The 45,436-nt window shown below is 37.6% G+C and carries 43 protein-coding genes (1 of these 43 only partly in view); 34 read left to right on the plus strand and 9 right to left on the minus strand.

Annotation, left to right across the window (positions count from 1 at the left end; translation table 11 throughout):
- Positions 1-598, plus strand: the 3' portion of a protein-coding gene (locus tag AC1FXZ_RS12570) for a class I SAM-dependent DNA methyltransferase (protein ID WP_480054114.1). Its footprint begins 146 nt before the window's first position; the window shows 598 of its 744 coding nt (coding positions 147-744); the start codon falls outside the window, past its left edge; its stop codon occupies positions 596-598.
- 64 nt (positions 599-662) lie between these two features.
- Here the strand turns inward: AC1FXZ_RS12570 and comER are convergent, their stop codons facing one another.
- The gene (gene comER / locus AC1FXZ_RS12575; protein ID WP_480054116.1) at positions 663-1,487 is read right to left on the minus strand and encodes a late competence protein ComER; all 825 of its coding nucleotides are present in this window, start codon (positions 1,485-1,487) and stop codon (positions 663-665) included.
- Positions 1,488-1,569: 82 nt separating this feature from the next.
- The gene (locus AC1FXZ_RS12580; RefSeq protein ID WP_480054118.1) at positions 1,570-1,830 is read right to left on the minus strand and encodes a DUF2533 family protein; all 261 of its coding nucleotides are present in this window, start codon (positions 1,828-1,830) and stop codon (positions 1,570-1,572) included.
- 86 nt (positions 1,831-1,916) lie between these two features.
- Here AC1FXZ_RS12580 and AC1FXZ_RS12585 point away from each other — a divergent pair, with 86 nt between their 5' ends.
- The 3 genes from AC1FXZ_RS12585 to AC1FXZ_RS12595 all read left to right on the plus strand — a co-directional run bounded on the left by AC1FXZ_RS12585 (position 1,917) and on the right by AC1FXZ_RS12595 (position 5,506).
- Positions 1,917-2,537 carry a helix-hairpin-helix domain-containing protein gene (locus tag AC1FXZ_RS12585; RefSeq protein ID WP_480054120.1) on the plus strand — a complete coding sequence of 207 codons (621 nt, stop codon included), beginning with the start codon at positions 1,917-1,919 and terminating at the stop codon, positions 2,535-2,537.
- A gap of 68 nt (positions 2,538-2,605) precedes the next feature.
- Positions 2,606-3,184 (plus strand): ComE operon protein 2, encoded by a 579-nt coding sequence (locus tag AC1FXZ_RS12590; RefSeq protein ID WP_480054122.1) that lies wholly within the window; start codon positions 2,606-2,608, stop codon positions 3,182-3,184.
- On the plus strand, positions 3,185-5,506 hold the full coding sequence (locus tag AC1FXZ_RS12595; RefSeq protein ID WP_480054124.1) for a DNA internalization-related competence protein ComEC/Rec2: 2,322 nt from the start codon (positions 3,185-3,187) through the stop codon (positions 5,504-5,506).
- Positions 5,507-5,592: 86 nt separating this feature from the next.
- On the opposite strand, the gene AC1FXZ_RS12600 is transcribed toward AC1FXZ_RS12595, so the two are convergent.
- Positions 5,593-5,727, minus strand: coding sequence for a YqzM family protein (locus AC1FXZ_RS12600; RefSeq protein WP_480054126.1), 135 nt, complete (start codon positions 5,725-5,727; stop codon positions 5,593-5,595).
- 403 nt (positions 5,728-6,130) lie between these two features.
- Here AC1FXZ_RS12600 and holA point away from each other — a divergent pair, with 403 nt between their 5' ends.
- Positions 6,131-7,156, plus strand: a complete 1,026-nt coding sequence (gene holA / locus AC1FXZ_RS12605; protein WP_480054128.1) for a DNA polymerase III subunit delta — start codon at positions 6,131-6,133, stop codon at positions 7,154-7,156.
- 38 nt (positions 7,157-7,194) lie between these two features.
- Here holA and rpsT read toward each other — a convergent pair whose 3' ends face one another.
- Positions 7,195-7,461, minus strand: a complete 267-nt coding sequence (gene rpsT / locus AC1FXZ_RS12610; protein WP_480054130.1) for a 30S ribosomal protein S20 — start codon at positions 7,459-7,461, stop codon at positions 7,195-7,197.
- Between the two features lie 220 nt (positions 7,462-7,681).
- On the opposite strand from rpsT, the gene gpr reads away from it, so the two are divergent.
- The 3 genes from gpr (at position 7,682) to AC1FXZ_RS12625 (ending at position 10,531) form a co-directional block, all read left to right on the plus strand.
- Positions 7,682-8,800 (plus strand): GPR endopeptidase, encoded by a 1,119-nt coding sequence (gpr, locus tag AC1FXZ_RS12615; protein ID WP_480054132.1) that lies wholly within the window; start codon positions 7,682-7,684, stop codon positions 8,798-8,800.
- A 212-nt stretch (positions 8,801-9,012) separates the two neighbouring features.
- Entirely contained in the window at positions 9,013-10,173 is a 1,161-nt protein-coding gene (gene spoIIP / locus AC1FXZ_RS12620; protein WP_480054134.1) for a stage II sporulation protein P, read from the plus strand.
- A 25-nt stretch (positions 10,174-10,198) separates the two neighbouring features.
- Positions 10,199-10,531 carry a DUF3679 domain-containing protein gene (locus tag AC1FXZ_RS12625; protein ID WP_480054135.1) on the plus strand — a complete coding sequence of 111 codons (333 nt, stop codon included), beginning with the start codon at positions 10,199-10,201 and terminating at the stop codon, positions 10,529-10,531.
- A 92-nt stretch (positions 10,532-10,623) separates the two neighbouring features.
- Here the strand turns inward: AC1FXZ_RS12625 and AC1FXZ_RS12630 are convergent, their stop codons facing one another.
- Positions 10,624-10,902: a YjcZ family sporulation protein gene (locus tag AC1FXZ_RS12630; protein WP_480054137.1), complete on the minus strand. Its 279-nt coding sequence runs from the start codon at positions 10,900-10,902 to the stop codon at positions 10,624-10,626.
- Positions 10,903-11,119: 217 nt separating this feature from the next.
- Here AC1FXZ_RS12630 and lepA point away from each other — a divergent pair, with 217 nt between their 5' ends.
- The 18 genes from lepA (at position 11,120) to AC1FXZ_RS12720 (ending at position 33,485) form a co-directional block, all read left to right on the plus strand.
- Positions 11,120-12,940, plus strand: coding sequence for a translation elongation factor 4 (lepA, locus tag AC1FXZ_RS12635; RefSeq protein ID WP_480054139.1), 1,821 nt, complete (start codon positions 11,120-11,122; stop codon positions 12,938-12,940).
- Positions 12,941-13,106: 166 nt separating this feature from the next.
- On the plus strand, positions 13,107-14,252 hold the full coding sequence (gene hemW / locus AC1FXZ_RS12640) for a radical SAM family heme chaperone HemW (RefSeq protein ID WP_480054141.1): 1,146 nt from the start codon (positions 13,107-13,109) through the stop codon (positions 14,250-14,252).
- A gap of 141 nt (positions 14,253-14,393) precedes the next feature.
- Positions 14,394-15,425, plus strand: a complete 1,032-nt coding sequence (gene hrcA, locus AC1FXZ_RS12645; RefSeq protein WP_480054143.1) for a heat-inducible transcriptional repressor HrcA — start codon at positions 14,394-14,396, stop codon at positions 15,423-15,425.
- 90 nt (positions 15,426-15,515) lie between these two features.
- Positions 15,516-16,067: a nucleotide exchange factor GrpE gene (gene grpE, locus AC1FXZ_RS12650; protein WP_480054145.1), complete on the plus strand. Its 552-nt coding sequence runs from the start codon at positions 15,516-15,518 to the stop codon at positions 16,065-16,067.
- A 48-nt stretch (positions 16,068-16,115) separates the two neighbouring features.
- Positions 16,116-17,939, plus strand: coding sequence for a molecular chaperone DnaK (dnaK, locus tag AC1FXZ_RS12655; RefSeq protein WP_480054147.1), 1,824 nt, complete (start codon positions 16,116-16,118; stop codon positions 17,937-17,939).
- Between the two features lie 196 nt (positions 17,940-18,135).
- Positions 18,136-19,248, plus strand: coding sequence for a molecular chaperone DnaJ (gene dnaJ, locus AC1FXZ_RS12660; RefSeq protein ID WP_480054149.1), 1,113 nt, complete (start codon positions 18,136-18,138; stop codon positions 19,246-19,248).
- Positions 19,249-19,275: 27 nt separating this feature from the next.
- Positions 19,276-20,211 (plus strand): 50S ribosomal protein L11 methyltransferase, encoded by a 936-nt coding sequence (gene prmA / locus AC1FXZ_RS12665; RefSeq protein ID WP_480054200.1) that lies wholly within the window; start codon positions 19,276-19,278, stop codon positions 20,209-20,211.
- A 44-nt stretch (positions 20,212-20,255) separates the two neighbouring features.
- Complete coding sequence (locus AC1FXZ_RS12670) at positions 20,256-21,005, plus strand: 16S rRNA (uracil(1498)-N(3))-methyltransferase (RefSeq protein ID WP_480054151.1); 750 nt, start codon at positions 20,256-20,258, stop codon at positions 21,003-21,005.
- Between the two features lie 4 nt (positions 21,006-21,009).
- Positions 21,010-22,359, plus strand: coding sequence for a tRNA (N(6)-L-threonylcarbamoyladenosine(37)-C(2))-methylthiotransferase MtaB (mtaB, locus tag AC1FXZ_RS12675; RefSeq protein WP_480054153.1), 1,350 nt, complete (start codon positions 21,010-21,012; stop codon positions 22,357-22,359).
- Positions 22,360-22,531: 172 nt separating this feature from the next.
- The gene (deoC, locus tag AC1FXZ_RS12680) at positions 22,532-23,206 is read left to right on the plus strand and encodes a deoxyribose-phosphate aldolase (protein WP_480054155.1); all 675 of its coding nucleotides are present in this window, start codon (positions 22,532-22,534) and stop codon (positions 23,204-23,206) included.
- 545 nt (positions 23,207-23,751) lie between these two features.
- Entirely contained in the window at positions 23,752-24,780 is a 1,029-nt protein-coding gene (locus tag AC1FXZ_RS12685; protein ID WP_480054157.1) for a TRAP transporter substrate-binding protein, read from the plus strand.
- Between the two features lie 31 nt (positions 24,781-24,811).
- On the plus strand, positions 24,812-25,309 hold the full coding sequence (locus AC1FXZ_RS12690) for a TRAP transporter small permease (RefSeq protein WP_480054159.1): 498 nt from the start codon (positions 24,812-24,814) through the stop codon (positions 25,307-25,309).
- Between the two features lie 34 nt (positions 25,310-25,343).
- Positions 25,344-26,618 (plus strand): TRAP transporter large permease, encoded by a 1,275-nt coding sequence (locus tag AC1FXZ_RS12695; RefSeq protein WP_480054161.1) that lies wholly within the window; start codon positions 25,344-25,346, stop codon positions 26,616-26,618.
- A gap of 142 nt (positions 26,619-26,760) precedes the next feature.
- A complete protein-coding gene (locus tag AC1FXZ_RS12700; protein WP_480054163.1) occupies positions 26,761-27,939 on the plus strand; it encodes an acetyl-CoA C-acetyltransferase in 1,179 nt (392 codons plus the stop codon).
- A gap of 13 nt (positions 27,940-27,952) precedes the next feature.
- The gene (locus tag AC1FXZ_RS12705; protein WP_480054165.1) at positions 27,953-29,518 is read left to right on the plus strand and encodes a long-chain-fatty-acid--CoA ligase; all 1,566 of its coding nucleotides are present in this window, start codon (positions 27,953-27,955) and stop codon (positions 29,516-29,518) included.
- A 199-nt stretch (positions 29,519-29,717) separates the two neighbouring features.
- Positions 29,718-31,922: a helix-turn-helix domain-containing protein gene (locus AC1FXZ_RS12710; RefSeq protein ID WP_480054167.1), complete on the plus strand. Its 2,205-nt coding sequence runs from the start codon at positions 29,718-29,720 to the stop codon at positions 31,920-31,922.
- A gap of 147 nt (positions 31,923-32,069) precedes the next feature.
- On the plus strand, positions 32,070-32,927 hold the full coding sequence (locus tag AC1FXZ_RS12715; protein WP_480054169.1) for a 3-hydroxyacyl-CoA dehydrogenase family protein: 858 nt from the start codon (positions 32,070-32,072) through the stop codon (positions 32,925-32,927).
- 132 nt (positions 32,928-33,059) lie between these two features.
- Positions 33,060-33,485 carry an acyl-CoA thioesterase gene (locus AC1FXZ_RS12720; RefSeq protein WP_480054171.1) on the plus strand — a complete coding sequence of 142 codons (426 nt, stop codon included), beginning with the start codon at positions 33,060-33,062 and terminating at the stop codon, positions 33,483-33,485.
- A gap of 366 nt (positions 33,486-33,851) precedes the next feature.
- On the opposite strand, the gene AC1FXZ_RS12725 is transcribed toward AC1FXZ_RS12720, so the two are convergent.
- Together AC1FXZ_RS12725 and fabG are read right to left on the minus strand one after the other, a co-directional pair.
- The gene (locus tag AC1FXZ_RS12725; RefSeq protein ID WP_480054173.1) at positions 33,852-35,429 is read right to left on the minus strand and encodes an acyl CoA:acetate/3-ketoacid CoA transferase; all 1,578 of its coding nucleotides are present in this window, start codon (positions 35,427-35,429) and stop codon (positions 33,852-33,854) included.
- Positions 35,430-35,480: 51 nt separating this feature from the next.
- On the minus strand, positions 35,481-36,227 hold the full coding sequence (gene fabG / locus AC1FXZ_RS12730; RefSeq protein WP_480054175.1) for a 3-oxoacyl-ACP reductase FabG: 747 nt from the start codon (positions 36,225-36,227) through the stop codon (positions 35,481-35,483).
- A 448-nt stretch (positions 36,228-36,675) separates the two neighbouring features.
- On the opposite strand from fabG, the gene AC1FXZ_RS12735 reads away from it, so the two are divergent.
- A complete protein-coding gene (locus tag AC1FXZ_RS12735; RefSeq protein WP_480054177.1) occupies positions 36,676-37,281 on the plus strand; it encodes a TetR/AcrR family transcriptional regulator in 606 nt (201 codons plus the stop codon).
- Between the two features lie 369 nt (positions 37,282-37,650).
- The gene (locus AC1FXZ_RS12740) at positions 37,651-38,790 is read left to right on the plus strand and encodes an acyl-CoA dehydrogenase family protein (protein WP_480054179.1); all 1,140 of its coding nucleotides are present in this window, start codon (positions 37,651-37,653) and stop codon (positions 38,788-38,790) included.
- Between the two features lie 75 nt (positions 38,791-38,865).
- Here the strand turns inward: AC1FXZ_RS12740 and ymzB are convergent, their stop codons facing one another.
- A complete protein-coding gene (ymzB, locus tag AC1FXZ_RS12745) occupies positions 38,866-39,219 on the minus strand; it encodes a protein YmzB (RefSeq protein ID WP_480054181.1) in 354 nt (117 codons plus the stop codon).
- 193 nt (positions 39,220-39,412) lie between these two features.
- Between ymzB and AC1FXZ_RS12750 the strand changes: the two genes are divergently transcribed.
- The gene (locus tag AC1FXZ_RS12750) at positions 39,413-40,099 is read left to right on the plus strand and encodes a hypothetical protein (RefSeq protein ID WP_480054183.1); all 687 of its coding nucleotides are present in this window, start codon (positions 39,413-39,415) and stop codon (positions 40,097-40,099) included.
- Positions 40,100-40,172: 73 nt separating this feature from the next.
- Here AC1FXZ_RS12750 and AC1FXZ_RS12755 read toward each other — a convergent pair whose 3' ends face one another.
- Positions 40,173-41,111 (minus strand): Na/Pi symporter, encoded by a 939-nt coding sequence (locus AC1FXZ_RS12755; protein WP_480054185.1) that lies wholly within the window; start codon positions 41,109-41,111, stop codon positions 40,173-40,175.
- Positions 41,112-41,397: 286 nt separating this feature from the next.
- Here AC1FXZ_RS12755 and rpsU point away from each other — a divergent pair, with 286 nt between their 5' ends.
- From rpsU to AC1FXZ_RS12780, 5 genes are all read left to right on the plus strand, one after another.
- Positions 41,398-41,571 (plus strand): 30S ribosomal protein S21, encoded by a 174-nt coding sequence (rpsU, locus tag AC1FXZ_RS12760; RefSeq protein WP_003323311.1) that lies wholly within the window; start codon positions 41,398-41,400, stop codon positions 41,569-41,571.
- A gap of 22 nt (positions 41,572-41,593) precedes the next feature.
- Positions 41,594-42,037, plus strand: coding sequence for a GatB/YqeY domain-containing protein (locus AC1FXZ_RS12765; protein ID WP_480054188.1), 444 nt, complete (start codon positions 41,594-41,596; stop codon positions 42,035-42,037).
- Between the two features lie 290 nt (positions 42,038-42,327).
- Complete coding sequence (locus AC1FXZ_RS12770; RefSeq protein WP_480054190.1) at positions 42,328-43,671, plus strand: NfeD family protein; 1,344 nt, start codon at positions 42,328-42,330, stop codon at positions 43,669-43,671.
- Positions 43,672-43,686: 15 nt separating this feature from the next.
- On the plus strand, positions 43,687-44,688 hold the full coding sequence (gene floA / locus AC1FXZ_RS12775; protein WP_480054192.1) for a flotillin-like protein FloA: 1,002 nt from the start codon (positions 43,687-43,689) through the stop codon (positions 44,686-44,688).
- A 39-nt stretch (positions 44,689-44,727) separates the two neighbouring features.
- Positions 44,728-45,267 carry a hypothetical protein gene (locus AC1FXZ_RS12780; protein ID WP_480054194.1) on the plus strand — a complete coding sequence of 180 codons (540 nt, stop codon included), beginning with the start codon at positions 44,728-44,730 and terminating at the stop codon, positions 45,265-45,267.
- The last annotated feature ends 169 nt before the right edge of the window (positions 45,268-45,436 follow it).

Genomic DNA, 45,436 nt, shown 5'->3' on the forward strand with positions numbered 1-45,436 from the left:
ACTAGTACTTTCTTTTAACCAGGCAGGAGCGGATGTTGTTGGACTTGACTTATCCGCAGAAATGCTTACAGTCGCTAAGGAGAAATGTGAGCGTGCTGGTTTTTCGCCCCTTTTAGTTCAACAATCGATGACTGAAATTGAGGGATTGGAGCAATTTGATATTGTGACTGCCTTTTGTGATTCAGTAAACTATTTGGAGACCGAACAGGATGTCCAAAAAACATTTGCAAGCATCTATAGACATGTAAAAAAGAACGGTGTTTTTTTGTTTGACGTTCATTCTGTTTGGAAAATTAAAGAAGGATATATTGGGAAGACTTTTGCAGAAGATGCAGATGAAATTGCTTATATTTGGACATCTTTTGAAGGGGTTTATCCAAATAGTGTTGAACATGAACTAACATTTTTTGTGAGGAATGATTCTGATCAATATGAGCGTCATATCGAATTACATAAGCAGCGAACGTACTCAATTGAACAATATAAAAAGTGGCTTGAAGAAGCTGGTTTTTGTGATATAGTAGTGCATGCTGATTTTGAGGCAAAGCCTCCCGTGGAAAAAAGCGAACGGATTTTTTTCTGTGCACGGAAAAAATAAAAGGAAATAGGATCGGCGATGACGAATAAAAAAGGAAGAGCAAAATGCTCTTCCTTTTTTATTATTATTTTTTAGAAAATGCCTCGGAAATTAATTCTTGATCCTCATAGTACTTTGCATGTGTTTGCTGAAACAAATGATCAAACATAGAACCAATTTCAGCTTCTAATACTTTGATCCCTTCTCCTGTAATTCCTCCAGGAACACAGACCCTTTTTTGCAATGTCGGTAATGTGTAATGGCCTTTTTCTAGTAATTTTCCCATGCCAATTATCATATTTGTTGCAAGGGTTGTCGCGTCTTCTTGAGAGATATCCGTTTGTCTTTCGGCTCCATCAATAAAGCGTTGAATCAGGTAACTAAAAAAAGCAGGGCCACAGCTAACAATATCAGATGATACCCTTGTAATGGTTTCATCAATTACTAAAGGTTCTGAAATTGCCGACATGAGATTAGTCACAAATGCACGGTCATCTGCTTGACACCGTTCACCAAAGCTTAATAGAGAAGGCCCTGTTAGTGCGCGATTTAATATACTTGGAATGGCGCGTGCGACTTTGCAATCAACCATTTCTTCTAATTGTTCCACTGATATCGGACTAGTGATAGAAATTAATAATTTGTCTGCTTGACATACGGGAGAGATCTCACGTAAGACATCTGGAAATTGTAAAGGCTTTGTGCATAGAAAGATTACATCTGCATCCTGGACAACAGAAGTGGCATTTGGCGCAATAGTAAGCTCCGGGAATCGCTCCCTGAGTACCTCAGCCTTTGACTTGTTACGATTGGTAATGATTATTTGTTGCGAATCAATTGCACCTGATTCAATAAAGGATTCAAGTAAAATTGTTCCCATACTTCCTGTACCAATTAATCCAATTTTCAAGATTAGCCCCTCCTTCAACAGTAATCTTAGTCACGAACACCGTTATGACTAAACGTATGAAAAAAGAAGGGAGGTTATGCCATTAATTCTTTTGAGGGTTTAAATATTTTACAATCATGTCAGGTGTAACGTTTTTACGAGGTGGGAACTGAAATTTCATTGCAATGTGATTCATTTCTTCAGTAATCTGATTGATTTCATTTGTTTGAATTCCTTTACCTGACTTCGCATGTTCCAAAACAGCCTCAATTGCGCGTTCTCTCGCTGCATCCAATGCAAGGAATTGTTTTTGTGCTTCGCGATGCTTTTTTACTTGCTCCGCAATTTGTAAATGTACAGCCATTTGTTACCTCTCTCCTTTGGTGTTTTCCATTAGTGTTTGTCTATAGCTAAATAAATAACTATTAAATAAAAAGGTTGTGAAAAAACTTGTTAAGTAAACTAAAGCAAAAAGTAAATGTTTTTAACTTAATCGGGGGTGTACTATTAGTCAGTTTAGTATTGTTTTTGTATTTTAGCAATCCTAAAGAAGAAGAAGTTCTGATTGATTGGGGGGAATTTCACCAAGAGATTAAATCTGGGGAAGATATTGAGGGACTAGCTACCGGAGAAGAAAGTACTGTTTTGGTTATTGATGTTAAAGGGGCGGTTGCCGATCCTGGAATTTATGAGTTGCCAATAGGATCGAGAGTGTATACAGCTATTGAAGAAGCTGGTGGTTTCTTAGAAGAGGCAGATGAGGTGAGACTAAACCTTGCTCAATTGCTTTATGATGAAATGGTAGTTTATGTGCCGAACGTCGGTGAAGAAATGATAGAAGCTCCTGTAATGGCTACTTCGTCCCAGAATGGTGAGGGAAAGATCGCAATTAATCGTGCGGATGCTGTTGAGCTTGAACAGCTACCGGGTGTTGGACCTGCAAAAGCGGCTGCAATCATCAGTTATCGTGAGGAACATGGTACGTTTAAGGGCGAGGATGATCTATTGCAGGTATCCGGAATAGGTCCAAAGTCTGTTGAAAAACTAAAAGATCATTTAACGTTTAACTGAATGTTGGCATTGACGTAATAGTTCCTTTTTTCTAAACTAGCTATAAGAATATGTAGGAGGCTAAAGACGTGCAAAGAATTTCTTGGGATCAATATTTTATGGCTCAGAGTCATTTGTTAGCATTGCGAAGTACATGTACAAGACTTATGGTTGGTGCCACAATAGTAAGAGAGAAACGAATTATTGCAGGTGGATATAATGGATCGGTATCAGGTGGAGCGCACTGTTCTGATGATGGGTGTTATGTCGTGGATAATCACTGTATCCGAACGATTCACGCAGAGGTGAATGCACTCCTCCAATGTGCTAAGTTTGGAGTTCCGACTGAAGGATCAGAAATTTACGTCACCCATTTTCCTTGTGTCCATTGCTCTAAGGCGATTATTCAAGCTGGAATTAAAAGTGTCTATTACGCTAATGATTATAAGAATCACCCATATGCAGAAGAAATGTTCCATGAAGCAGGTATTAAGGTATTACAAGTAGAGTTGGATGAGATGAGCCTTGACCAACATCACATTGATAAAATGAAATTTACTGCTGAACTTCTAGATAAATTAGAACAAGCAGGTACTCCAACAGAAGAGCTTCACAAATTACGAGATCAAGCTAACGCATTATTTACACACAGTTTTCTAAGGGGGTGAGTGAGCATTTTTCACCTCTTGCCTCTCCTTCCTATTGCCGCTACACTAGGACTCTTTTTATCCCTTCGCGGATCCAGTATTCCTTATGCTTTTACTGTAAGTTTATTTCTTTTGTTTTGTCTGTATCGACAGGAGCTTTTTAAGGAAAAGCTCTTGCTCGTATCATTTACCTTTCTGATTTATTACTTTGTTGGGGAATATGCTATTAATCAACAAACAACCTCTTATCATGCAGGAGACCAGACCCTTTATGGAACTATTCAAACCACTCCTGTTATAGACGGGGATTCTATGTCTTTTCGCTTTATAACTGATAAAAATGAAAAAATCCAAGTACACGCTTATCTTTATGATGAAAGTGAAGTTGAAAAAATGCGACTTCTTTATGTGGGAGATACATGTAGATTTAGTGGCACACTTTCTTCTCCGTCGCCACCAACCAATTTTGGCCAATTTGATTATCACCGTTATTTAAAAGAGCAAAATATTTTTTGGATTTTTCGTCCTGATCAAGCAGGGATTTATTGTAGTGCGACTAATGATCTTGGCTTCTTCATGAAGCTTAATCGCTTGAGGCAGGAACAATTAAAGCAAATCGAGCAAAACATAAATCAGGATTTAGTTGGGATTATGAGTGCTCTGTTATTTGGTGAAAGAATGATGATGGAAGGTGAACTACTAGAAGCATATCAGAGGCTTGGGGTTATTCATTTACTCGCAGTTTCTGGATTACATGTAGGCATGATTGTAACGGCAACTTTTTATCTGCTCCTACAAATAGGTATAACAAGGGAGCGCTCGATCGAATGGTTGCTTGTAGTCTTACCATTCTATATTATCATTGCGGGTGCAGCTCCTTCAGTTGTGCGAGCATCGATTATGGCAATGGTTGTTCTTATTTTTATGAGAATGAAAACTCGTATTCCACCACTTTTTGGCATCATTGCCGTCTATCTTGGTTACCTCATAATTGATCCGTTTGTTATTTTTCAATTAGGTTTTCAATTGTCTTTCTTAGTTTCATTTGGACTGATTTTGTCGGCACCTACAGTACAATTACGTTATCGGTCTGCTGTTGGGAAGCTATTAGCTATTACCGTCATTTCGCAAATTCTTTCGTTCCCAATATTACTACAACAGATGTATGAAATCTCACTTCTTAGTATTCCACTGAATATCCTTTATATCCCATTCATCACCTTAGTTGTACTACCTCTAACTTTTATTTCTTTTATTTTATCCTTTGTTGTGCCAACTATTTATAATATCCCGTTAAGGATTCTAGAGTTAGTAGTACCTGTCATTCATGATTGGCTTATCCGGGTGTCCCAATTAAAAGGTGTTACATTTATACTTGGCAAACCGTCTATTTTCTTGATGTTTTGTTTTTATGCGTGTATTAGTTATGGTTTTTTGAAATGGGAAAAGGGTGATTGGTTTTGGTGGAGAAAGCCAATTATTTTACTCGGGTTAGTGTTTATGATTCAACTGGTACTGCCTTATGTCGACTCTAGAGCGAAAGTAACAATGATCGATGTCGGTCAAGGTGACAGTTTTTTAATAGAACTCCCTTACCGTAAAGCGATTTACTTAATTGATACAGGTGGGACTATCTCTTTTTTTAATGATGAGTGGCGAATAAGAAAAAGACCTTTTGAGGTTGGTTCAGATGTTATCGTACCAGCACTCAAGTCTCGTGGAATTAGAAAGATTGATCGTTTAATCTTAACACATGGACATTTCGATCATATCGGTGGGGCTAAGGCTATAGGAGAGTCGTTTACGATTGAAGAAGTGTTATACAGTAAAGGGCCGGTTGACGGGGAATTCGAGCGTGAACTGTTGAGTCGTTTGGTGGGGCATGGAAGTCATATTCAGTTTGTGGAAAGAGGGATGAGTTGGTTAGAAGGAGAAACTGAATTTTCTGTATTATCTCCAGTAGGAATGGAGTCCGATTTGAATGCAAGATCTATTGTACTTTATATGAAGCTGTTTGGGGTTGCTTTTTTGTTCACAGGGGATTTAGAAGAAGACGGAGAACGTAGGTTGGTGGCTAACTATCCTCATTTAAAAGTAGATGTATTAAAAGCTGGACATCACGGAAGTCGAACTTCAACGACTGAGACGTTTCTAGAACAGTTAGAACCTAAGATTGTCTTGATCCCTGTGGGGCGTAATAATCGATTTAATCATCCACATATGGAAGTAATAGATCGGTTAGAAGAAGCGAACATTGCTACTTGGCGAAGTGACTTAGATGGGGCTGTTGAATTAATAGTAAGAAATGGCAAGGTGAAAATAAGAACAGCATTAGAAAGGTAATATTAGATAGCAAAGAGGATGGCTCTAAGAGACTAAGCTTATAATAGCCTATCTTGAGCCATCCTCTTTCTGTCAAATTCAATTTCTTAGAATTGACTAAATACATCAACAATTGTAGCGACAATGAAAATTGTTGCGAAGAAACCAAAAGGAACGATAAACCCGACAGCTGAATCGATCGCATCATTTCGTTTACATTGAACTTCTTTTTCAAAATGCATCTGGCACTCCTCCTTATACAACTTCAAGTATACGGGATGGGCTAAAAAAATGCTAGGCGATTTCTTGTGCATTTTCGTAAAAATCATCATGTTCAAGAAATTGTTAGAAATGATTTAGTTAGATTGGTTTGACTGTAAAGAGTTGTCACCTATAGTTTGTGCTTGCATAGGATATTATAAATAATGCAAGGCGATCATGATTATCGTCGTGAGTAAGAGATCCCGGGTTCTTATGTCACGACGTTTATCATAAATGGGGCTCTGGCATTAACGGGGCTAGGCCCCTTTTTCATTTTCTCTTGTCATTTCAGAAATCATTGTCTATCCTAAGGGAGGGATAATTATATCTCTTGCAAGTATTCCTAATTAAAAGGAAAATAAGCAAGGGAAATGAGGGATAAATATGTCGTATTTAAAAATAAAAAAAGAAATACAAAGAGGAGTTATTAATCCTGTTTATTTTATGTATGGTACTCAGGACTTCTTGATGGAAGACCTTGTGTTTACGATTATAACCCAAACAGTTGGTTCTTCCGATGACCCGAATGTTATAACTTTTAGCTTGCAAGATACATTGCTTGATCTTGCAGTTGAAGAAGTAGAAACCATTCCCTTTTTTGGTGGCAAAAAGATAGTTATTGTTAAGGACTTTTCGCTGGTCACGTCACAAAAAACAGAAACAAAACTTGATCATGATCTCAACAAGTTACAGCAATACATAGAACATCCCTCACCGGAAGCAATTTTGATTTTGTTAGCACCATATGAAAAGTTAGATGAGCGAAAAAAAATAACAAAAGTGTTAAAACAACAAACAACTGCTGTTGAATGTGCTCCCTTTGATGAAAAAATGTTGAATGAATGGTTGAATGATCAAGCTAATGCCAAAGGAGTTGTATTTACTTCGGAAGGAAAGGACAAGCTATTAGAAAGGGTTGGACCAAAGCTACTTTTACTTGCTTCTGAAATGGAAAAGCTTGCACTATATGTAGGAGGTAATGGCGAAATTGATGGTGAAACTGTTGACCTTTTAGTAGCGCGTTCTTTAGAACAAGATGTTTTTGCATTGATTGATTATGCCGTTAAACAACGACTTGATAAGGCATTAACTATTTATCATGATTTATTAAAACAGAAAGAAGAGCCGTTGAAACTACTAGCGTTAATAGCCAGGCAGTTACGTATATATTACCAAGTGAAAGAAATGATGCGCAGGTCGTATTCACCTAAACAGATTGCCTCTCAATTGAAGTTGCATCCTTATGTTGTGAAGTTAGCGACTCAGCAAATAAAACGGTTTGATGATACGAAACTATTGCAATTGCTCGAAGCTTCAGCGGATGCAGATTATGCGATAAAATCTGGGAAAATGGATAAAGTTTTAGCTGTTGAACTATTACTAATGAAATTAGCAAGCGCGCAAAAATAAAAAACACACGAACAATTTATTCGTGTGTTTTTTATGTGTTATGCAGAAAGGCCGTTAAGTTTTTTCGCAAGACGAGACTTTTGGCGAGATGCTGCATTTTTATGGATAAGACCTTTGCTAGCTGCTTTATCAAGCTTTTTAGTCACATCAGAAAAAGCTGTTTTAGCTACTTCAACTTCTCCAGCTTCTACTTTTGCTTCAAAGTTTTTAATAGCAGTACGTAGAGCAGACTTAACAGCGATGTTTTGAGCACGACGCTTGTCAGTCGTTTTCACGCGTTTAATCGCAGATTTAATATTTGGCATATCATTCACCTCCTAATAAATGATCTTTTAGGTTTGATCCCAGTCCATCTATTTATGAACGGTTTCGCTTCTTTTTTAAGGTACGTTGATACATTTCGCATCATTCATACAACAAATTGCATTCTATCAAAAAGTAGACATAATTGCAATAGGAGAATGAAAAGACGTAGTGCCGGAAAAACTAATTTTATATTAGATTTTATGGAGGAGTGTGTGTGTAGTGAGCGAACAATTGAACCTTGATCAGTACCAAGTTCGAACAGATTTAGCTGTTGAAGCACATCAAATAGTGCTTGAAGAAGAACAAGCAGCAAAAGGAACAGCTCCCAAAGAGGTTAGTGGGGTTCAAATAAATGAAGAAACAATTGATGATGTAACAATCACACGAGTAACAATCGATGAAGTTGGAGCGAAAAGACTAGGGAAAAAAGCAGGGAATTATCTAACTTTTGAATCGTTAGGAATTCGAAAAAAAGACACAGAACTTCAAGAAAAAATGGAACGAGTTTTTGCCAATGAATTTTCAAAGTTTATGAAAGAAGTTGGAATTAAGGAATCTGACAGTTGTTTAGTAGTAGGGCTTGGAAATTGGAACGTGACACCTGATGCCCTTGGTCCTATTGCTGTAGAAAATTTACTAGTAACGAGCCATCTTTTTAGGTTAGCACCAGAACAAGTACAAGATGGATTTCGCTCTGTAAGTGCTGTTACACCTGGTGTTATGGGGTTAACAGGGATTGAAACGAGCGACGTGATATATGGAATTATTGAAAAAACAAAGCCTGATTTTGTAATTGCGATAGATGCCCTTGCATCACGCTCCATCGAACGTGTGAATGCAACCATTCAAATATCAGATACGGGAATACATCCCGGCAGTGGAGTTGGAAATAAGCGTAAAGAACTTAGCAAAGATGCTTTGGGGATTCCGGTGATAGCAGTAGGGATTCCGACTGTTGTAGATGCTGTTTCAATAACAAGCGATACGATTGATTACGTATTAAAGCATTTCGGTCGCGAAATGAAAGAAGGTAATGCACCTTCGCGTTCGCTAGCTCCTGCTGGCATGACTTTTGGTGAAAAGAGAAAATTAACGGATAATGATTTACCTGATGAACAAAAACGTGAAACAATTATGGGGATGGTTGGCAACCTCCCAGAAGGAGAAAAACGTCAGCTAATAAGTGAGGTTCTAGCCCCTCTTGGGCATAATTTAATGGTGACGCCAAAAGAGGTAGATGTATTTATAGACGACATGGCCAATGTAATAGCAGCTGGTCTTAATGCAGCCCTCCATCAAAAAATAAATCAAGAAAACGTCGGAGCTTATACTCACTAAAGAGGTTATCACTAAATAAGTGATTTCTCTTTTCTGACTATTACTAGGAACTGTCTCAAAAGGTTAAAAACTAACCTGTTGAGACAGTTCTATTTTTTGTTCTATTTAATCTACTTTGTTCATAATAGTTTTAGAGAAGCTCCTTTACAATGCAGCACTGGACAAGTTTTTAATGTACAAGCTATTTTACAGAAGGAGAAGGGATGAAGGGCATGAAGAAGAAACAAATCCGTAGTTTTACTGTTTCGATAAATCGGACGAGCTTAAAAAAAATCATTGTCATGACAATTGTCGGGATGATGGCATTATTTATTTTTACTGGAATGTTAACATCCTTTGAACCGGGATATGGACTAGCTTCTGATCAAGTGCATGAATGGGCAAATGGTATTAAAGGCCAAGATTTTGTTCATATTTTGGGGATGGAGAATAAATACTTTACACAAGCCTTACCGGAAGATCACGAACCACCAAGTATTTCTAATCTTGCTTTCCAATTAGCAACAAATATAAATCCTGATGATCCTAGAAGTTTATTAGGAAGAGAGTTGCCAGGATTTGCTTTATTTGACGGCCAAATTATCGTAGCAGGTGAAGGGACTGATTATACGACTCTTCCAGTTGAGTCGGCTCCTCCAATGGATGTTATTATGGCCGAACGTGAAGCGACTCAAGAAAGTTTAGCGAAATTAGAAGAGATGGAAAAAGAAGCGAAGCAAACGCCAGATTCAACTGATGGGAGAAAGGTTGTTCATATTATCCATTCGCACAATACAGAGTCGTTTCTTCCTGAGTTAGAAACAGATGTGCCAAATGAGGCTTTTCATAGACAAATAAACATTACGCTAGTCGGTGAGAAATTGTCACAAGAACTTGAGAAACGTGGGATTGGAGCTGAAGTAGAAGAGCGTGATATTCAAGAAAATTTAGTGAATCGGGGGTGGCAATATGCCCAATCTTATGATGCCTCCCGTGAATATGTGAAAGAAGCTATGGAAAATAATAATGACCTTGAATTTTTCTTTGATATACACAGAGATACGATTCCACGAGATAAAACAACCGTAACCATTAATGGTGAAGAATTTGCACGGACGGTTTTTGTTATTGGTGGTAAGCATGATAACTATGAACATAATATGAAACTAGCAACTGAGCTTCATGATTTGTTAGAAGAGAGGTACCCAGGCTTAAGTAGGGGGGTTATCTTTAAAGATGGGGCTGGGACAAACGGAAGATTTAACCAAGATTTATCGAAAAACTCAGTTCTAATAGAGATAGGTGGTATCTACAATCATTTAGAAGAAGCGTATCGCTCCACTGAGGCTATGGCAGACGTTTTCTCGGAATATTACTTTGAAGAAAATGAGTAGATCGATATAAGGGAGAAGGATGAAGGTGAAAAAACTCGTATCCAGAGTTTTCGTAGTTGTACTTCTGCTATTGTTAGGTGCAATGTTTGGGGTTCAACAAATGAATGAGCAACTGACTAACTCAATTCCAGAGCCTTTAAGTGTAGAGAAATCTGAAAGAGAAATAGAGAATAAACATCCGGAAATAAAAAGTAGTGAATTAATAGACAAGAAACAAAAAGTAGAAGAGATAGGGAGATTTAATTTTTTCTCGGATTTGGGCAATACGATTGCAAATGGGATGCATTATGTTAGTCATTCGATCCTATCGCAAATCATGTCTTTTGTTGATGATGTATTAAATGGAGGTACAGAGTAGTAACAAAGAGTTGGATAAAAGCGAATAAAAAGGTCTGATTCAAAATGGATCAGACCTTTTTACATGAAAACATTGTATACCTTAGTTTCCTTTTAAACACCCTTAGATGGTGTGGCCCAAGAAGCACCGATGATAACTAAAAGAATAAATAAAACAACGATTAACGCAAATCCACGGCCGGACTTAGGAGCTCCATAACCATATCCAGCTACCGGAGGACAGCAACCATATCCAGTAGTAGGAGCAGCCATAGTACCATAGCCAAAGTCAGTAGGAACAGCGCCATAACCATATCCAGTATCAGGTGTTGCTGCAGCACCTGCACCTCCACCTAGAGTAGCGCCGGTCATAGGTCCATCAAAGAATAACATGAAAAAACCACCTTTCCTTGCGAGATATTTTCACTGTATGCAATAAAAAGAAATGTGAGATATTATTACTTCCTTTTGTTAAGTTAGATAAGCCTAAATTATATGTTTGTCTAATAAAACATGCTTTTTATTGCAATTTGTTTTGTTGCTTGAGTCCAAAACGATTGGTATAATCAAAGATAGTGTACTTGTACGAGAATGTAGGAGTGATCATTTCATGAACAAAGAACAAAGGCTAGCACGCCAAGCGAAGATACGGAACTTTTCTATCATCGCTCATATTGACCACGGGAAATCAACACTCGCTGACCGTATTTTAGAAAAAACGGGGGCATTAACAGAACGTGAGATGAAAGAACAAACGCTCGATGCGATGGATTTAGAGCGAGAGCGTGGAATAACGATTAAACTAAATGCTGTTCAGCTTACATACAAAGCAAAAGACGGCGAAGAATATACCTTCCACTTGATTGATACACCTGGGCACGTCGATTTTTCATACGAGGTTTCACGAAGTTTAGCTGCTTGTGAAGGAGCACTATTAATTGTCGATGCGGCCCAAGGAATCGAAGCTCAGACACTGGCGAATGTTTATTTGGCACTTGATAATGACTTAGAGATTTTACCAGTCGTTAATAAGATTGATCTACCAAGTGCAGAGCCTGAACGTGTGAAACAAGAAGTAGAAGATGTAATAGGGCTAGATACGTCCGATGCTGTACTAGCTTCAGCAAAAAATGGAATTGGTATTGAAGACATCCTAGAGCAAGTTGTTCAGAAGGTCCCTGCGCCAACAGGAGATCCTGAAGCACCGTTGAAGGCATTAATTTTTGATTCGGTTTATGATGCATACCGTGGTGTCGTGGCGTATATCCGTATTGTCGAAGGTACGGTGAAACCAGGTCAAAAAATTAAAATGATGGCAACAGGAAAAGAGTTTGAGGTAAATGAGATTGGAGTATTCACTCCTAAGGCAGAGAAACGCGATGAATTAACTGTTGGAGATGTAGGTTTCTTGTCAGCAGCAATTAAGAATGTTGGTGATACGCGTGTAGGGGACACGATCACAAGTGCAGGTAACCCAGCTCCAGCGCCATTGCCGGGTTATCGCCGTATGAACCCTATGGTATATTGTGGTTTATATCCAATTGACACGAATGAGTATAACGATTTGCGTGAGGCTTTAGAGCGTCTTGAGTTGAACGATGCTTCTTTGCAATACGAACCAGAGACTTCGCAAGCGTTAGGATTTGGATTCCGGTGTGGTTTCTTAGGGCTCCTTCATATGGAAATTATTCAAGAGCGAATTGAACGTGAGTTTGGTATTACTTTAATTACAACGGCACCAAGTGTTATTTATCGAGTAATGACAACTGGTGGGGATGAAGTAAGAATTGACAATCCGTCAAATATGCCAGACGCACAAAAAATTGATTCTGTTGAAGAGCCTTATGTAAAAGCTCAGGTTATGGTTCCTAATGATTTCGTTGGAGCTGTTATGGAACTGTGTCAAGGAAAACGAGGCATTTTCATTGATATGCAATACTTAGATGCAAACCGTGTTCAAATTGTTTACGAAATTCCTTTGTCTGAGATTGTTTATGACTTCTTTGATCAATTAAAATCAAATACAAAGGGTTATGCGTCATTTGACTATGAGCTTATCGGTTATAAGGTGTCTAAACTTGTGAAAATGGATATTCTTCTTAATGGTGAAACAGTCGATGCTTTATCTGTTATTGTTCACCGTGATTTTGCCTATGAACGAGGAAAAATAATTGTAGAAAAACTAAAAGAGTTAATCCCTCGCCAGCAATTTGAAGTACCTGTTCAAGCGAGTATCGGACAGAAAATAATTGCGAGATCAACGATTAAGGCAATCCGAAAAAATGTTTTGGCTAAATGCTATGGAGGGGATATCTCTCGTAAGCGTAAGCTACTTGAGAAACAAAAGGAAGGTAAGAAACGTATGAAGTCCGTAGGGAATGTTGAAGTACCACAAGAAGCCTTTATGGCAGTTCTTCGTATGGACGATTAACAATAAGTAAAGAGGTTGTCTCAAAAGGGTTAGGCTCACGCTAAAGAGACGGTATATTGTATGTGTTAATAGTAACGCGTGTAATGTATTGTTTTTGAGGTCAGAACTTAGCTTTGAGACAACCTCTTTACCTTTAGATACGGATATTGGAAAAGAGGGGAATACTGTGATTACTGCAGCATATGTTCATATTCCATTTTGTGAGCACATTTGTCATTATTGTGATTTTAATAAAGTTTTCTTGAAAAATCAGCCGGTTGATGAGTATATCGAAGCATTATTAGAGGAAATGAAAACCACGATGGATGCTTCTCCTACTTCACGCTTAAAGACGATTTACATTGGTGGAGGTACTCCCACAGCTTTAACAACCCGACAATTAGATACTTTATTGAAAGGGATGTGTGACATTCTTCCAATAGACCAAGTTGAAGAGTACACAATTGAAATTAACCCTGACAGTGTTGAAGATGATAAGCTTGCCGTTATGAAAAAGTATGGAATAAATAGATTAAGTATGGGAGTTCAAACTTTCCATGAAGGATTACTTAAAGAAATTGGTCGGACTCATACAAGAGTAAGTGTATTTGATGCGATTGATAGAAGTAGGCAGGCTGGTTTTTCAAATATTTCTTTAGATTTAATGTTTGGGTTACCAAAACAAACGCCACTCCAGTTTACTCAAACAATCAATGAAGCTATTTCTCTAGGTGTCGAGCATTTATCTGCTTATTCGTTAAAGGTTGAGGAAAAGACAGTTTTCTACAATCGGCAACGCCAAGGTAAGTTAACTTTGCCTCCCGAGGAAGATGAAGTGATGATGTATGAAAGTCTTTTAAAGAAAACGAAAGATGCTGAATTTATCCATTATGAAATAAGTAATTTTGCCAAGCCTGGTTTTGAGAGTAAACATAATCTAATCTACTGGAATAACGAAGAGTACTATGGCTTTGGAGCTGGAGCTCATGGATATGTTAATGGTATTCGTCATCAAAACCATGGCCCTCTCCCTAAATATTTGAATGCGATTGGACAAGGAGTTGCGCCAACTCTCATGCAGCATAAGGTTAGCCCTGTTGAGCGAATTGAAGAAGCTATGTTTATGGGACTTAGAAAACGTGAAGGTGTAGACCTAGGTTTATTTGAACAACTATATGGACGAAAGCTCATGGATTGTTTTGGTGAACAAATAGAGCTGCTCCAAGCTCGTAATTTAATAAAACTTAAAGAAAATCATGTTCAATTAACAGAAAAAGGGTTGCTTCTTGGAAATGAGGTGTTTGAACAATTTATTGCTGTTTTAGATGAATAATCATAGTCAATGGAGAAAATGATTTTATGTCTGATTTTGAAGAGATAAGTTCTTAATCATTGACAAACCTCAGTCGATTTGGTAATTTAGCATTAGATTTAGCACTCGAATGCAGTGAGTGCTAACAGAGGTGATGAGGGGATGTTAACAGACAGACAATTGTTGATTCTGCATGCTATTGTTGATGATTATATCCGTTCTGCAGAGCCGGTTGGTTCTAGAAGTATCTCTAAAAGAGATGATATTACATTTAGTCCTGCCACTATTCGAAATGATATGGCTGACCTTGAAGAGTTAGGGTTCTTGGAAAAACCACATAGCTCAGCTGGGCGTATCCCGTCTCAAAAGGGCTATCGTTATTATGTCGATAATCTTGTGATTCCTCATCATTTAACCGCTGATGAAGAGCTTGATATTCGTTCTATTTTTAATGAACGGATTCAAGAAGTTGAAGAAGTGATTCAACACTCAGCGCGAGTATTGTCGAATATGACAAGTTATATTTCTCTTGTCCTTGGTCCTGAGATGTTTGAAACTACTTTAAGGAACATTCAAATTATTCCTTTGAGTAAGGGTTCTGCGATTCTTATTCTCGTTACGGATACAGGGCATGTTGAAAATCAAACGATCGCTGTGCCTGCTTCAATTGAGCCTGCTGATCTAGAGCGCACTGTCAATATTCTAAATGAACGCTTAATGGGTGTTCCACTCTATAAACTTAGAGAAACTATGGATTCTGAAGTTAAAAATGTCCTTCGAAATCATGTCCGTAATTACGAACATATATTACAAATGTTAGTCCCGTCTTTAGATATCGAGAAGGATGAAAAAGTTTTCTATAGTGGAAAAACAAATATTTTATCCCAACCAGAGTTTAGAGACATCGATAAAGTTCGTATGCTTCTTAACATGTTAGAAGAAGATAAGACAATGCATCAGATTCTTCGTTCTCCCCATAATGGCATTCAAGTGAAGATTGGCCAAGAAAACAAGCTTGAAGCGTTTGATAATTGTAGCTTAATAACAGCCTCTTACTCAATCAGTGGGAAACATATGGGGACTATTGGGATTTTGGGACCTACACGTATGGAGTATCGTAGAGTAATAGGTGTTGTCGATACGTTATCAAAAGATTTAACAAAGCTATTAACAAACTTGTATCAACAAGGATAAAAATGGTAATATTGACAATTAGTTATGAAGGTTACTTCAATAACTAATTGTCATACTACATAGATTTATTATAGTTTATTTTACTAGGAGGTGAACGAGTTGACAGAAAAAGAAACACAAACGGTGGAAGAAGAAGTGGTTGCTGAGGATAATGTTGATCAGAACAATGAACAACCTGAGAAAGAGGTTGAATTAACAAAAGAAGAAGAACAACTTGCTGAGATTAGTAACCTAAATGATCGTCTTCTTAGAGTTCAAGCAGATTATGATAATTTCCGTCGCCGTTCTCGTGAAGAAAAAGAAGCGGCTGCAAAATATAGAGCTCAAAGTGTTATTGAGGCATTACTGCCAGTAATTGATAACTTTGAGCGTGCCCTACTTGTTGAACCTGAAGTAGAAGAAGCAAAGTCTTTACTTCAAGGAATGGAAATGATTTATCGCCAATTCCAAGATGCATTAAAAAGTGAAGGTGTAGAAGTAATTGAGGCTGTTGGTCAAACTTTTGACCCTCATTTACATCAAGCTGTTATGCAGGTTGAAGAAGAGGGATATGAGTCAAATCAAATTGTAGAGGAACTACAAAAAGGATATAAATTAAAGGATCGTGTACTGAGACCATCAATGGTCAAAGTGAATGCGTAATCCTTTACATATATGAACGAAAAATTGTTGAATTGGAGGAATTGAGTCATGAGTAAAATCATTGGTATTGATTTAGGTACTACTAACTCTTGCGTTGCTGTCATGGAAGGTGGAGAAGCAACTGTTATCCCGAACCCTGAAGGTAACCGTACAACGCCATCTGTTGTGGCATTTAAAGATGGTGAGCGTCTTGTCGGTGAGGTGGCTAAACGTCAAGCAATTACAAATCCGAATACGATCATTTCAATTAAGCGTCATATGGGAACAGACTATAAGGAAACAGTTGAAGGAAAAGATTACACACCTCAAGAACTCTCAGCTATTATCTTGCAAAAATTGAAATCTGATGCTGAAGCTTATCTTGGTGAAACAGTAACAAAGGCTGTCATTACTGTTCCGGCATACTTTAATGATTCACAACGTCAAGCTACAAAAGATGCTGGGAAGATCGCTGGTCTTGAAGTAGAGCGTATTGTCAATGAGCCAACAGCAGCAGCACTTGCTTATGGTTTAGAAAAAGAAGAAGATCAAACAATTCTTGTCTATGACTTGGGTGGTGGTACGTTTGACGTGTCGATCCTTGAACTAGGCGATGGTTTCTTTGAAGTTAAAGCAACTTCTGGTGACAACAAGCTTGGTGGAGACGACTTCGACCAAGTCATTATCGATTACTTAGTAGAGCAATTCAAGAAAGATAATGGAATTGATCTATCTCAAGATAAAATGGCAGTGCAACGTTTGAAAGATGCAGCTGAAAAAGCGAAAAAAGATCTTTCTGGCGTAACGCAAACACAAATTTCTCTACCGTTTATCACAGCGGATGCAACGGGACCTAAGCACTTAGAACTTAATTTAAGCCGTGCTAAATTTGAAGAGCTTTCAGCTGACTTAGTAGAGCGTACACTAACACCAACTCGCCGTGCACTTTCTGATGCTGGTCTTTCAGCTAGTGAAATTGATAAAGTTGTCCTTGTTGGTGGATCGACTCGTATTCCTGCAGTTCAAGAAGAGATTAAAAAATTAACAGGAAAAGACCCTCATAAAGGCGTAAACCCAGATGAAGTAGTTGCACTTGGGGCGGCTGTTCAGGCGGGTGTCTTAACAGGGGATGTTAAAGACGTTGTTCTTCTTGATGTAACACCACTTTCACTAGGTATTGAGACAATGGGTGGCGTATTCACGAAGTTAATTGAACGTAATACAACGATCCCTACATCAAAATCTCAAACGTTCTCTACAGCAGCGGATAACCAGCCATCTGTTGATATCCATGTTCTTCAAGGTGAGCGTGAAATGGCTGCTTACAACAAAACGCTTGGTCGCTTCCAATTAACGGATATTCCACCAGCACCACGTGGTGTACCACAAATTGAAGTAACATTTGATATCGATGCTAATGGTATTGTAAATGTTAAGGCGAAAGACTTAGGTACGAATAAAGAGCAATCTATTACTATTACATCGTCCTCTGGTTTATCTGATGACGAGATCGATAAAATGGTAAAAGATGCTGAAGCGAACGCTGAAGAAGATAAGAAGCGTCGTGAAGAGGTTGAACTTCGTAATGAAGCAGACCAGCTTGTATTCACAACTGAAAAAACGCTCAAAGACCTTGGCGATAATGTTGAACAAGAAGAAAAAGATAAAGCTGAAGCTGCAAAAGATAAGTTGAAGCAAGCAATTGAATCAGATAATATTGATGAAATCCGCACAGCTAAAGATGAGCTTCAAGAAATCGTTATGGCACTTTCAACAAAAATGTATGAGCAAGCAGCTCAAGCTGCTGAAGGTGCAAATGCAACTCAAGAGCAAGCTGACGATAATGTAGTTGATGCTGAGTATGAGGAAGTTAAAGAAGAAGAGAAAAAATAATTGTTTGAACTAATAATGAACAAGCAAGTTAGTTATTAGGATGGAATGTAGAAAAGTCAAAGTCAGAGTAAAATGACTTTGACTTTTTCTACGAAGATAACCAAAAAGAGGTAACGGTTCTTCGAAGTGAAATCTTGCAGACAATGACAAGATGAGATAAGATGAACGTTATGGAATAGAGTCGGGAGTGGATGACATGAGTAAACGAGATTACTATGAAGTCCTTGGTGTCGATCAAAATGCATCTGTCGATGAAGTGAAAAAAGCGTACCGCAAATTGGCGCGTAAATATCACCCAGATGTTAATAAAGAAGCTGACGCTACGGAGAAGTTTAAAGAAGTTAAAGAGGCATATGATACGTTGAGTGACCCACAAAAGAAATCTCATTATGATCAATTTGGCCACACTGATCCCAATCAGGGCTTTGGTGGAGGAGCGGGTGACTTTGGTGGAGGATTTGGTGACATCTTTGATATGTTCTTTGGTGGTGGTGGGCGCCGTAATCCGAATGCCCCACGTCAAGGTGCTGATCTTCAATATACGATGACGCTTGAATTTAAAGAAGCTGTATTTGGTAAAGATACAGAAATTGAAATTCCTCGTGAAGAAACATGTCAAACATGTACGGGCTCAGGAGCAAAACCTGGCACAAAACCAGAAACGTGTTCACATTGTGGAGGCTCAGGACAGTTAAATGTTGAGCAAAATACACCGTTCGGTCGTGTTGTAAATCGCCGGGTTTGTCATCATTGTGATGGTACAGGTAAATTGATTAAAAATAAGTGTACGACATGTGGTGGAAAAGGAAAAGTTCGTAAACGCAAAAAAATCAGTGTTAAGGTTCCTGCTGGTATTGATCATGGTCAACAACTTAGAGTGTCTGGTCAAGGGGAAGCTGGTGTCAATGGGGGACCTTCAGGTGATCTATACGTAGTCTTTAATGTGAAAACACATGAGTTTTTTGAACGTGAAGGTGATGACATCTACTGTGAAATGCCACTTACGTTTGCTCAAGTTGCATTAGGCGATGAAATTGAAGTACCGACGTTAAATGGGAAAGTGAAATTAAAAATCCCGGCAGGTACTCAAACAGGTACAAACTTCCGCTTGCGTGGCAAAGGTGTACCGAATGTTCATGGTCGTGGCCAAGGGGACCAACATGTTAAAGTTCGTGTCGTAACACCAAAAGATTTAACTGAGAAAGAGAAAGATTTAATCCGTGAGTTTGCTCAGATGACGGGTGGTAAACCGGATGAACAAAATGATAGTTTTTTCGCAAAGGTAAGAAGGGCTTTTAAAGGAGACTAACAAATAAGGGTGGAGTTGGTAGTAATGATGAAATGGTCGGAGTTTAGTATTCATACGACAGAGGAAGCGGTTGAGCCAGTCTGTAATATTTTGCATGAAGCTGGGGCAAGTGGAGTCGTAATTGAAGATCCCATTGATTTGATTCAAGAATGGGGCGATCGTTTTAATGAGATCTATCAACTCTCGCCTGATGATTATCCTGAAGAAGGGGTTATTATTAAAGCATATTTTCCTGTTAATAGCTTTTTAGCAGAAACGATAGATGGGATTAAAGAATCTATTAATGGTCTACTTATGTATGACATTGATCTTGGTCATAATAAAGTACAGGTTGGAGAAGTGCATGAGGAAGAGTGGGCTAATGCATGGAAAAAATACTATAAGCCTGTGAAAGTTTCTAGCTCAATTACGATAACTCCAACATGGGAACAATATGAGCCTTCTGACGAGGAGACGGTGATTGAACTTGATCCAGGTATGGCTTTTGGAACAGGAACGCACCCAACTACTGTCCTTTGTATACAAGCTTTGGATAAGGTGGTTCAGGGTGGAGAAAAGATTGTTGATGTTGGTACAGGCTCAGGAGTATTAAGTATCGCTGCGGCAAAATTAGGAGCGAAAAGCATCCTAGCACTTGATCTTGATTTCGTTGCTGTAGAGAGTGCTGCATTAAATGTAAGACTCAATCATGTTGACAATGTCGTATCGGTCAAACAAAATAATTTACTTGAAAATATATCAGAAACATATGATATTGTCGTTGCAAACATTTTAGCAGAAGTAATTGTGCGTTTTGTTCAAGATGCGGCAGCGGTTCTTAAACCAAATGGGACATATATTACCTCAGGTATCATCCAACGCAAGAAACAAGAAGTGAAAGATGCTCTAATTAATGGGGGATTTATTATAGAAGAAGTTGTTGAGATGGATGATTGGGTAGCGATTATTGCAAAGAAAGCGTAAAAGTTAATTTTAATTAACTAAATTCCATAGTGAGGACGATGAAGATGCAACGATACTTTGTTGCGAAAGAGCAAATGACAGAGAGTAAAGTCCATATCACAGAGGATGTAAAGCACATTACAAAAGTGATGAGAATGGGCATTGGTGATGAAATCATCTGCAGTAATAATGAATCGCGAACGGTTAAATGTGTGATCTCTAACCAAACAGAAACAGAAATAGTTGCTAATATATTCGAGGAATTAGACCCGAATACGGAACTCCCTGTTCAAGTTACAATAGCGCAAGGTCTTCCTAAAGGTGATAAGCTCGATCTTATTATTCAAAAGGGGACTGAACTTGGCGCTTCGAAATTTCTTCCGTTTACTGCCACACGATCGATTGTTAAATGGGATCAAAAGAAAGCAGGGAAGAAAATTGAGCGATTGGAAAAAATTGTGAAAGAGGCAGCTGAACAGTCTTATAGAGAACGTATTCCAACTGTGAGCCATGTTCACACTTTTTTAGAGATGAAAAAACTGATTTCTTCTTACGATGCTGTGATAGTAGCATACGAAGAGTCAGCAAAAGCTGGAGAGAAAGCTCAGTTAGCACAAGTGTTAGCGCAATTATCTCCCGGTCAATCTGTCTTACTTATTATTGGCCCAGAAGGTGGTCTAACAGAAGAAGAGGTTGACCAGTTAACTAGTGCAGGTGCGATTGTCTGTGGACTTGGTCCACGAATTTTACGTACGGAAACAGCATCCCTTTATGCGCTTGCTGTAATTTCGTATCATTTCGAATTAATGAGGTGAAGGTATGCCTACTGTTGCATTTCATACATTAGGTTGTAAAGTAAATCATTATGAGACAGAAGCAATTTGGCAGTTGTTTCAAAATGAAGGTTATGAAAAGGTAGAATTTGAAGCGACTTCTGATGTTTATGTTATTAATACATGTACTGTTACAAATACAGGTGATAAAAAGAGCCGACAAGTCATTCGCCGTGCGATCCGTAAAAATCCTGATGCTGTCATTTGTGTAACAGGTTGCTATGCGCAAACGTCACCTGCTGAAATTATGGCCATTCCTGGAGTCGACATTGTTGTAGGGACACAAGATCGTGTGAAAATGCTAGAGTATATCGAGGAGTACAAGCTCAAACGTGAACCGATCAATGGGGTCGGGAATATTATGAAATCACGAGTATACGAAGAGCTTGATGTGCCGACATTTACAGACCGTACGCGTGCGTCGCTTAAAATTCAGGAAGGCTGTAATAACTTCTGTACGTTTTGTATTATTCCATGGGCACGTGGTCTTATGCGTTCACGTGATCCTAAAGAAGTTATTATACAAGCTGAGCAACTCGTACAAGCAGGTTATAAAGAGATTGTATTAACGGGTATTCATACTGGTGGTTATGGAGAAGACCTAAAAGATTATAGTCTTGCTCGTTTGCTTGAGGACTTAGAAAAAGTAGAAGGGCTGAAACGTATTCGTATCTCTTCAATCGAGGCTAGTCAGCTCACTGATGAAGTAATTAATGTAATTGATCGTTCTTCTAAAGTAGTACGTCATTTGCATATTCCACTTCAGTCTGGTTCGAACACGGTGCTTAAACGTATGCGTCGTAAGTATACAATGGAGTTCTTTGGAGAACGCCTAGATCGACTAAAAAAAGTGTTGCCAGGCCTTGCAGTGACCTCTGATGTTATCGTAGGTTTCCCTGGTGAAACGGATGAGGAATTTCAGGAAACGTTTGATTTTATTTCAAAGCACAAATTTAGTGAGCTCCACGTTTTCCCATATTCTAAACGTACTGGAACACCGGCCGCACGTATGGAAGATCAAGTCGATGAAGAAGTGAAAAATGAGAGAGTCCACCGTCTTATTGAATTATCTAATCAACTTGCGAAGGAGTATGCTTCAAAGTTTGAAGGTGAGGTACTCGAAATTATTCCAGAAGAACGTGATAAGGATAACAAAGAGAGCGGGTTATTCATTGGGTATACTGATAATTACTTAAAAGTAAAAGTTCCGGCTACTGAAGATATGATTGGGAAACTTGTAAAGGTGAAAATTACAAAAGCTGGGTATCCTTATAATGAAGGCGAATTTGTGCGAGTTTTAGAAGATATAACGAATAAAGAAGTTGTGAATGGATAATGTAGGACCTGAGTGAGAGCTTGGGTCTTTTTTTTTTTGAATTTTAATGAACAGTGGTTAAAGTCCTCAAATATCTATCATACTAAACATATAATTACGCTCGTCATAACTGCTTTTCTATGCTACTCTATAAGAGGTACGGACAACTTATATAAAGAGAGGATGTTTAAAATTGAATAATACAATTGCAAAACTTATTGACCATACAGCACTTAAGCCAGAAACGTCGATCGAACAAATTAAAACATTATGTGCAGAGGCGAAGGAATATCAGTTTGCTTCTGTCTGTGTAAATCCTACATGGGTAAAGCTTGCAGCAGAGCTATTACGTGATGCTGAGGGAGTTGAGGTCTGTACAGTAATTGGGTTCCCTCTTGGAGCTTCAACTCCAGAAGTAAAGCGATTTGAAACTGTTGATGCGATTGAAAACGGTGCTACGGAAGTAGACATGGTCATCAATATCGCGGCACTGAAAGATCATAATGATGAGCTCGTCGAAAGAGATATTCGATCTGTTGTTGATGCAGCTAAAGGTAAAGCTTTGACAAAAGTGATTATTGAGACTAGTTTATTATCAGATGAAGAGAAAGTACGTGCATGCCAGCTAGCTGTGAAAGCGGGAGCAGACTATGTAAAAACATCAACTGGGTTTTCTACAGGTGGTGCAACGGTTGAAGATATTGCGCTAATGCGTAAGACAGTGGGTCCTGACATTGGTGTTAAAGCTTCTGGGGGAGTGCGTGATCTTGCAGGAGCGAAAGCAATGGTTGAAGCTGGTGCAACACGTATCGGTGCAAGTGCTGGCGTTTCAATTGTAAATGGAGAAAAAGCGACTACCGATTATTAGGTGTATAGCAAGCGATCATAAGATAGATATGTAAAATTATATGACAATAGTAGTCCCTGTCTAAAGAGGCAGGGACTATTAATAGTGGAATAAAGTTAAGGTCAGTCAATAATCGTAGTCTACAGAGGATTTGGGATGGCGAAAAAGTGGATGACAAATCAATGAAAACGCTTTAAGTCATTATTCACAAAATACTTTCGGCGAATTGATTTTATCAGTTTTGCTATACTTAAGTGTTATTTATTCTATTATATGATTGATTCTAATTTAGTTGTTGCTTGTCAATAAAACAATATGTAGTAAAAAATGATCACTTTTTAATATAAAATGTAGGTGGAATATAAGGGATGTAATAAAATACAATAAACGAAACAATCACTAGCAAACTATGAAAGGTAGTCGAAATATATCGATTTTTTATTGGGAATGTATTGTAAGCGTTTTCTGTGGTTTGTGTGAATTTATTCTAGAAAGGAGGGTTGGAGGTGAAAGTTTAGTTTGAAAAATTTCAATATTCACAAAAAAAGTTCAAGGGGGAGTTTAGATTGAAAACAAAAATTAGTTTTGCTTCAATAATATTTTTATTAGTAGTTGTGATGATTGGGTGTTCAAGCGGGGCAAGTGTAGATAGCGGTGATGCTGATTCTAGTGGTGAAAGTAAAATTGTTTTAAAAGTAGGACATATGTTACCTGAACAAAATGTTATTAATCAAAGTGCACTAGTATTAAATGAAGAACTAGCTGAAAGGTCAGATGGACGTATCGAACTTGATATATATCCACAAGCAACACTAGGAAATGAGTCGGATATGTATCAACAATTACAGACTGGATCTATTGATATTGCGATGTTAACAGTTGGAGAACTTACAAATCATTCAAATGATTTTTCAGCTTGGTATCTACCAAATATTATTTACAATCACGGTGATGCTTTCGCAGTAGCAGAGACTCAAGCTGCAATGGAACTATTTGAATCGTTAGACCAAGTAAAAGGGTTAGGTTATTGGTTTGGTGGAATGAATTATGTTGTTACAAAGGATCAGCCATTCACGAATATGAGCGATTTAAATGGGAAGGCCGTACGAGTATTGCCAAGTCCTGTAATTATTGATTGGTGGGAGCATTTAGGTGTTAGTCCAACGCCAATTCCAATGCCGGAATTATATACATCATTCCAAACAGGTGTTGTAGATGCATATGTGAATGATTTAGAAATTACATTGGCTCAATCTTTATATGAAATTGGAGAATACTATACTCCTTTTCCACAAGCTATTCCTGTAGGGATCTTGGTTAATGATAACAAGTGGGCTAGCTTGTCAGAAGAAGATCAACAGATGATACAAGATGCAATAGAAGTAGCGATTAATCATAATCATGAAATAAACCTAGAGAGAGAAGAAAGTAATCTTAATGACCTTATTGAACTTGGTGGAGAGATTCATGAATTTCAAGAAGGAGAACTTTTGATCGAAAAAGGGGAAGAGTTTCATGAAAAGTACACAAGTCAAAGTGATCTGATTAAGAAATTCGTAGACGAAGCTTTTGAAGCAACTGATTCAAATCAGTAATTACTTTTTGATAAAGAAAGGATTTTAACATATGGAGAGTATTTCCACAGAAAAAAGTATCCTTGATCGAATCATTAATACTCTTGTGAAAATTGTTGAATACGTTGTGATGATCAGTGTTGGGGCTATGAGCCTCATCATGGTCATCAATGTTTTTTATCGCTACGTTCTTAAGAGCCCCATTGTAGGTACTGATGAAATCGCTCTTTTTCTTTTAATTTGGGTTACATTTTTAGGTGCTAGTCTAGGAATTAGAAAAAGAGAGATGGTAGCTGTTACCTTTCTTATAGATAAGTTTTCGCCAATCTATTACAAGGTTGTTCAAATCTTACTGCAATGTGGCATCTTACTTTTCACAGGGATTCTGCTCTATTATGGATTCGAATGGCTAACATCTAGTAATGTAATGAACGCTACATCGTCAGCATTAAGAATTCCTTTATGGGTTCCATATTCAATGTTTCCGATCTCGTTGTGTGTCATGGTTATTTTTATACTAGATAACATTAGATATTATCTGAAGAATTAGACTTGAGTTTATTTTTTAAAAAGGATGGTCGGATATGCTCATCACAGTGATAACATTTATACTTTTAATCCTATTTGGAATGCCGATTGCATATGTCATTGGTCTAACAACGACGGTATACATTTTTGTTTTTGATAATGTTAGTTTATTAAGCTCAGTTCCACATCGGATGGTGAACGGAATACAAAATTATGGCCTATTAGCAATTCCGTTATTTGTGTTAGTAGGGGAACTTATGAATTCAGGTGGAATCACCACACGATTGATTCATTTGGCCAGAGTGTTATTTGGTCACCTACGAGGTGGATTAGCATATGTGAATGTCATAGCCAATATGTTTTTAGCTTCCATTATGGGTTCTACTAATGCTCAAACAGCAATGATGAGTAAAGTTATGGTTCCAGAAATGGAAAAGGAAGGATATAAAAGAGAATTTGGGGCAGCTTTGACTGTGTCTTCTGCTTTGATAGGTCCAATCATTCCCCCGAGTATCATTTTTATCCTTTATGCAGTAACAGCTGAAGTATCAATCGGACGGATGTTCCTAGGTGGTGTCATTCCGGGAATTATTTTAGGTCTAGCCTTTATTATTTTAATTTCAGTGATTTCGGCTAGGGAAAAATTCCCAGTACACAAAAGGGCATCAATGAAGGAAATCGGAACATCATTTATTAAAGTACTCCCAGCTCTTATGATTCCAGTCATTATTGTTTTTGGGATTCTCACAGGTATGTTCACTGCTACAGAATCTGCTGCAATTGCTTGCTTTCTTGCATTTGTAAGTGGGAAGTTCATTTACCGTGACTTAAAAATGAAAGCAATTCCGCAATTATTAATTAATACAGCGATTAACACATCGATTGTCACATTTATTGTTGCAATGGCTACCATTTTTGGGTGGGTGCTTTCAATTGAGAGAATTCCACAAATGATAGCAGAAACGATGATATCATTTACGGAAAGTCCAGCTGTCTTTATGTTAATATGTATCATTTTATTTTTATTAATCGGAATGGTATTAGAAGGTCTCGCAGCGATTATTATTCTTGTTCCGGTATTATTACCGGTAGCTGTTTCTTACGGAATTGATCCGGTTCAATTTGGAATCATAATTGCAATTAACTTAACGATTGGACTAATTACACCTCCTGTAGGAACAGCGTTATTTATTGCATCATCTGTTTCAAAAGTTCGATTAGAGGTATTGGCAAGATCAGTATTTCCTTTTTTAGTTGTGGCCATTCTCGTCTTATTGCTTATTGCGTATGTTCCTTCTCTTACATTATGGTTGCCGAGTTTTATGGAATAGACACAAAATGAGTCATTCCTATACTTTGTATTAAAAAAAATAATTGAAATCCTATAAGTATGACATTATGTCTGAATATTTAAAATGAGATAATGATTATAGTTAAGGGTAAAATAATAAATCTACTTTAGGAGTGTTGTATATGAAAGATGTAGTAGTTGTTGAAGGAGCTAGAACACCATTTGGTAATTTCGGAGGGGCTTTTAAAGATGTGCCAGCAATTGAACTTGGTGCCATTAGTGGGAAAGAAGCGATTGCAAGATCTGCAATTGATGTATCTGAATTTGATCAAGTAGTTATGGGGAACGTTCAACAATCGAGCACAGATGCTCATTATCTTGGAAGGCATGTTGGACTAAAATCAGGACTGCCAAAAAGTGTACCAGGCTTAACGGTTAACCGTCTTTGTGGATCGGGATTAGAAGCGATTTTAACTGCAGCAAAAAATATTATGATTGGTGACTCAAATGTAGCTTTAGCAGGTGGAACTGAGAATATGAGTCAGATCCCATACTTTCTTCAGGGAGCTAGATGGGGGAATCGATTAGGGGAAACTTCGAAAGTAGTAGACTATTTATGGGAAGGTCTTTACGATCCATTCGGTGATTGTACGATGTCAATAACAGCTGAAAATTTGGCTGAAAAGTATAATCTTACGAAGGATGAAGTCGATGAATTTGCCAAGTTGAGTTATGACAGAACAATGCAGGCAATTGAATCAGGTCGTCTTGCTAAAGAAATTGTCCCGGTAACCTTGAAAACAAGAAAAGGTGAAAAGGTCATTAGTGTCGATGAGCAACCAAGGGAAACGTCACTTGAAGATCTACAGAAAATGAAACCAAGATTCAAAGAAAACGGGGTTATAACACCAGGGAATGCTAGTGGGATCAATGATGGTGCAGCGACGGTAGTGTTAACTTCTTCAGACTATGCTGAGAAAAAAGGACTAAAGCCACTAGCACGCTTGGTTTCTTGGAGTGTTGTAGGCGTTGAACCAACACTTATGGGAATTGGTCCTGTTCCGGCTATTCAAGATGCACTAACAAAGGCGAATTTAACAATCGATGATCTTGATTTGATTGAAATTAATGAAGCATTTGCAGCTCAATATTTAGCTTGTCAGAAGGAGTTAGGTTTCAATCCTGAGATTGGTAATGTAAATGGAGGAGCAGTTGCATTAGGACATCCACTAGGGGCTAGTGGAGCAAGAATCTCTCTAAGTTTAATGTATGAATTACAAATGAGAAATAAGAGATATGGAGCATCAGCAGTTTGTATAGGTGGTGGTCAAGGGATTGCTGCTATTTGGGAGCGACTATAAGGGGGATTTAAATATGTTTGAAGAGCGATATAATATGACTGTAAATCAGTTACTACAAGCAGCTTTGGCTCAATATCCAGATAAAGAAGTCATGATTGATGGCAAACAAAGAATAACTTATCAAGCCCTTGAAACAGAGGCAAATTACCTTGCCTCTGGATTGATTGCAAGTGGTATTGAAAAAGGTGACCGTATAGCTGTAAGTTTACCAAATTGGTATGAAGCGATCGTTATTTATCTAGCAATTGCCAAAGCAGGGGCTATTCTTGTTCCTTTCAATACAAGATTTAGAGAAGAGGAAGTAGAATATATCTTATCGAATTCGGAAGCAAAAATGATTTTCTTCCCTAAGGAATTCGATGGAGTGAATCATCTGGAGCAATTTCTAAGTGTGAAAGAAAAAGTACCAACCTTACAACAGTTAGTCTCTGTGAGATTTGAAAATGAAAAAGTAGATAGCTATAACCAATTATGCGATTTAGGGAAACGAGAGGATACAGTTCCGGATGTGACGATCGATGATGTATATGCTATTCTTTATACGTCTGGTACAACAGGAAAGCCTAAAGGGGCCATGTTAACTCATAAAAATGTAGTTCATACAGCTGTAGCAGCAGGAGAATGGATGAAATGTACACCAGAGGATGCCTTTTTAATTCCTACACCTATTTTTCATGTCATGGGGATTAATTTTATATTACGTGCAATCGCCTCATGTGGGAAGATGGTATTAATGGATAAATATAAACCAGAGCGAGCTTTGGCATTAATTGAGGAAGAGAAAGTGACGGTTCACCCAGGTGTTCCGACAATGTTTATCCTAGAGTTAAATCATCCTTCCTTTAAGTCTTATGATTTATCCTCTTTACGAACAGGAGAAATGGCTGCGGCTGCTTGCCCTGTTGAAATTGTTCACCGAGTTCGTACGGAAATGGGTTGCAATGTCTTGGTGGCGTATGGAATGACGGAGACGTCTCCTGTTTTAACTGTAACGGGTTTTGATGATGATGAAAAAGTGAGGTCGGAAACGGTAGGTAAGCCACTTCCTGGTGTTGAGATCAAAATTGTTGATGAGAACAGAAGTGAAATTGAAGTCGGTCAAGTAGGGGAGTTAGCTTGTCGTAGTTTTGGATTAATGAAAGGTTATTTTAAGGCCCCTGAAAAGACAAAAGAAGCTGTTGATGAAAATGGCTGGTATTATTCCGGAGATTTAGCGACAATTGACGAGGATGGAAATATTCGTATTGTTGGGAGAAAGAAAGAGATGATCATACGTGGGGGATATAATATTTATCCTCGGGAAGTGGAAGAGGTTTTCTATACCTACCCTAATGTTATGGAAGTAGCGGTTGTAGGGATACCAGATCCAGTTTTAGGTGAAATCTCATGTGCATGTATTAGGACTAGGGATAATGCGAACGTAACTGAAGAGGACTTAGCAGCTTTTATAAAAAGTAAAATAGCAAACTATAAGGTACCCGATAAAATTATTTTTATGGAAGAATTTCCAATGACAGCTTCTGGAAAAATTAAGAAGGTAGCCCTTCAAGATCAATTAAAAGAAGTTATTATTAGGTAGCCTCGTAATCTAGAAAGAACCTAGTAGAACTTGATAGGAGTGACAGTTGCTCTATACTGTATGCTTAAGATTAATTGGATTAACTAACTTAACAGTATGGCTAAGAGGCTACTAAAAAGGTGGAACAACCTTTTTAGTAGCCTCTTTTGATTTAGGAGAGTCTTTAATATGATAGAATTAACATTAGGGGGGTGCCAAAGTGGAACTTACTAAGCAGGAGAAAGTACTAAAAAAAGTCGAGAATCACTTAAGAATTACTGCGAGAAAACTAGTGAAATTTGATACACAAGAGGAAACATTACAATACGTAACAGATTCCTTTCAACAGGAGTTTTCTTGTGATTTTATTGGGATCATCCTTAAAGAAGGGGAGCATTTAATTCTAAAAGCGATTAGTGGTGTTTCTGTTTCATTTATGTCTACCTTTCCATTGAGAGTTACTAGCTGTTCAAAAGAGCTCCTATATAAGGCCTTAACTTTCGAAGATTTTATTGATAATAAGGATCAATGTGATTTTTTGAATTTACTATCGCAAGAAGAGATGGGACCTTGGTTTACTGTGCCATTAGTTGATGAAATGGGGAGTAATGGATTTTGTTTTATTGGTTTCAGGAGTGATATCCTTCTATATAAAGAGATGGATGATTTATTTTTAGAATTCGGCAAGGATGTTGCTGTTGCTCTTGAATTAGCAAAAAGTAAGGAAGCTGAAAAAGGGAAAATACTTGATGCGAAATGGGTGAGTGAAAATCTATCACTTAATTCTTCTGTCGAACATGTTGTTGAGAAGATTGTAGAACGAGCATGTAAGGGGACGAAGGCAAAAGGAGCCTGTATCTATTTATATAATGAACAGGAAAATAGTTTTAGTTTCCAACCCCCATCATACGGAGAAGTGAACTTTAAAAAGGAAATAAACATGCAAAAAAACTATCTATTGAAAGAATATTTCCCTTTCTTAGAGACTGCTGGAGGGAAGCAACTCTCTGTCCCTCTAGTTGTAGAGTTTAAAACGATTGGTGTTTTGCATGTTGAGGAGAAAATACAAGGACTTTTTTCAGAAGAAGATTTAGAAATCCTTGAGCTATTATCGAATCATGTGGCATCTATGCTGGAAAATGTACGTCTTTATAATAATGAGAAGCATCATAAAAAGAGATTACATGTTTTGTTGGATTATCAAAAATCACTTGTGAGAGAAACGGTTGAAAAGGATAACTTTGAGGGGATAACTGAGAAATTAAGTAAACTATTCTCAAAATCAGTTGTTTTGTTTGACCGATTTATTCGTCCAATTGCATATCATCTATATCCGCAAAGTAATGAGACATTAGCAGATATAGTGGAAAAAGCGACACTCGAAATTGTTCAACACAATAGTCGGAATGTTTGGTTTTCCGTTGATGGAAAAGAAGGGAGTAAGGTTGAGGTATGGCCTATTAATGAAGGTTCTGATTTATTAGGTTATCTTGCAATTGATTCAGGTGAAGCGGAGTTTGAGTTTGATGACTTTTATCAGTTGGGTATTGACCTAGCCCTTAATGTATACTCGGTGCAATTTGTTAAACAGAAACGAGTGTTTGATGTAAAAGAACAAGTGAAGGATAGTTTTATTAATAAACTTTTAGTTGAAGATTTAGAGGATCGAGAAGGGATTATTCAGTATGCAAATATATTCAATTGGGATTTGTTTGATAGTCATCGAGTTGCAGTTCTGTCAATTGAATTAATGTCAAGCAGTGATAATCTCTTAGAACAAGAAGCGGGGAAGTCACTGCTTTGGGAACGATTAAAAAAACGGATAACAATGTTTGATCAAGATATTTTATTAGCAAATAAGAAAGAAGAATTTATTCTAATTGTCCCTAGCAAAAAAGAAGATAGTAGACCGAAAGCCTTTTGGTCGACATTATATAAACGAATAAAAAAATGGATTAGGGAAGAAAAAGTGCAAGGAAACACTTATATGGGGATAGGTGGAAAAACAGAGGCTATCGAAGATTATTATACGAGCTATCAACAAGCGGTTCAAACACTTAATGTTGTTAACCATAGGTTTCAAGACAAAGGGCTAGCTTTGTTCGATGAGCTTGGATCGTATACATTATTGCATCATCTAAAGGACTCCCAAGCAACGAAACTCTTTATTAGTAGACATTTAGAACCTTTGATCGAATATTCAAACGAAAAGAACACAGATTTATTTGAAACACTTCGTGTCTTTTTACACAACCATGGAAGCGTTTCAAAAACGTCAAAAGAATTGTTCATTCATAGGACATCTTTATTATACCGACTCGAAAAAATCGCAACCATATTAGAGCTTGATTTACATGATCCTGAGCATAGGTTTAACTTAGCAATGGCTTATAAGCTATATGATTTGTTCTATAGCCAAAAGTAATTTAATCTTTAACGAATAACCCTTCGTCCTTAAAAGTAACTAAAAGACAAAGTGATATTCCCTATATTATAACGGTATTATTTGTTTTACATTGCGCTTTATAATGGAATTAAGATGTAAAGCAATATAAATAGGGAGGAATTAATAATGGGAATATCAACAGTTGGAGTAGTTGGAGCCGGTTCTATGGGAAGTGGAATCGCTAATGTGATCGCGTTGTCTGGTTATAATGTAATTTTAAGAGACATTGAGGATAAGTACCTAGAAAATGGTAGAAAAAGAATAGAAGGTTTTATGAGCAAAAGTGTTGAAAGAGGAAAATTAACAGAAGAACAAAAACTAGAAACGTTAGAAAGAATTAAGCTAACAACGAACTTAGAGGATATGGCTCAAGCTGATTTAGTAATTGAAGCAGTAATTGAAGATCTAGATTTAAAGAAGAGTGTGTTTGAGCAGTTAGATAAGATTGTTGCAGAAAATGTTATTTTGGCCACAAATACATCTTCTATGTCTATAACAGAAATCGCTTCAGCAACAAATAGGCCTGAACGTGTTGCAGGTATGCACTTCTTTAATCCTGCACAGCTTATGAAACTAGTTGAAGTTGTACGTGGATATAGCACGAGTGATGAAACAGTAGAAGAATTACTAGCATTTTCAAAGTCTATAAAGAAAGAGCCAATTGAGGTCAAGAAAGATACGCCAGGATTTATTGTAAACCGTATTATGATCCCACAATTCATTGAAGCTATTAAGCTATTAGAAGAAGGGGTTGCTTCTGCAGAGGATATTGATAAAGCGGTTACATTAGGGTTGAATTACCCAATGGGACCATTTACGTTACAAGATTATGCAGGGGTAGATATTGGCTACTATGTAATGGAGTATTTTAAAGAAGAGTTTAATGACGATCGATTTGCTCCACCACTTTTAATTAAGCAGCTTGTTCGCGCTGGAAGACACGGAAAGAAAACAGGAGCAGGATTTTACGATCATAATAAGTAATAAAATAGTTAGTAAAAGCGAAAGCAAGATAGTTTAGGAACAGATAGTGCCTATCTTGTTTTTCGTATATACGATGAAAATAGACCATCAGGGGGGAGAACGCTCCCCTGAAAATCTGAAGGAGGTATAGGGATGGGTTATATTGAGTATGAATTTCAGGTTCACTTTGGCGACACAGATGCAGCGGGCATAGTGTTTTATCCTAATTTTTATCGCTGGATGGATCAGGCGACTCATAATTTTTTCTCTAACATTGGTTTTAGCACAAAAGAGTTGTTACTAGAAGAGCATATTGGAAGCCCTATTTTGGAAGCGAAGTGTAACTTTGAAAAGCCGTTACTTTTTACTGATGTTGTATGCATACGAACATCTGTAAAGAGTTTAAGAGATAAAGTGTTTACTTTAGAACATAGCTTTATTAAAGATGGTGTGAAAGTTGCAAGTGGTTATGAAGTACGGGCATGGACTAAGTTTAGCGACGGAAAACCGAAAGCATTCTCGATCCCTGATGACGTTCGGGAAGCGATGGCACCGTATGAAGTCATAGAAGTAAAGTGATTCCCTAAATTAGGAGTCTCTTTGATAGACTCTTGGGATGAATTAATGAATGCTTGTTCTAGATAAAAGCATTCATCTTTTCTTTCTATTATCTTATTAATAAATAGTCTCATTTGAATTATTTTTTATTTTACGATGACAACATAAATTATCTAATTAGCTTTACTGATGACATGTTTCCTTAAGATAGAAAAGGAAACATGTACTATCTGTAAAGTTTTTTTATTCTAATCAGGAGCATCAGCAGATGATTCAACATGACCTAGAACTACTTCTTCAATTGCGATGCATCTAAATCATCCACATGTACTATTTTTAATCCACCTAAAGATGCACCGGCGGCAGTTTTTGCTGCACTCGTAATAACTATTTTGCTCGTTTTGTGTTACTTTCTAAATAGTTTGATAGTTCTCCCCAATGCTCTTGGAAAATTGCTGGGTCCATAACTCTTAAATCCTTTGCGATGAGTGGGTTAAAGTCCATCCATTCGAGAATATCTTTTTCGAGATCAATACCTGGTGCAATCTCAATTAATTGCAATAAGCCATCTTTAATATCAAATACTGCACGTTCAGTAACAAATAACACAGGAAGATTTGTCTTGCTTGCATATTCACCACTAAATGTAATTTGTTCGACTTCTTCAATAAGCTTTTTTGCTTTACCTTGTTGTGTAATCATTAAATTATTTTCTTTAACAGTTACTTTAGAGCCGACTGTGAAGGTTCCGCAAAAAACAACTTTTTTGGAATTTTGACTAATATTAATAAATCCACCTGGTCCTACAGCTCTTGGTCCAAATTGGCTCACGTTAACGTTTCCAGATTTATCTAATTGAGCTAAACCTAAGAATGTTACATCGAGTCCACCACCGTCATAGAAATCAAACATAGCTTGGTGGTCGACTATAGCTTCGGCGTTGTAGGCAGCACCAAAGTCAAGACCACCTGCTGGAATGCCACCAAAAACGCCTAACTCAAGTGTCATCGTAAATTGATCGGCAATTCCTTCTTCGGCTGCAACGGATGAGATACCATCGGGCATCCCAATTCCAAGATTAACAATTCCATTAGGAACTAACTCCATTGCAGCGCGTCGTGCGATAATTTTTCGGGCGTCTAGTTTCATCTTAGGGAAGCTATCAGCAGGAACACGGATATCATTAGATAATGCTTTGTTAAATTTTGTACCCATTGTTTGCATGTGATTTTCTTCTTTTGCAACAACGATGTAATCAACCAGTGCACCAGGGACTTGAATGCTCTTTGGGTGTAATGATCCTGCTTCAGCGATGTTTTTCACTTGTGCAATGACGATACCACCATTGTTTTTAACGGCGCTTGCAAGAGGGAGGGCTTCGAGCTTCGCCACTTCTTCTTCAGCAGAAATATTACCTTTTGAGTCTGCTGTTGTTCCTCTTAACAGAGCTACTTCAACCGGAAAGTTTTTATAATGAAGCCATTCTTCATCGTCGATTTCTATAATCTTAACTAAATCTTCAGTTGTTTTTTTTGTTACTTTTCCACCTTGATTTCGTGGGTCAACATATGTGCCTAATCCTACTTTGGTGATGACACCAGGTTGTTTACTGGCTGTCGAACGCCATAAATGTGTAATTACACCTTGTGGGAATAAGTAAGCTTCGATCTTGCCTTCGGAAACAAAGCGTGCCATTCTAGGAGATGAACCAGTGTGACCAGATATTAATCGTTTGATCAAGCCTTCATGTGCGATGTGGTCAGTTCCTTTTCCTTCTGTGTTGTCACCGACACCACATGCGTGGATAAAAGTGATATCTTTTGGATGATGTTCCTTTAAGAATCGTTCTTCTATTGCAATCATAATCTCTTCTGGAAATGCAGACATACTCAATGGTGTTGCGCCAAGCACTGCATTGTCTTTAATCAATTTTGCCGCTTCTTGTGCTGTTATAACTTTTGCCATAAAGGGAAATCTTCCTTTCTTCAATTAAAATCTCTGAATTTATTAAAACGATTACATATACGCGCCACCATTTACATTTAATACTTGACCAGTAATGAATCTTGACTCCTCAGATGCTAGGAAAGCAACTGTGTTAGCAATATCTATTGGTTCCCCAATGAAACCTACTGGAATATCACTAACTAATTTTTTCATTGCATCTTCAGGAAGGGCTTCAGTCATTGGAGTTTTGATTAGACCAGGAGCAATGGCATTCACTGTGATGCCTTTTCTAGCCAATTCTCTTGCTACTGTTTTAGTAAATCCAATGACACCGGCTTTTGAAGCTGCATAGTTCGATTGACCAAAGTTACCTGCTACCCCTGCAAGAGATGATAGATTTATAATGCGACCATAACCTTGTTCTGTCATCAATTTGGAGACCGTTTGTGTACATAGGTAAGTTCCAATTAGATTGGTATTTATAACACTTTGGAACTGTTCTAATGTCATTTTTTTTAATGAAGAATCTCGATTAATCCCTGCATTATTAACTAATATATCTACACGGCCAAAAGCTTCCACTGTTTTCTCTACCATTTTGTTTACTTCTTCTTCATCGGAGACATTTGCTCGAATAGAAATCGCTTTCCCGCCTGCTTCTTCTATTTCGCGCACAACAGAATTTGCTTTTTCTAATTCTGAATCAAACGGATAGTTAATGACAATAGAAACTCCTTTATCAGCAAGTACTTTAGCGATACACGCTCCAATTCCTTGGATTGAACCTGTTACAATTGCAACTTTTGTTTCAGTCATTTTTATTCTCCTCACTATTTAGTGTTTTTTTGATTAAATTACAATTTTTGTATTTAATATAATTCATTCACCGAATGTGTTATGTTGAATATAAAGCGATTTCAAAAACATGTCAACACTTACGATTTGATGTATTTTGAAATAGAACTCTTTTTAGATGTTTTATTGTACATTATAAAGGTGACTTCACATGAATCAAAGTCAGGATTGGTGCAAATTGCGCTCTTATTATTATTTTGAATATGGTAAAATTGGAAATATGAAGATCAGTGAATTTAGTGAGCTAAATAGGGGTTTTATTTGTGAAAACGTTTTTGAACAGAAGACGTGTCTTTTTTGTCTAAACAGTCATTTAGAACAGGTACATGGGTACATTGATGTTTACCTAACCTGTATACTTAGGGGGATATGACTAGATAAGAATATTAATAGCATAAGGAGAAGAAAAATGCGTAAACCCAAATTAACAAGTCGTGACAAACAAGCAGTTGAAACGAGATCACGCATTTATGAAGTTGCCCGTGCACTCATCTCAGAAAATGGATATGAGCGAGTTTCGATTGCTGATATTTGCAAAAAAGCAAATGTTTCTACCGGTGCTTTCTACCATCATTACAAAGGGAAAGAAGATATATTATTTGAAATTTACAACCAAGCCGATAAGCATTACAATCAATCATTAAAAAACATAGAATTTGACAACAGTAGTATGAAATTGAAAGCGTATATTAGCTCCTATTTTGAGTACATTCTGTATTCTGGATATAACATAATGAAACACATATTCCACCCTGATAACCAATTATTTCAAATGAAAGATCGGCCTTTAATAAATAACCTTCTTGAAATAATCGAAGAAGGACAAAAAAGCAAAGAATTTCGTACAGATAAATCGGCTAATGCATTATTTGATTTTGTGTTAACGACGATGAGGGGGGTTGTTTTTAGCTGGTGCGTCAATGAGGGGAAAGAAAATTTAATGCATAAACAGAAAATATTCAACGATTTTATTTTGCAATCTCTTAAAAATAGAGAAACAGAGACAAACCAATGAGTGGATGAAAAGGAAAGTGGGTACAAACAGCAATAGAATAAACGATTTTGCTTATTAAAGTATACAGTTTGGGAATATGGAAGTTGGTAAAGTGTAGTTATTCAATTAATGGTGTAGAAATAAAGGTGGTGCTTTTTAGAACCGTCTTTATTTCTGCACCATTTTATGTTGTCTTTTTGCACCGCTTAAAACAGAAATAATTTAAAATCTGAGTAAAATAAGGTGAAATAGCGATTTGATGGTTGTTGTCATTATTGGCACGTTTTTTGCATATTTCATTATGAAGGGCTAAGTAATAATCTATTACCTTATAAGTTCTTTTACTTAGGGAATTTACTATGAACCCACATACATAAAGGAGGAATTAAAATGAATTTTACACTTTCTGAAGAACAATTAGCGATTAAAACGATGGCGAGAGATTTTGTCAATAATGAAATTTTACCTATAGCAAGGAAATATGACGAAGAGGAAACATTTCCTACTTCTATTATGGACAAATTAAGAGATTATGGATTTATTAACTTGTCGATCTCTGAAGAACTTGGTGGTCCTGGAGTAGATAAAATCTCTCATGCTTTAATTGTAGAAGAGGTTGCTAGAGGGTGTGCCGGGATTGCCACTTCGATGGAGGCGAATTCATTATCTTCTTATCCTATTATTGTTGGTGCCAATGAAGAGTTGAAAAAGAAATATTTAACAGCGTTAACACATGATAGAAAGTATGCATCATTTGCTCTAACTGAACCACAAGCAGGCAGTGATGTAATGGGGATGTCTACAACACTGGAAAAAGTGGGAGATGAATATATATTAAATGGAGAAAAATGCTTTATTACAAATGCGAGTTATGCTGACTTTTTTGTAGTACTTGCAAAGTTAAAAGAAGCAGATGGATCAAGTAAATTTACAGCGTTAGTTGTTGATCGTGAATCTGGAGGGTTAACAGTAGGGGCAAAAGAGAAGAAGATGGGACTTCGTGCATCTAATACAGCCTCTGTAACTTTTGCAGATGTTAAAGTTCCGTTAACTAATCGCATTGGGGAAGAAGGTCAAGGCTTTAAAATTTTTATGAAGGCGCTCGCGCACGCTCGACCAATGGTTGGTGCACAGTCGTTAGGGATTGCTCAAGGGGCTTATGAGGAAGCGTTAAATTATGCAAAAGAGCGTAAACAGTTTGGTAAACCGATCGCGAATTTCCAAGCCATTCAATTTATGCTTGCGGACATGGCTATGAATATAGAAGCAGCTAGATTACTGGTTTATAAATCTATGTACTTATTACAAGAAGGAACGCCGTCACCAACAAATGCTGCGTATGCAAAATGTTTTGCTTCTGACACTGCGATGAAAGTAGCAACTGATGCGGTGCAAATATTTGGAGGGTATGGATATATCCGTGAATATCCAGTTGAAAAGTATTTCAGGGATGCGAAGATTATGCAAATATATGAAGGGACAAATCAGATTCAGCGAGTAGTTATTGCAAAAGAGCTCCTTAAAGATTAATGTCGATTTAGTGATGGATCAAAAATCAGCCCTGCCAAACTATATGTGGTGGGGACTGATTTTTTTCGGTTGACTTTACATCTGAATTTCGTAAATAGCTTTTTCGGTTTCGATTTTTATTGATTCGTTATTTGTTGAAGTTAAAATGTTGCCAGAGAGTGGAATTTCATATGCGCTTTGAGGCAAATCTTTTATTCCTTCAGCACTTTTTATCCTTCCTTCTCCATGAAGTACCAATTCATAATTAGGAATATAATCATCAACATTTCGTTCGTTTGAAACAACAGATATATGGTTTAGTTGCAGTGTGACTTCATCGATATCAAAGACCTGTTGTAATCCAGTCATTAACTCATTTTTTCGAATAAGCAAAGTATCCCCTTTATGAGATTCGAGCCATTTTGATAACTCCTGAATGTTTTGTTCCATAGTTCCCCTCCTTACTACAATAATAAATAACCTTTCCTCTACGCAAATGCTTAGTGGAAGTTATTGTTGTTTATATAAGAAAGTATGAGCAAATATCTTTCTAATAAACATAGCTAAAATTGGAATGATCGATTGTAAATAAAAAATTGATTTTGAATAATAATATGGTTTGTCTCATCCTAAAAAGGTTTGGGTGCGACTATATTGGAGGTGCATTACCATCGATGGAATGTTATTCTTCATTGTTTTAGTGCTTGTTGCCGTTGTTGGTGGTCTTGCTTATTTCTTTAGAAGTAAACCGGAGCCGGCACCTGCATATATTGGTCGAACTAATCATGAGTTGGACCAACAACAGTTTAAGGAGGAGTTTGGGATGGAAAGAGATACTAAAGAAATTATTGAGCGCGCAGCAGAAGAAAAAGCCGAAGAAGAGATTGGAGAAGAGCTAAATCCCTTAAAGGGGCATTTAGAATCAATGCAATCTACTTTAACCCAACTCCAATCAACTCAACAACAAGCTAATTCAGTTATGGGTTCAGGGCAAGATCAACAACAGACTGATCAATTGTTGCAACAAATGCAGCAAATTAGTAATCAAGCACAGCAACAACAACAAAAAACATTCCAACAGTTGCAACAATCAATACAGCAAGCAACACAAATGCTCGGTAATGTTGGTCAATCTATTCAATCAATAAATGTGTTGAATCAAATGACTCAGCAAATCAACCAATCTCAGCAACAATTACAGCAACAAACGCAGCAACAACAGCAACAACAACAAGAACTGCAAAAATTACAACAAATGCAAAATCAAAGTCAAGTACAAGGTTCTTCTGCTCAAGGTATGTCTTTTAGCCAAACGCCTTATCAAAACTAATAAAAAAGGGTTGCCTCATTTAATTCTGTCTGCAAGTAGTGCAGTCAGCATTAATTTGGGGACAACCCCTTTTTTATTTACTTGCTTTTTCACTATGGAGCCACTCGAGAAAATTTGCAAAATATGTAGCTAAAGGCAACATAATGATTGAACAAATAACATTGAAAATTAGGCTTGCATGGGCAAGTTGCATCATTGGAGCACTTGTTAAACTACTTGCAATTGAACTAAGGGAGCCTATAAGAGGAATAAAAATTAAAACCCCTAATAAATTCAACCAAATATTCGCATACGCTACCAATTTGGCACTATGTCCAGCTCCTAAACTCGCCAAATAAGCGGTGACACAAGTCCCGAGGTTTGCCCCTAACATAATAGCGATTCCTGCAGGAAGTCCTAATATATCATCACTCATAAAGCCCATTGCGATAGCTGTAGTTGCTGTACTTGATTGTATGATTGCTGTTAATGCGGTTCCAATTCCAATGCCTAAAAGTTGATGGTCGTTTGTTAAATCGAAAAAAGAATGGATTGCTGGAATAGAAGCCAATGGATAGGCAAGAGTTTCTAAACCATCCATTGCAATAAAAATACAAGCTAATCCAAAGGTCAAGCATCCCAAAGCGTAAGTTTTAGAGTTGGGAATTAAAAGGAATAAAAGGCCGAGTATTAAGAGAGGGACAATTAACATCGATAAATCAAGTGCGAGAAGTTCTGTCGTCATTGTTGTACCGATGTTTGCTCCTAATATAATACCAATTGAATGACGAAAGGCGAGTAGTCCTGTAGCGACGAGGCCAACCGTCATAATGATAATTGCTGAACTGCTTTGCAAAATTGCTGTTGCGACCGTACCCACAAGAAGGCCTTTCCAAGCAGAATCGGTAAGTTGATGTAGAAATTTCTGAAAGCGCGCTTGTCCGATGTGGAAAAGTCCTGCTCTCATCACGACCATTCCAAATAAGAACAAAGCAATAAAAACAGCTAACAAGGAAAATAATTCTTTGATCACTGTGATCACCTCTCTAATCAAATCTATGGACGAAAGTGAACAAGCATGACAGAAAAATAAAATTACTATTTATTTGTGTGAATTAAAAATTGTTTGTAATTGTGATAGAATAATGAAGTAGTAGGATAATCAAGGGAAACATGACGTGGCTTTATTGTTGTAAGTCAAAAGGGAAATTTAATGGCTTATTGTTGACCAATAAAGCTCATTGTATTATAATGCTAAGAGACGTGCATTCAAGAGACTGCATGTGCTGAGTTGGTTGTTTCGGAGGGAGGGATATAAAATGGCAGAAACTCGTGTTCGCAAAAACGAATCGATTGATGCTGCACTTCGTCGCTTCAAGAGATCACTCTCTAAAGAAGGAACGTTGGCTGAGGTTAAAAAGCGTAAGCACTATGAAAAGCCTAGTGTTAAGCGTAAGAAGAAATCTGAAGCAGCAAGAAAACGTAAGTTCTAATTGAATTGAGAGGGTGCTTTCATTGAATCTTCTTGAACGGTTGAACCAAGACATGAAGAGTGCGATGAAGAACAAAGAAAAGGATAGACTCTCTGTTATCCGTATGGTTAAGTCATCACTGCAAAACGAGCAGTTGAAACTTGGTCGTGAGTTGACGGACGATGATAGCCTTACGGTGCTAAATCGCGAGCTGAAACAACGCAAGGATTCCCTCCATGAGTTTGAAAAAGCAAACCGTGAAGATTTAGCTTCCAAGTTACGTGATGAAATCATTGTACTAGAAGACTATATGCCAGAACAGCTTTCTGAAGAAGAAGTTACGAAAATCGTCCAAGAGACGATTGCTGAAGTAGGAGCTTCTACCAAAGGAGATATGGGAAAGGTCATGGGAGCGATTATGCCTAAGGTTAAAGGAAAAGCTGATGGTGGTCTTGTGAATCGTCTTGTGCAACAACATTTAACATAATGAAATTATTAAACGCCTTGTCTCTAAATTAAGGAGATAAGGCGTTTTTACTATTAGTTTTTTAGAGGGAGATTTATATTAACACATTTCTTCCTATACTTTTTACTGGTGAATGGTCGCGCTCTCATGATAAGATTTATTTGTAAAACGCACTCACGTACGGAAAAAAGTTATTATACGGTTATGGGGACCGATATGCAAAATTTTAGGAGATTGTTTTTTTGTGAAATTGAAACCATAATAATTACTATACCGTAGTAAATATAAAGTAAAAAGAAGGGGGGGTTTGTATGAGGAGAAGACGGCAAAGGTTGACGTTATCATTTATATTAATCGCTATTGCTTGCCTGCTTTTGCCATACCAATCATTTGTTCATAGTGAGAGAGAGAGTGAAAAACCAGTTGTCTATTATATTCCAGTAGAACAAACAGTTGAGCGAGGGCTTGAGGCTTTTATGAAGCGTTCATTTAACCAGGCGATAGAAGAAGGAGCAAGCCACATTATTCTTGAAATGGATACTCCTGGGGGAGCTGTTGATGCTGCTGGGAATATAGCTATGCTTATTCAAGAAACTACTATTCCTGTTATTACGTTTGTGAAAAATAAGGCGATCTCAGCCGGAGCTTATATAGCTTTAAATACAGATGAGATTATTATGGCGCCTGGCGCTACAATGGGTTCGGCGGCAGTTATTGATGGGGCTGGTAATGCAGCTGATGACAAGACGCAATCTTATTGGCTGTCTGAAATGCGTAGTGCTGCTGAATTAAATGAACGTGACCCACAGTATGCTTTAGCGATGGCAGATCACCGTATTGATTTACCGGAATACGGAGCTGGTGAAGGTGAATTATTAACGCTCACGGCACAACAAGCATTAGAAGTAGAATATGCTGAAGCAATTGCTTCAAATCGGACAGAGTTGCTGGAGTATTTAGAGTTGGAAAATGCCGAAGAAAAAGATATGGAAGTAAGTTTTTCGGAACAAATTGCACGTTTTGTGACGCATCCAGTTGTAATTCCTATCTTGTTATCTATAGGTAGTTTAGGGTTGGTTCTTGAATTATACTCTCCTGGATTTGGAGTTCCTGGAATCATGGGTATTTCAGCGTTGTTACTATTTTTCTTTGGGCATATGTTTGCTGGTTTTGCCGGTTGGGAATCGATTATACTTTTTGTAATTGGTTTTATCTTGATTATGGTCGAAATATTCATCCCGGGGTTCGGTATTTTTGGACTATTGGGGATTGGGTCCATTATAGGTGGGATGTTACTTGCATCGTTTTCAACAGCGTCGATGCTACTTTATATCGCTATAGCACTTATAGTAACGGTGATAGCAACTATTTTTATTTTTAAGTACTTTGGTAATCGTGGTCCTATGAAAAGGGTTGTTCACACTGATGCAACAAGTACTGAAAAGGGTTATATTACAAATGAAACGCGAAAAGAGCTAATAGGGCAAATAGGGGAAACCTTGACACCTTTACGTCCTTCTGGGTCAGCAGTTTTTCAACAAGAGCGTCTTGACGTTGTCTCTGAGGGAGGATATATTGGACAAGGAAGAAGAGTTGAGGTTGTGTATACAGCCGGTTCACGAATTGTGGTTCGTGAAATTAAAGATGAAAATTAAAGGAGGAAAAAGTTAATGGGATTAGATGCTGGTAGTATTACTTTGTTAATTGGTCTTGCGGTAATTTTAATTTTACTTGCAATTCTCTTTACGTTTGTCCCGGTAATGCTTTGGATCTCGGCCTTAGCGGCAGGGGTTAGAATTGGTATATTTGAACTAGTGGGAATGAGGTTACGTCGTGTTATTCCTGCACGAGTAGTAAACCCACTTATCAAAGCGGTGAAAGCGGGACTTGATTTAAGTACTTCTAAATTAGAGGGGCATTACCTAGCAGGTGGTAATGTTGACCGTGTTGTTAATGCATTAATCGCAGCGCAACGAGCAAATATTGAATTAAGCTTTGAACGTGCAGCGGCAATTGATTTAGCTGGTCGTGACGTGCTTGAAGCGGTTCAAATGAGTGTTAACCCTAAAGTAATCGAAACACCGTTTATTGCCGGGGTTGCAATGGATGGGATTGAAGTGAAAGCGAAAGCACGTATTACGGTTCGTGCCAATATTGATCGACTTGTCGGTGGTGCTGGTGAAGATACCGTTATCGCACGTGTTGGTGAAGGGATTGTTTCAACGATTGGTTCAGCTAAAGATCATAAAAAAGTATTAGAAAATCCGGATATGATTTCACAAACGGTTCTTTCAAAAGGGCTAGATGCAGGAACGGCGTTTGAGATTTTATCTATTGATATTGCAGACATTGATATCGGTAAAAATATTGGTGCAGAATTACAGACTGATCAGGCTGAAGCTGATAAGAAGATTGCTCAAGCGAAAGCGGAAGAGCGTCGCGCAATGGCTGTAGCTAAAGAACAAGAAATGAAAGCAAAAGTAGAAGAAATGCGTGCTAAAGTTGTTGAGGCAGAAGCTGAAGTACCTATGGCGCTTTCTGAAGCTCTCCGTCAAGGTAATATGGGTGTTATGGATTATATGAATTATCAAAATGTAATGGCTGACACAGACATGCGTGGTTCCATTAGTAAAGCAACTGATGGAGATTCAACAGATCCTAAGAGTGATTAATCATGAATCCTCCCCTAAAAATGAAAGGAGGAGATGAGTATGCCATTAGAAGCTTTATTTGATTTTATTCTTGAAAATTTCATTTTTGTAGCAATCCTTGTTGGTGGGCTTATTAGTATGTTCGGTCGTATGGCTGGTGATAGTCAGCAGCAAAAAGATCAGCGAAATGGTAGGCAACAGCCTAGAAATGCACAGAATCAACCTAAAACAGCTCAAGCCGATAAAGTCGATTGGCGTGAAATTTTTAAACAAGAAGAGATCGGAAACGAGAAACAAAGTGAGCCGGCGCGATCACCCAGTTTTGAACCGACTCCTGTTACCGTTACGATTGAAGAAAGTCAATTGGACCGACAGCAAGAATTGCAAGAACGCTATGATAATCTAAGAAAAAAGCGTGAGCAAATTTCTAAGAGAAAACATAACGAAGAGAGAGAAAATAAAAATGAAAGTCAGGTAGGACTTGATCTCGGTTTAGATAGACTTTCTAATAAAGAGGCGATGAAAGCAGTTGTATGGTCAGAGGTGTTGGGACGCCCGCGAGCGCGTCAACCACATAATACCTTTATAAGAAAACGGTAAGAAGTAGTGCCAAGGCACTGCAGGCTGTTGAGAAAGTTTTCTCAACAGCCTGTTTTTTTGCGCAGACTAATCCGATTATTCAGGTAATTATAGTATAATATAGATAAGAATAATCGTGAGGTGATCCATATGTTACGTCCTATCCGTGAAAAACAAATAGAATTAGAAA

This window comes from Halalkalibacter sp. HAAS-P014 (assembly GCF_056619965.1).

Coding starts and splice junctions, on each gene's coding strand:
- AC1FXZ_RS12580 (WP_480054118.1), bottom strand. CDS start 1,830: ATGGCTGTACATTTACAAATTGCGGAGCAAGTAAAAAAGCATCGCGAA.
- AC1FXZ_RS12600 (WP_480054126.1), bottom strand. CDS start 5,727: ATGCATTTTGAAAAAGAAGTTCAATGTAAACGAAATGATGCGATCGAT.
- holA (WP_480054128.1), top strand. CDS start 6,131: ATGTCGTATTTAAAAATAAAAAAAGAAATACAAAGAGGAGTTATTAAT.
- rpsT (WP_480054130.1), bottom strand. CDS start 7,461: ATGCCAAATATTAAATCTGCGATTAAACGCGTGAAAACGACTGACAAG.
- spoIIP (WP_480054134.1), top strand. CDS start 9,013: ATGAAGAAGAAACAAATCCGTAGTTTTACTGTTTCGATAAATCGGACG.
- AC1FXZ_RS12630 (WP_480054137.1), bottom strand. CDS start 10,902: ATGTTATTCTTTGATGGACCTATGACCGGCGCTACTCTAGGTGGAGGT.
- lepA (WP_480054139.1), top strand. CDS start 11,120: ATGAACAAAGAACAAAGGCTAGCACGCCAAGCGAAGATACGGAACTTT.
- hrcA (WP_480054143.1), top strand. CDS start 14,394: ATGTTAACAGACAGACAATTGTTGATTCTGCATGCTATTGTTGATGAT.
- dnaK (WP_480054147.1), top strand. CDS start 16,116: ATGAGTAAAATCATTGGTATTGATTTAGGTACTACTAACTCTTGCGTT.
- dnaJ (WP_480054149.1), top strand. CDS start 18,136: ATGAGTAAACGAGATTACTATGAAGTCCTTGGTGTCGATCAAAATGCA.
- prmA (WP_480054200.1), top strand. CDS start 19,276: ATGAAATGGTCGGAGTTTAGTATTCATACGACAGAGGAAGCGGTTGAG.
- AC1FXZ_RS12670 (WP_480054151.1), top strand. CDS start 20,256: ATGCAACGATACTTTGTTGCGAAAGAGCAAATGACAGAGAGTAAAGTC.
- mtaB (WP_480054153.1), top strand. CDS start 21,010: ATGCCTACTGTTGCATTTCATACATTAGGTTGTAAAGTAAATCATTAT.
- AC1FXZ_RS12690 (WP_480054159.1), top strand. CDS start 24,812: ATGGAGAGTATTTCCACAGAAAAAAGTATCCTTGATCGAATCATTAAT.
- AC1FXZ_RS12695 (WP_480054161.1), top strand. CDS start 25,344: ATGCTCATCACAGTGATAACATTTATACTTTTAATCCTATTTGGAATG.
- AC1FXZ_RS12700 (WP_480054163.1), top strand. CDS start 26,761: ATGAAAGATGTAGTAGTTGTTGAAGGAGCTAGAACACCATTTGGTAAT.
- AC1FXZ_RS12705 (WP_480054165.1), top strand. CDS start 27,953: ATGTTTGAAGAGCGATATAATATGACTGTAAATCAGTTACTACAAGCA.
- AC1FXZ_RS12715 (WP_480054169.1), top strand. CDS start 32,070: ATGGGAATATCAACAGTTGGAGTAGTTGGAGCCGGTTCTATGGGAAGT.
- AC1FXZ_RS12720 (WP_480054171.1), top strand. CDS start 33,060: ATGGGTTATATTGAGTATGAATTTCAGGTTCACTTTGGCGACACAGAT.
- AC1FXZ_RS12725 (WP_480054173.1), bottom strand. CDS start 35,429: ATGGCAAAAGTTATAACAGCACAAGAAGCGGCAAAATTGATTAAAGAC.
- fabG (WP_480054175.1), bottom strand. CDS start 36,227: ATGACTGAAACAAAAGTTGCAATTGTAACAGGTTCAATCCAAGGAATT.
- AC1FXZ_RS12735 (WP_480054177.1), top strand. CDS start 36,676: ATGCGTAAACCCAAATTAACAAGTCGTGACAAACAAGCAGTTGAAACG.
- AC1FXZ_RS12740 (WP_480054179.1), top strand. CDS start 37,651: ATGAATTTTACACTTTCTGAAGAACAATTAGCGATTAAAACGATGGCG.
- ymzB (WP_480054181.1), bottom strand. CDS start 39,219: ATGGAACAAAACATTCAGGAGTTATCAAAATGGCTCGAATCTCATAAA.
- rpsU (WP_003323311.1), top strand. CDS start 41,398: ATGGCAGAAACTCGTGTTCGCAAAAACGAATCGATTGATGCTGCACTT.
- AC1FXZ_RS12770 (WP_480054190.1), top strand. CDS start 42,328: ATGAGGAGAAGACGGCAAAGGTTGACGTTATCATTTATATTAATCGCT.
- floA (WP_480054192.1), top strand. CDS start 43,687: ATGGGATTAGATGCTGGTAGTATTACTTTGTTAATTGGTCTTGCGGTA.
- AC1FXZ_RS12780 (WP_480054194.1), top strand. CDS start 44,728: ATGCCATTAGAAGCTTTATTTGATTTTATTCTTGAAAATTTCATTTTT.